Source organism: Paraburkholderia youngii (assembly GCF_013366925.1).
Taxonomy (GTDB): Bacteria; Pseudomonadota; Gammaproteobacteria; order Burkholderiales; family Burkholderiaceae; genus Paraburkholderia; species Paraburkholderia youngii.
Genome location: NZ_JAALDK010000001.1, coordinates 6,473,561 through 6,530,394, shown reverse-complemented (window position 1 = coordinate 6,530,394; position 56,834 = coordinate 6,473,561). Strand labels below are relative to the sequence as shown.

General features: G+C 65.3%; 53 protein-coding genes, 1 tRNA gene and 2 pseudogenes (2 of these 56 running past the window's edge). 18 read left to right on the top strand and 38 right to left on the bottom strand.

The window, feature by feature from the left end:
* From G5S42_RS29740 to flgB, 8 genes are all read right to left on the bottom strand, one after another.
* Positions 1–663 carry the 5' portion of a flagellar basal body P-ring protein FlgI gene (locus tag G5S42_RS29740; protein ID WP_281375070.1) on the bottom strand. 507 nt of this gene lie to the left of the window's left edge, so only the first 663 of its 1,170 coding nucleotides appear in the window; the start codon lies at positions 661–663; the stop codon falls past the left edge of the window.
* A 2-nt stretch (positions 664–665) separates the two neighbouring features.
* Complete coding sequence (gene flgH / locus G5S42_RS29735; protein WP_176110672.1) at positions 666–1,364, bottom strand: flagellar basal body L-ring protein FlgH; 699 nt, start codon at positions 1,362–1,364, stop codon at positions 666–668.
* 29 nt (positions 1,365–1,393) lie between these two features.
* A complete protein-coding gene (gene flgG, locus G5S42_RS29730; RefSeq protein WP_176109990.1) occupies positions 1,394–2,182 on the bottom strand; it encodes a flagellar basal-body rod protein FlgG in 789 nt (262 codons plus the stop codon).
* Between the two features lie 54 nt (positions 2,183–2,236).
* On the bottom strand, positions 2,237–2,995 hold the full coding sequence (flgF, locus tag G5S42_RS29725) for a flagellar basal-body rod protein FlgF (RefSeq protein WP_176109989.1): 759 nt from the start codon (positions 2,993–2,995) through the stop codon (positions 2,237–2,239).
* Between the two features lie 17 nt (positions 2,996–3,012).
* A complete protein-coding gene (locus G5S42_RS29720) occupies positions 3,013–4,527 on the bottom strand; it encodes a flagellar hook protein FlgE (protein ID WP_176109988.1) in 1,515 nt (504 codons plus the stop codon).
* A 43-nt stretch (positions 4,528–4,570) separates the two neighbouring features.
* Positions 4,571–5,281: a flagellar hook assembly protein FlgD gene (locus tag G5S42_RS29715; protein ID WP_176109987.1), complete on the bottom strand. Its 711-nt coding sequence runs from the start codon at positions 5,279–5,281 to the stop codon at positions 4,571–4,573.
* A 10-nt stretch (positions 5,282–5,291) separates the two neighbouring features.
* A complete protein-coding gene (gene flgC, locus G5S42_RS29710) occupies positions 5,292–5,717 on the bottom strand; it encodes a flagellar basal body rod protein FlgC (protein ID WP_013090881.1) in 426 nt (141 codons plus the stop codon).
* 128 nt (positions 5,718–5,845) lie between these two features.
* Positions 5,846–6,346: a flagellar basal body rod protein FlgB gene (flgB, locus tag G5S42_RS29705; protein ID WP_176109986.1), complete on the bottom strand. Its 501-nt coding sequence runs from the start codon at positions 6,344–6,346 to the stop codon at positions 5,846–5,848.
* Positions 6,347–6,566: 220 nt separating this feature from the next.
* Between flgB and flgA the strand changes: the two genes are divergently transcribed.
* The 5 genes from flgA (at position 6,567) to G5S42_RS29680 (ending at position 9,962) form a co-directional block, all read left to right on the top strand.
* Positions 6,567–8,054 carry a flagellar basal body P-ring formation chaperone FlgA gene (gene flgA / locus G5S42_RS29700; RefSeq protein WP_176109985.1) on the top strand — a complete coding sequence of 496 codons (1,488 nt, stop codon included), beginning with the start codon at positions 6,567–6,569 and terminating at the stop codon, positions 8,052–8,054.
* A 127-nt stretch (positions 8,055–8,181) separates the two neighbouring features.
* Positions 8,182–8,541, top strand: a complete 360-nt coding sequence (gene flgM / locus G5S42_RS29695; protein WP_176109984.1) for a flagellar biosynthesis anti-sigma factor FlgM — start codon at positions 8,182–8,184, stop codon at positions 8,539–8,541.
* 94 nt (positions 8,542–8,635) lie between these two features.
* Positions 8,636–9,082: a flagellar protein FlgN gene (locus tag G5S42_RS29690; RefSeq protein ID WP_176109983.1), complete on the top strand. Its 447-nt coding sequence runs from the start codon at positions 8,636–8,638 to the stop codon at positions 9,080–9,082.
* Positions 9,083–9,372: 290 nt separating this feature from the next.
* Entirely contained in the window at positions 9,373–9,555 is a 183-nt protein-coding gene (locus G5S42_RS29685; RefSeq protein WP_176109982.1) for a type II toxin-antitoxin system HicA family toxin, read from the top strand.
* Complete coding sequence (locus tag G5S42_RS29680) at positions 9,552–9,962, top strand: type II toxin-antitoxin system HicB family antitoxin (protein WP_176109981.1); 411 nt, start codon at positions 9,552–9,554, stop codon at positions 9,960–9,962. The genes G5S42_RS29685 and G5S42_RS29680 overlap by 4 nt, the downstream gene beginning before the upstream one ends.
* Before the next feature lie 94 nt (positions 9,963–10,056).
* Here the strand turns inward: G5S42_RS29680 and G5S42_RS29675 are convergent, their stop codons facing one another.
* The 20 genes from G5S42_RS29675 to flhD all read right to left on the bottom strand — a co-directional run bounded on the left by G5S42_RS29675 (position 10,057) and on the right by flhD (position 32,143).
* A complete protein-coding gene (locus G5S42_RS29675; RefSeq protein ID WP_013090888.1) occupies positions 10,057–10,791 on the bottom strand; it encodes an RNA polymerase sigma factor FliA in 735 nt (244 codons plus the stop codon).
* Between the two features lie 30 nt (positions 10,792–10,821).
* Positions 10,822–11,691 carry a MinD/ParA family ATP-binding protein gene (locus tag G5S42_RS29670; RefSeq protein ID WP_176109980.1) on the bottom strand — a complete coding sequence of 290 codons (870 nt, stop codon included), beginning with the start codon at positions 11,689–11,691 and terminating at the stop codon, positions 10,822–10,824.
* A complete protein-coding gene (flhF, locus tag G5S42_RS29665; RefSeq protein WP_176109979.1) occupies positions 11,684–13,621 on the bottom strand; it encodes a flagellar biosynthesis GTPase FlhF in 1,938 nt (645 codons plus the stop codon). Before flhF ends, G5S42_RS29670 begins: the two co-directional genes overlap by 8 nt.
* Positions 13,622–13,870: 249 nt before the next feature.
* Complete coding sequence (flhA, locus tag G5S42_RS29660; protein WP_176109978.1) at positions 13,871–15,973, bottom strand: flagellar biosynthesis protein FlhA; 2,103 nt, start codon at positions 15,971–15,973, stop codon at positions 13,871–13,873.
* Entirely contained in the window at positions 15,970–17,205 is a 1,236-nt protein-coding gene (flhB, locus tag G5S42_RS29655; RefSeq protein ID WP_176109977.1) for a flagellar biosynthesis protein FlhB, read from the bottom strand. Before flhB ends, flhA begins: the two co-directional genes overlap by 4 nt.
* Positions 17,206–17,380: 175 nt before the next feature.
* Positions 17,381–18,697: a DUF3443 domain-containing protein gene (locus tag G5S42_RS29650; RefSeq protein WP_176109976.1), complete on the bottom strand. Its 1,317-nt coding sequence runs from the start codon at positions 18,695–18,697 to the stop codon at positions 17,381–17,383.
* Between the two features lie 14 nt (positions 18,698–18,711).
* The gene (locus G5S42_RS29645) at positions 18,712–19,257 is read right to left on the bottom strand and encodes a DUF2844 domain-containing protein (RefSeq protein WP_176109975.1); all 546 of its coding nucleotides are present in this window, start codon (positions 19,255–19,257) and stop codon (positions 18,712–18,714) included.
* Between the two features lie 337 nt (positions 19,258–19,594).
* On the bottom strand, positions 19,595–20,305 hold the full coding sequence (gene cheZ / locus G5S42_RS29640; protein WP_176109974.1) for a protein phosphatase CheZ: 711 nt from the start codon (positions 20,303–20,305) through the stop codon (positions 19,595–19,597).
* 1 nt (position 20,306) lies between these two features.
* Positions 20,307–20,702 (bottom strand): chemotaxis response regulator CheY, encoded by a 396-nt coding sequence (cheY, locus tag G5S42_RS29635; RefSeq protein WP_008923965.1) that lies wholly within the window; start codon positions 20,700–20,702, stop codon positions 20,307–20,309.
* 61 nt (positions 20,703–20,763) lie between these two features.
* Positions 20,764–21,852: a protein-glutamate methylesterase/protein-glutamine glutaminase gene (locus G5S42_RS29630; RefSeq protein ID WP_176110671.1), complete on the bottom strand. Its 1,089-nt coding sequence runs from the start codon at positions 21,850–21,852 to the stop codon at positions 20,764–20,766.
* Positions 21,853–21,857: 5 nt separating this feature from the next.
* Positions 21,858–22,571: a chemoreceptor glutamine deamidase CheD gene (cheD, locus tag G5S42_RS29625; protein ID WP_176109973.1), complete on the bottom strand. Its 714-nt coding sequence runs from the start codon at positions 22,569–22,571 to the stop codon at positions 21,858–21,860.
* The gene (locus G5S42_RS29620; protein WP_176109972.1) at positions 22,568–23,530 is read right to left on the bottom strand and encodes a CheR family methyltransferase; all 963 of its coding nucleotides are present in this window, start codon (positions 23,528–23,530) and stop codon (positions 22,568–22,570) included. The genes cheD and G5S42_RS29620 overlap by 4 nt, the downstream gene beginning before the upstream one ends.
* A 204-nt stretch (positions 23,531–23,734) precedes the next feature.
* Positions 23,735–25,597 carry a methyl-accepting chemotaxis protein gene (locus G5S42_RS29615; RefSeq protein ID WP_176109971.1) on the bottom strand — a complete coding sequence of 621 codons (1,863 nt, stop codon included), beginning with the start codon at positions 25,595–25,597 and terminating at the stop codon, positions 23,735–23,737.
* A gap of 39 nt (positions 25,598–25,636) precedes the next feature.
* The gene (locus tag G5S42_RS29610) at positions 25,637–26,170 is read right to left on the bottom strand and encodes a chemotaxis protein CheW (protein ID WP_176109970.1); all 534 of its coding nucleotides are present in this window, start codon (positions 26,168–26,170) and stop codon (positions 25,637–25,639) included.
* 78 nt (positions 26,171–26,248) lie between these two features.
* On the bottom strand, positions 26,249–28,585 hold the full coding sequence (gene cheA, locus G5S42_RS29605) for a chemotaxis protein CheA (protein WP_176109969.1): 2,337 nt from the start codon (positions 28,583–28,585) through the stop codon (positions 26,249–26,251).
* A 96-nt stretch (positions 28,586–28,681) separates the two neighbouring features.
* The gene (locus G5S42_RS29600) at positions 28,682–29,059 is read right to left on the bottom strand and encodes a response regulator (RefSeq protein WP_176109968.1); all 378 of its coding nucleotides are present in this window, start codon (positions 29,057–29,059) and stop codon (positions 28,682–28,684) included.
* Between the two features lie 83 nt (positions 29,060–29,142).
* A complete protein-coding gene (gene motB, locus G5S42_RS29595; RefSeq protein ID WP_176109967.1) occupies positions 29,143–30,153 on the bottom strand; it encodes a flagellar motor protein MotB in 1,011 nt (336 codons plus the stop codon).
* 22 nt (positions 30,154–30,175) lie between these two features.
* Positions 30,176–31,036, bottom strand: coding sequence for a flagellar motor stator protein MotA (gene motA, locus G5S42_RS29590; protein ID WP_176109966.1), 861 nt, complete (start codon positions 31,034–31,036; stop codon positions 30,176–30,178).
* 136 nt (positions 31,037–31,172) lie between these two features.
* On the bottom strand, positions 31,173–31,823 hold the full coding sequence (gene flhC / locus G5S42_RS29585) for a flagellar transcriptional regulator FlhC (RefSeq protein WP_176109965.1): 651 nt from the start codon (positions 31,821–31,823) through the stop codon (positions 31,173–31,175).
* Entirely contained in the window at positions 31,823–32,143 is a 321-nt protein-coding gene (gene flhD, locus G5S42_RS29580) for a flagellar transcriptional regulator FlhD (protein ID WP_176109964.1), read from the bottom strand. Before flhD ends, flhC begins: the two co-directional genes overlap by 1 nt.
* Before the next feature lie 805 nt (positions 32,144–32,948).
* Between flhD and G5S42_RS29575 the strand changes: the two genes are divergently transcribed.
* Positions 32,949–34,013 carry a glycosyltransferase family 4 protein gene (locus G5S42_RS29575; RefSeq protein WP_152852578.1) on the top strand — a complete coding sequence of 355 codons (1,065 nt, stop codon included), beginning with the start codon at positions 32,949–32,951 and terminating at the stop codon, positions 34,011–34,013.
* A 295-nt stretch (positions 34,014–34,308) separates the two neighbouring features.
* On the opposite strand, the gene G5S42_RS29570 is transcribed toward G5S42_RS29575, so the two are convergent.
* On the bottom strand, positions 34,309–34,611 hold the full coding sequence (locus G5S42_RS29570; protein ID WP_013090908.1) for an H-NS histone family protein: 303 nt from the start codon (positions 34,609–34,611) through the stop codon (positions 34,309–34,311).
* A gap of 285 nt (positions 34,612–34,896) precedes the next feature.
* On the opposite strand from G5S42_RS29570, the gene aqpZ reads away from it, so the two are divergent.
* The 3 genes from aqpZ to G5S42_RS29555 all read left to right on the top strand — a co-directional run bounded on the left by aqpZ (position 34,897) and on the right by G5S42_RS29555 (position 37,159).
* Positions 34,897–35,637, top strand: coding sequence for an aquaporin Z (aqpZ, locus tag G5S42_RS29565; protein ID WP_176109963.1), 741 nt, complete (start codon positions 34,897–34,899; stop codon positions 35,635–35,637).
* Positions 35,638–35,810: 173 nt separating this feature from the next.
* Positions 35,811–36,578, top strand: a complete 768-nt coding sequence (locus G5S42_RS29560; protein WP_176109962.1) for a histidine phosphatase family protein — start codon at positions 35,811–35,813, stop codon at positions 36,576–36,578.
* 287 nt (positions 36,579–36,865) lie between these two features.
* Positions 36,866–37,159: a PXPV repeat protein gene (locus G5S42_RS29555; protein WP_176109961.1), complete on the top strand. Its 294-nt coding sequence runs from the start codon at positions 36,866–36,868 to the stop codon at positions 37,157–37,159.
* 113 nt (positions 37,160–37,272) lie between these two features.
* On the opposite strand, the gene G5S42_RS29550 is transcribed toward G5S42_RS29555, so the two are convergent.
* Positions 37,273–38,094, bottom strand: a complete 822-nt coding sequence (locus G5S42_RS29550; protein ID WP_176109960.1) for a Cof-type HAD-IIB family hydrolase — start codon at positions 38,092–38,094, stop codon at positions 37,273–37,275.
* Positions 38,095–38,141: 47 nt separating this feature from the next.
* Positions 38,142–39,032, bottom strand: a complete 891-nt coding sequence (locus tag G5S42_RS29545) for a glucosamine kinase nucleotide-binding domain-containing protein (RefSeq protein WP_176109959.1) — start codon at positions 39,030–39,032, stop codon at positions 38,142–38,144.
* Between the two features lie 140 nt (positions 39,033–39,172).
* Here G5S42_RS29545 and G5S42_RS29540 point away from each other — a divergent pair, with 140 nt between their 5' ends.
* Both G5S42_RS29540 and G5S42_RS29535 read left to right on the top strand, forming a co-directional pair.
* Complete coding sequence (locus tag G5S42_RS29540; RefSeq protein ID WP_176109958.1) at positions 39,173–39,769, top strand: DNA-3-methyladenine glycosylase I; 597 nt, start codon at positions 39,173–39,175, stop codon at positions 39,767–39,769.
* Positions 39,770–39,930: 161 nt separating this feature from the next.
* Complete coding sequence (locus G5S42_RS29535) at positions 39,931–40,356, top strand: hypothetical protein (protein WP_176109957.1); 426 nt, start codon at positions 39,931–39,933, stop codon at positions 40,354–40,356.
* A 101-nt stretch (positions 40,357–40,457) separates the two neighbouring features.
* Here G5S42_RS29535 and rpsU read toward each other — a convergent pair whose 3' ends face one another.
* Together rpsU and G5S42_RS29525 are read right to left on the bottom strand one after the other, a co-directional pair.
* Positions 40,458–40,670, bottom strand: coding sequence for a 30S ribosomal protein S21 (rpsU, locus tag G5S42_RS29530; protein WP_006050883.1), 213 nt, complete (start codon positions 40,668–40,670; stop codon positions 40,458–40,460).
* A 344-nt stretch (positions 40,671–41,014) separates the two neighbouring features.
* Entirely contained in the window at positions 41,015–41,197 is a 183-nt protein-coding gene (locus tag G5S42_RS29525; protein WP_176109956.1) for a hypothetical protein, read from the bottom strand.
* On the opposite strand from G5S42_RS29525, the gene G5S42_RS29520 reads away from it, so the two are divergent.
* The 5 genes from G5S42_RS29520 to vioA all read left to right on the top strand — a co-directional run bounded on the left by G5S42_RS29520 (position 41,196) and on the right by vioA (position 48,085).
* On the top strand, positions 41,196–42,353 hold the full coding sequence (locus tag G5S42_RS29520) for a flagellin (protein WP_176109955.1): 1,158 nt from the start codon (positions 41,196–41,198) through the stop codon (positions 42,351–42,353). The two genes, G5S42_RS29525 and G5S42_RS29520, sit on opposite strands and share 2 nt — an antisense overlap.
* 132 nt (positions 42,354–42,485) lie before the next feature.
* A complete protein-coding gene (gene fliD, locus G5S42_RS29515; RefSeq protein WP_176109954.1) occupies positions 42,486–43,994 on the top strand; it encodes a flagellar filament capping protein FliD in 1,509 nt (502 codons plus the stop codon).
* Positions 43,995–44,019: 25 nt separating this feature from the next.
* Positions 44,020–44,319 carry a flagellar protein FliT gene (gene fliT / locus G5S42_RS29510; protein WP_176109953.1) on the top strand — a complete coding sequence of 100 codons (300 nt, stop codon included), beginning with the start codon at positions 44,020–44,022 and terminating at the stop codon, positions 44,317–44,319.
* Between the two features lie 241 nt (positions 44,320–44,560).
* On the top strand, positions 44,561–46,912 hold the full coding sequence (locus G5S42_RS29505; RefSeq protein WP_176109952.1) for a tetratricopeptide repeat protein: 2,352 nt from the start codon (positions 44,561–44,563) through the stop codon (positions 46,910–46,912).
* A 30-nt stretch (positions 46,913–46,942) separates the two neighbouring features.
* Positions 46,943–48,085, top strand: coding sequence for a dTDP-4-amino-4,6-dideoxy-D-glucose aminotransferase VioA (gene vioA / locus G5S42_RS29500; RefSeq protein WP_176109951.1), 1,143 nt, complete (start codon positions 46,943–46,945; stop codon positions 48,083–48,085).
* Between the two features lie 10 nt (positions 48,086–48,095).
* On the opposite strand, the gene G5S42_RS29495 is transcribed toward vioA, so the two are convergent.
* The 3 genes and pseudogenes from G5S42_RS29495 to G5S42_RS45825 all read right to left on the bottom strand — a co-directional run bounded on the left by G5S42_RS29495 (position 48,096) and on the right by G5S42_RS45825 (position 52,280).
* A complete protein-coding gene (locus G5S42_RS29495) occupies positions 48,096–48,758 on the bottom strand; it encodes an acetyltransferase (RefSeq protein WP_176109950.1) in 663 nt (220 codons plus the stop codon).
* A 91-nt stretch (positions 48,759–48,849) separates the two neighbouring features.
* The gene (locus G5S42_RS29490) at positions 48,850–50,793 is read right to left on the bottom strand and encodes a tetratricopeptide repeat-containing glycosyltransferase family protein (protein WP_176110670.1); all 1,944 of its coding nucleotides are present in this window, start codon (positions 50,791–50,793) and stop codon (positions 48,850–48,852) included.
* 239 nt (positions 50,794–51,032) lie between these two features.
* Positions 51,033–52,280, bottom strand: a pseudogene (locus G5S42_RS45825) (TIGR04222 domain-containing membrane protein).
* A gap of 968 nt (positions 52,281–53,248) precedes the next feature.
* Here G5S42_RS45825 and G5S42_RS29480 point away from each other — a divergent pair.
* Positions 53,249–53,426 (top strand): annotated as a pseudogene (locus tag G5S42_RS29480) (tyrosine-type recombinase/integrase); the annotation flags it as partial.
* A gap of 62 nt (positions 53,427–53,488) precedes the next feature.
* On the opposite strand, the gene G5S42_RS29475 reads toward G5S42_RS29480, so the two are convergent.
* A tRNA-Arg gene (locus tag G5S42_RS29475) sits at positions 53,489–53,564 on the bottom strand.
* 307 nt (positions 53,565–53,871) lie between these two features.
* Between G5S42_RS29475 and G5S42_RS29470 the strand changes: the two genes are divergently transcribed.
* A complete protein-coding gene (locus G5S42_RS29470) occupies positions 53,872–54,771 on the top strand; it encodes a c-type cytochrome (RefSeq protein WP_176109949.1) in 900 nt (299 codons plus the stop codon).
* Positions 54,772–54,887: 116 nt separating this feature from the next.
* Here the strand turns inward: G5S42_RS29470 and G5S42_RS29465 are convergent, their stop codons facing one another.
* Positions 54,888–56,834, bottom strand: the 3' portion of a protein-coding gene (locus G5S42_RS29465; protein WP_176109948.1) for a UvrD-helicase domain-containing protein. 138 nt of this gene lie beyond the right edge of the window; the window shows 1,947 of its 2,085 coding nt (coding positions 139–2,085); its start codon lies off the right edge, out of view — the gene reads right to left on this strand; the stop codon is at positions 54,888–54,890.

The window sequence follows — 56,834 nt, the reverse complement described above, 5'->3', positions numbered from 1 at the left end:
GGTGTCGTAGTCCATGTCGTTCAGGTCGAGCTGCATCATGCCAGCCTGCGACACCGCGGTCGGCACCGCGCGCTCGACGATCGCGCCGCCGGTGACGCGCCCCGCGGCCAGCTGATTGACCTGCACCTTGCTGCCGTTCGCGCTCGCGCCCGCGCCGCCCACGGCGACGTTGCCCTGGCCGAGCGCATACACCTGGCCGTCGGCGCCCTTGAGCGGGGTGAGCAGCAGCGTGCCGCCGCGCAGGCTCTTCGCATTGCCGAGCGACGACACGGTGATGTCGATCGCTTCGCCCGGCCGCGCGAACGGCGGCAGCACCGCGGTCACCATCACGGCGGCGACGTTCTTCAGCTGGATGTTCGACAGCGACGATTGCGAGTTGCTCGAGCCCGCCGCCTGGTTGTTGATCGAGATGCCGAGGTTCGCGAGCATGTTCGCGAGCGTCTGGGTCGTGAACGGCGTCTGCGTGGTCTGGTCGCCGGTGCCGTCGAGGCCGACCACGAGGCCGTAGCCGATCAGCGGGTTGTCGCGCACGCCCTGGATCTGCGCGAGGTCCTTCAGGCGCTCGGCATGCGCGGGCGTCGCGGCCGGCAGCGCCGCGCAGGCGAGCGCGACGAACATCAGTGCGCGGCCCGCGCGCGACAGCGTGTTGAAAACAGTACCCATGATCACCACGGCGCCACGTTGAGGAAGAACCGCTGCAGCCAGCCCATGGTCTCCGCTTCGTTGATGTAGCCCTTCGCGGAGTATTCGATTTTCGCGTCGGCGACCTGGGTCGAGTACACGGCATTCAGGCTGGAAATCGTGTTGGGATTGACGACACCCGAGAAGCGCACGAACTCGTTGCCCTGATTGATCAGCATCTGCTTCTCACCGCTCACGATCAGGTTGCCGTTCGCCTGCACGCCGGTCACGGTCACGGTGATCGTGCCGTTGAAGGTATTCGACGCATTCGCGCCGCCGGTGCCGGCAAAGCCGTTGGTGCCGGTCGCGCTCAGGTTGGCCTTGGCGAACAGTCCGCCGAGGAAGCCCGCGGTCGGCACGTTGAAGTTCGTGCTGCCATTGCGACTCGCATTCGCGCCCGAGTTCTTGGTCGCGTTGATGTTCTCGGCGATCACGATCGTGATGATGTCGCCCACGTTGCGCGGCCGCTGATCTTCGAATAGCGGACGGCCCGCGAAGCCCGGGTTGTAGATCGAGCCCGGCGCCTGCGCCTGCGGCGGCACCGGGGGCAGTGCGGTCATCGGCTGCTGGATGATCGGTTGCTTCGGCACGAGCGCGCAGCCGCCGAGCGCGGCGAGCAGCGTGAGCTGCACGAGCGCCACGGCCGTGCGCGAATGAACCGGAGTGCGAGTGGAATGCGACATCATCGTTTACCGCCTTAAATTTCCAGTCCTCAAACCGGCATCTGGCTCAAGGTCTGCAGCATCTGGTCGGAGGTCGTCACGGCCTTGCTGTTGATTTCGTACGCGCGCTGCGTCTGGATCATGTTCACCAGCTCCTGCACGACGTTCACGTTCGACGCTTCCACGTAACCCTGGTTGAGCGTGCCCGCGCCGTTCAGACCCGGTTGCGCCACGTTCGGCGCGCCCGACGAAGCCGTCTCCGCGAACAGGTTCTCGCCCTTCGAGTCGAGGCCGGCCGGGTTGATGAAGGTCGCGAGCTGCATCGTGCCGAGCTGCTGCGTATTGCTCGAGCCGGCCACGGTGATCGACACCGCGCCGTCGCTGCCGATCGTCAGCGAGGTCGCATTGCTCGGGATCGTGATCGCCGGTATCACCTGGTAGCCGCTCGACGTGACGAGCTGACCCTGCGCATTGGTCTGGAACGAGCCGTCGCGCGTGTAGGCAGTCTGGCCGTCGGGCATCTGCACCTGGAAGAAGCCCGCGCCGTTGATCGCGACGTCCTTCGAGTTGCCGGTCTGCTGCAGGTTGCCCTGCGTGTACAGACGCTCGGTCGCGACCTGTTGCACGCCGGTGCCGAGCTGAATGCCGGACGGCAGCTCGGTTTGCTGCGTCGAGTTCGCGCCCGGCTGGCGGATGGTCTGGTACAGCAGATCCTCGAACACCGCGCGCGAGCCCTTGAAGCCGTTGGTGCTGACGTTCGCGAGGTTGTTCGAAATCACGTCCATCTGCGCCTGTTGCGCATTCATGCCGGTGGCGGCGATATAGAGTGAGCGGTTCACTTATGGTTCTCCTGGTCTCGGGGCGAGCCTCGTAGGGCGCCCCGTGGCAATCCGTTAACTGAAGCTGAGAATCTGATTGGCGGACTGATCGTTCTTGTCGGCGTTTTGCAGCAACTGCGTCTGCATCTGGAACTGGCGCGCGTTGGTGATCATCGAGACCATCGCGCTGACCGGATTCACGTTGCTGCCTTCGAGCGACGCCGGCGCGAGCATCACGGTCGGATCGGCGTCGGCGGGGTTGCCGTCGGCGGTGCGGAACAGTCCGTCATCGCCGCGCGTGATCGACTGCGGATCGGGATTGACGAGCTTCAGCTGATCGATGGTGACGACCGCGGTGGGCGGATCGCCGGGCGTCAATGCCGACACCGTGCCGTCCTTGCCGATCGTGATCTGCGCGCCCGGCGGCACCGATACCGGCCCGCCGTTGCCGAGCACGACCTGATTGGTCGCGTTCACGAGCTGGCCGTTTTCGTCGATGTGCAGATTGCCCGCACGCGTGTAGGCCTCGTTGCCGTCGGCGGTCTGCACCGACAGCCAGCCGGACCCTTGAATCGCGACGTCGAGCGGATTGCCGGTCTGCTGGATCGGCCCCGGCGTGAAGTCGGCGCCCGGTGTCGACGACAGCACGAAGGTGCGGGTCGTGTTGTCGTCGATCGTGCTGCCGTCGCCGAACGACATCGGCACGGCGCGGTAGGTTTCGAGCTGCGCGCGAAAGCCCGTGGTCGACGCGTTCGCGAGGTTGTTCGCGACGATCGCCTGCTGTTCGAGCGCTTGCGCGCTGCCCGACATCGCGGTGTAGATCAGCCGATCCATGAAGAGGTCCCGTTGGCTTACAGGTTGATCAGGGTCTGGTCGACGGCCTGCTGGGTCTTGATCGTCTGCGCGTTCGCCTGATAGTTGCGCTGCGCGGTGATCAGGTTGACCAGCTCGCTCGTCAGATCGACGTTCGAGTTCTCGACCGCGCCGCCTTGCAGCACACCGTGATTGGTCGAGCCCGGCGTCGAGATCTGCGCGACGCCGGAGGCCGACGTCTGGCCGTACTCGTTGTTGCCGAGGTTGACGAGGCCATTCTGATTCGCGAAGTTCGCGAGCACGATCTGGCCGAGCGCCGCGGTCTGGCCGTTCGAGTAGTTGCCGGTCAGCGTGCCGTCAGAGCCAACCGTGAAGCTGGTCAGCTGGCCCGCCGCGTAGCCGTTGGTGGACAGGCTGTTCACGCCGTTCTTGCCGCCGTACTGCGTGGTGGCGGCCATGTTCAGCGTGACGCTCTGCGGCGTACTCGAACCGTCGGTGTTCGGCAGCGACATGGTGAACGCGCCGAGCGTCGCGGTGGCGAGGCCGGTCGTCGCGTCGGTCGTGCTGACCAGCGTGCCCGACGAATTGAAGTTCGCCGTGCCGATCAGCGTCGCGGTGCCGTTCGACGGGCCCGCGTACACGTTCCACGTGCCCGAGCCCGTCTTCGCGAAATACATGTTGACGGTCTGCGAGCCGCCGAGCGTGTCGTAGACCGTCGTGCTCGTCGAGTAGTTGTAGGTCGACGAGCTGGCCTGGTTGAACGCGGTTGGATTCGGTGCAACCGTATAGCTGTCACCCGCAGTCGGCGTGCCGCTGAAAGTGATGCTCTCGCCGTTGCCGAGCGTGATCGCGGTGCCCGCAGTGAAGGTCTGCGGGGCGCCGGCCGTGCCGGCCCCGACCGTGACCGTGTAGTGGGTCGCGTCGGTGAAGTTAATCGTGTACGTGTCCGTGTTGGTGCCCGCGCTCGCGTTAGTAATCGTCGCGCCGGTCGTGCTCACCCCTGGTTTAGAGTTCGTGGCGCCGGGCGTCACGATCGGCGCGCCGAGCATGATGTCGTCCTGCGCGTTCAGGTTCAGGCCCGCGGTGATCGAGGTGGTCGCCTGCGGCGCGATGTTCGCGGTCGGCACGGTCAGCGGCACGGTCTGCGCGGTGTTGATGATGCCCGAGCTACTGGCCGCATAACCCATCAGCTGCAAGCCCTGCGCGTTCGTGATGAAGCCGTTCTTGTCGAGCTGGAACACGCCGTTGCGCGAATAGACCAGCGTGCCGTTGTCCGACAGCTGGTAGAAGCCGTTGCCGTTGATCGCGACGTTCAGCGCCTGGTTGGTCGTCGTGATCGTGCCTTGCGAGAACTGCTGCTGCACTTCGGAGAGTTTGGTACCGATGCCGATCTGCTGGCTCGTCGCGGTCGCGACCGAATTGGCGTACATGTCGGCGAATTCCGCGGTGCCGCTCTTGAAGCCGACGGTGTTGGCGTTGGCGATGTTGTTGCCGATCACGTCGAGATCGCTCGACGACGCCGACAGCCCGCTCAAACCTGTTTGATAACTCATGACGTACTCCGTATCTGGAAAGTCGTAACTGGATGGATCCGGACTACAGGATCGCGGCGACGCTGGTCAGGCCGACCGTCGTGCCGTTCGACAGCACGAGGCCCGGCGTGCCGCTGCTCTGCTGGACGATGCTTTGGACCGTCGCGCTGGTGAGCGTGGTGGCCGTCGCCTGCTGGCCGTTGATCGTGCCGGTCGCGCTAATCGTGTAGGTGCCGTCGGGCAGCGTGTTGCCTGCCGAGTCGGTCGGCGTCCAGCCAACCGGAATCGTGCCGGCCGACTGCTTGCCGAGATCCAGCGTGTTGACGATCGTGCCGGCCGAGTTCTTCACGACGATCTGCAGGTCGCTCACGGCATTCGCGAGCGTGACGCCGAACTCGTTCGCCTTGCCGCTCGACACCGTGACCGAGTTGCCCGGTGCGAGCACGGTCGAGCCGATCAGCAGCGCGGACTGCGCCTGCTGGCTGGCCGACAGCTGCGTCGACAGCGAGGTCAGCGAGGTATTGAGGTTGCTGATGCCCTGCACCGTGCTGATCTGGGCAAGCTGCGAGGTCATCTGCGAGCTGTCCATCGGATTGGTCGGGTCCTGGTTCTTCAGCTGCGCGACGAGCAGTTGCAGGAAGGTGTTCTGCAGGTCCGACGCCGAAGTGCCCGAGGTGCCGCTCGTCGAGCTCGTGCTGCTCGTGCCGTTCATGGTGTCGAGCAGCGTCTGCGAAACGGTCGTGCCGTTGCTGCCGATCGTGGTGTTGGTGGTCAAGACTCTCTCCTCAGGTTCCGATCGTGAGCGTTTTCAGCATCAGGGTTTTGGCAGTGTTCAGCGTTTCGACGTTGGCCTGGTACGAGCGCGAGGCCGAGATCATGTTGACCATCTCCTGCACCGGGTCGACGTTGGGCAGCGTCACGTAGCCGTTCGCGTCGGCGGCCGGATTGCCGGGGTCGTACGCGGTCTTCATCGGCGACGGATCGTCGACCACGCCGGTCACCCGCACGCCGCCGACCTGCTGGCCGGAGCGCGTGCGCGCGCCGCCGATCGGGTTCACCGCGAATATGACCTGCTTGGCCTTGTACGGCTGGCCGTCGGGGCCCGTCGTACTGTCCGCGTTGGCGAGGTTCGACGCCGTCACGTTGAGCCGCTCCGACTGCGCCGACATCGCGGAACCCGCGACACCAAAAATATTCATCAGGGATGGCATGTTTCCTGACCTCTCCTGCCGGTTCGCACCGGCTTCACGTTAAGTCCCGTAGCGTTTCTGTTCGTGCGTGCATGCTGCCTGTGTTCAGCTGCTATGCGCCCTGCTCGCGCGGCGTACTCGTGCCCGGCTTACGACGAGCCCGACGTGATCGCCGACAGCATCGTCTTGATCTGGCTCGACACGACCGTCATACCCGACTGGAAGTGCACCGTGTTGTCGGCGAACTGCACACGCTCGACGTCTACGTCGACCGTGTTGCCGTCGAGCGCCGGTTGCAGCGGCATGCGGTATTGCAGGTTGCCGTAGTCGTCCGGGCTGCCGCCCGTCGCGCTCAGCCTGGTCTTGCCGCTCATGTGGCCGGTCTCGGTCGTGTTCATCGACATGCCGCTCGTCACGCCGGCGGGCTGCGCCATCGCGAGCGTCGAGTTGTTCGATGCGCCCTGCCCGGCGGTGCTGCCGCCCGTCTTCTTCAGCGCGCCGGCGAGCGACGACGCGAAGTCGATATCGCGCGCCTTATAGCCGGGCGTGTCGGCGTTCGCGATATTCGACGACAACAGTTCCTGCCGGTATGCGCGCACATCCATCGCCTGCCGGCCGAACGCGAATTCGGCATCGAGTTTGTCCAGCATCGGAATCTCCCGAGAACGTTTCGAAGGCCGTCCCGTGTGCGCATCGTGAAAGACACGCGGCGGGGGGGCAAAGGCCTTTTTGCATGTGATGCATCTTATGGGTCGGGCGCAAGCGGCAATCGGACGAATAACCGGGAAAGGGGGCTTCTATTCAACGTTTGCGCGAGAGGGGTGCTCACTAGAATGCAAGGCGTACCGATGCATTCGATGGAGACCCGCGATGGACCAGCCCACCAACCCCTTGCCGCAGCGTGCGGGCGGCACGACGAGGCGTCGCGTGGGTGGCGGCGGGGCCGATGAGCGTGTCGAGGGTTCGGAGGGCGTGCTCGCGCAACCGCTGCCGCGCTCTATCTCGCGTTGCGTGGCGCGTTGCCTGACGCGGGTGGTGATCAACGTCGCCGTATGGGTTGCGGGCGGCATCGTGTTGCTGCCGGCTACGACCAAGGCGCAGGATGCGAGCGGCCCGATCGTGATTCCAGGGCCCGCCGAGAACAACCCCGCCGCGCTGAACGATCTTGCCCAGCGGATTCAGACGCCGGCGCAGCGCAGCGCGTCGGCGGCGTCGCTCGCAGCGGCGACCGCGCAGTCGCTCGGCCGCGCATCCGCGTCGCGCGACACCGATACCTTCGGGCGTGCGGCGAGCGCAAGCGGCGCGATCGTCATTCCGGGCGCGGGCGAGCCCGCAGCCGCCGCGCCGGCCATCATCCGCACCAACTTCAAACCGGACGCCAACGGCGTCGTCACGATTCCGCCGGCGGCCAGCACGGGAGCATCGGGCGTCGCGCGCGTCAACGTCGAAGCGGGCGCGGCCGCCGGCGCCGCGAATTCGCCCGCGGTCGCCGCCAATGCACGGCAAGGCGATGGCTTCGACACTCTCGCGGCTCGTGGCGAGCCGCCCGAGTTCGGCGCGAATGGCAAGCCGCTCGCGGCGGCTGCCGCGCAGCCGCCGCGTCTGCCCAGTGTGAAAGTGCCCGCGACGTCGCCCGGCGCGCGCCAACCAGTTGCCAACACCGCCACCGCCATCGCACAGAGAACGCCGCAGACCGCTGCCGCCGCGACGCCCGCCCAACCCGCGCCGCTGCCAGGCCAGCAGGACCCGGAAGCGATTCACGCAGCCGCGCTCGCGTTCCTGAAACAGCAGGCCGTCGGCCTGCCCGGCAAGGTGGACATCACGGTCGCGTCCGCGTTTCCGCGCGGCCTCGCCGCGTGCACGTCGCTCGAACCGTTCATGCCGAGCGGCGCGCGCTTGTGGGGGCGGCTCACCGTCGGCGTGCGCTGCGCGGGCGAACGCCCGTGGACCATTTATCTGCAGGCGCGCATCTCGCTGCATGCAACCTACTACCTCGCCGCCCGCGCGATGGCGCCGGGCGAAGTGCTCACGGCCGCCGACCTCGTGGCGCGTGAAGGCGACCTGACCGGCCTGCCGCAGGCGATCGTCACCGACCCGTCGCAGGCGGTCGGTTCGGTCTCGCTGGTGCGGATCTCGGGCGGCATGCCGCTGCGCCGCGACATGCTGAAGAGCGCGTCGGCGGTAGTGTTCGGCCAGACCGTGCGGGTCGTCGCGGCCGGCGACGGGTTCTCGATTTCGTCCGAGGGCAGCGCGATGAACAGCGCGTCGCCGGGCCAGCAAGTGCGTGTGAAGACCGCAAACGGCCAGATCATCTCCGGCATCGTCAAGGACGGCGGCACGGTCGAGATCCAGATGTGAGCGGAATGACAAACGGATATTGAAAGGGGCAGATGGCCGCCTGCTGGCGGGCCGGGGTCGAGCGATTGCGCTAAAGTTTTGATCAGCAGTTGCCGTTATCAGGATCAAATCGTAAGGGAAGCCAATCGTGAAAGTTGATCCCACCACCTCTTCGAATCTGCCGTCGCTGAAAGACGCTTTGTCCCGTTCGCAGCAGAGCGGCGAAGCCACGCCGGCAACCAGCGCCACGCCGAGCGCGACGGGCACGGCCGCGCCGGCCGCGAACAGCTCGCCGGGCGACACGAGCGTCAGCCTGTCGGGTCTGTCGCAACATCTGCGCAGCCTCGCGGCCTCCGGCTCGGCCGACATCGACACCGCGCAGGTCGAGTCGATCAAGCAGGCGATCAAGGACGGCACGCTGCAGATCGACTCCGGCAAGATCGCCGACGGCGTACTACAGACGGCGCGCGATCTGTTGCGGAACAAAACCTCGTCGACCGGCCACTGATCCGCATTGCGCCGCGCGGTGACCTGCCGGGCGGCGTTCGACCAACGCGGTTCGCGCGTCGTTCGCGAGCCGGTGTGCGTAGCGAGTTGTTGACATGAAAGACGCCCTGGTTGCTACCCTGATCGAAGAATATTCGACCGTCGAGGCATTCGCCTCGATCCTCACTCTCGAAACCAAAGCACTGACGGCGGTCTCGCCAATGGAGCAGTTGCCAGCGATCGTCGAGAAGAAAACCGAACTCATCGGCGTGCTCGCGAGGCTCGAAGCCGCGCGTGACGCACATCTGACCGAACTCGGCTTCCCGACCGGCTGGTCCGGCATGGAACTCGCGGCGAGCACCGACGCGCGCGTCGCGACGCAATGGAAGCTGCTGCAGAAAGCCGCGGATCGCGCTCGGCGCGTCAACACCAACAACGGCGAGCTGATCCGCGTGCGGATGGACTACAACCAGCGCGCGCTAAAAGCGCTGCAAGTCAACGTGCCGCGCAAGACGAATCTGTATGGGCCGGACGGACGAATTCCGGCTTATTCGGGACTTTGATCGGCCCGCCTGTCCGGGCCGCAATCGAGCAATATCCGAAATGAATGAAGGGGCCCGTCGACGACGGGCCTTTTCATTTTTCGCCACCGCTTGTTAATCCACCTTCCTCCGCATTCCACGCCGTGTTAGCCGTTCGGCTAGCTGGCGCTAGTCCACCTCATCACGTTGAAATGATGACTTCGTTCAAGGTTTCACTGGCGCCGCGACTTCGAGGGGGCCGCGCATCGACAGGCGAAATCTTGTTTGCCGGTGGATTTGTGTAGGTGTGTGTATGGTGGAGGGTATGATGTATGAACAGTGCCGAGGTCGTCAAATTGTTTCAAGCAAATGGCTGGCAGCTCGTCCGCATGGCGGGCAGTCACCATCATTTCAGGCACGCGGGAAAACGGTGGCTCGTCACTGTCCCCCATCCGAAAAAAGATTTGCCGGCCGGCACCCTGAACAGCATTCTGAAACAGGCGGGGCTCAAATGAAGCATCTGATCTTTCCGATCGCCATCGAACCCGGAGACAACGCGCACGCGTTCGGCGTCGTGGTGCCCGATATCCCGGGCTGCTACTCCGCGGGCGACACGCTCGAAGAAGCGTATGCGAACGCGAAGGAAGCAATCGAATCGCATCTCGAAACCTTGCTCGACGAAGGGTTGCCGCTGCCCGAGCCGCTCACGCTCGGCGAGCATCGGCGCAATCCCGAGTTCGAGGGGTTCACATGGGGTTTCGTGACAACGCGCAATATTCCGGCGTTGAAGAAGGCGGTTCGCATCAATATCTCGCTGCCTGAGGTGCTGGTGCAGGAGATCGACGCGTATGCACAGGCGCGCGGCATGTCGCGCTCGGCGTTTCTCGCGCTCGCCGCCGAGCATGAGATGGCGGACGCTTGAGCAACGGCGGGCGGCACCGGCGTGCATCGGCATCGCCGCACCGCCGCATGTGAACGGCAGCGCTTGAAGATCGGCGGCCTGCCCCGCGTTGGCGTCAGTTCGTTTCGGCGTTCGCCCAGGCCATTTCGCGCAGCCGGGCGCGCAGGCGTGCCACCGCCTGGCTGTGCAACTGGCATACGCGCGATTCGCTGACTTCCATCACCGCGCCGATCTCGCGCAGATTCATGCCGCGCTCGTAGTAGAGCGACATCAGCAGCTTCTCACGCTCCGGCAAGCGGTCGATCGCTTCGATGAGCGCCGAGCGCAAGCTGTCGTCGAGCAGCGCCGACAGCGGATCGGAATGATCGACGCAGTAGCGGTCCAGAAAAGGTTCGTCGTCGGCGGAGCGGTCGAAGTCTTCGTAGTAGATCAGTTGGCTGCCGTGCAGGTCCTGCAGCATCGACTGATATTCGTCGAGCGGCATCTGCAGGTGCTCGGCGACCTCCGCCTCGCTCGCCGAGCGGCCGAGGTTCTGCTCCACCTTGTGCACCGCGGTTTCCACTTCGCGCGAGGTGCGGCGCAGGCTGCGCGGCAACCAGTCGTTGCTGCGCAGCTCGTCGAGCATCGCGCCGCGAATCCGCTGGCTGGCATAGGTCTCGAACTGCGCGCCCTGGTCTTCCTTGTAGCGGCCGGCGGCGTCCAGCAAGCCGATCATGCCGGCCTGGATCAGGTCGTCGAGATCGACGCTCGCCGGCATTTTTGCGACAAGCTGCAAGCCGAGTCGACGCACGAGCGGTGCGTACTTCGTCAGAACGTCGGCCTGAGAAATCTTTCCCTGAGCGTTGTACATCGTGCTCCCCTTATCCTTCGTGCACGCCTTTTAAGCGTGATGCGCGGACGGTTGGTCGGCGTGGTGCGCCGCTGTAACTGTCGCAGGCGCCCGCCAGGGCGTTTGCGACGACATCGCTGGCCGCATCGGCCAGTACTGCAATTCGGCGGCGAGATGGCGGAAGTCGCGCGCGGCCGGTGTCGACGGAAACGCGTCGACCACACAGCGCGACAGCTCCAGCGCCCGCGCCATGCGCACGTCGGCCGCGATGCAGCCGGCGCATTCCAACGCGACGGTCAGGTAACGGCCGGCCACGCCGGCGAGCTTCGCGAACGCGGCTTGCGCGTCGTTGGCGCTTTGCACGTGATTGGCGAGCACGCGCAACTGCCCGATCGCGTGCGCGTAGTGCAACCGCTTGACGCACGCATATGCGTCGGTGATCGCCTCGCCCGACATGCGCGCGACGATCATCACGTCGTGCGCCTGCTTCGCGAGCGGTGACAAATGCCCTTCGACGTCGAGCTGCGCGTCGATTAGCACGATGTCGGCCGAGCCGCCGAGCAGCACGCTGAGTTCGGCTTCCGTGTGCCCCTCGCGGTTGTTGCGCGACGCGGCCAGCACCGAAAATCCGAGCGCGTGACGCGCGGCGGCGAAGTCGACCGGGGTGTCGCCGCGCATCACCGCCGCGAAGTTGCCGGCGCCGCGCAAGCCGCCAAGCATCGCGCTCACCGAGTTCTCACCGACGCATTCGTCGATCACCAGCACGTCCTTGCCCTGCTGCGCGAGCGCCGCGGCGAGGTTGACCGCCGCGGTCGTATTGCCGACGCCCGACGACGCACCCGCCAACGCGATCACGCGCGCACCGCCGCGCGCGAGCAGCCGCCGTAACCCTTCGGCTTGATCTGAACCGAACTTATCCAAAGCGAACCTCGTGCAGCTCGGCCGTCGAACGTGCGGAAAGCGAGGACAGCAAAGCGGGGATGTCGTCGTCGTGCGGCACGAACGGCGAGTTGTCGCGCGGAATGCAGAAGGTGCTCTTGATCAGGAATTTCTTCGTCGCGACGTACAGGTTCTCCGGCACCTTCTGTCCGGTCGATACGTAATGCACCGGCAGCTTGTAGCGGATCACCGTATCCAGCACGCCGCCGAGGTTGGTCGCTTCGTCGAGCTTGGTCAGGATGCAGCCGGCGAGCGGCTGCTGGTCCGGCGCGCGCTGATAGGCCTGCACGACTTCGTTCAACGTGTCGCCGTGGCTCGTCGCGTTGAGCAGCAACAGACGCTGCACCGGCTGGCCGGCGCGACTCAGCATCGCGATCTGCTCGGACACGAGGCGGTCGCGCTGACTCATGCCGATCGTGTCGATCAGCACGATGTGCTTGTTGCGCAATTCCGAGAGCGCGAGTTGCAGATCGGCGCTGTCCTTCACCGCGTGCACCGAAACACCGAGAATCTTGCCGAAGATGCGCAGCTGTTCGTGACCGCCGATGCGGTAGCTGTCGGTCGTCAGCAGCGCCACCTTGCTCGCGCCGAAGCGCATCACGCAGCGCGCGGCGAGCTTCGCGGTGGTCGTCGTCTTGCCGACGCCGGTCGGCCCCATCAGCGCGAACACGCCGCCGCGCTCCATCAGCGCGTCTTCGTTCTCCATCACCGGGAGGTTCGATTCGAGCACCGAGCGCACCCAGTCCATGCCGCCGTCCATCGTGTCGACGGCTTCGGGCATGTTGTCGACCAGCATCTGCACGAGCTGCGCGGAAAAGCCCGCGGCGAACAGATGCTTGGTGAGCGCGGCGCGTGCCGGACTGCGGCGCTGTCGATCACCCCACAGCAGACCCGCGAATTGCTCTTCCATCATGTCGCGGATCGACGACAGCTCGTTCATCACGGTGTCCTTGACGACCTGCTCCATACGCCCCTTGATCGCTTCGGCGACGGCGGCCGGCGTGCGGCCCTCGTCGCTGGAGGACGCCGGCGCGATCTTCTGCGCGGTGCGGCGCGCGGCGACTTCGGCGGCTTCGCGCGCCCAGTCGGGCGTGTCGATCACCGGCCGCGCGTCGACCGCGTTGCCGAGGCCTTTGGCGGTCGCGACGGCGGGCGTCATTGCGGCGGGACGCGCGCTGTATTGGCCGTCTTGTTGTTGCTGCTGCTCGGCCGCGATGCGGCGCGCGTGATCGATGAGCCACGGATTCGATTCGGCCATCGTGCGCGGCGCGGCGGCCTCGCTCGATGCGACGGCCGGCGGTAGCGGCACGCCGGCGGCTTTCAGCAGATCCGCGCGGATGTCTTTCGACAGGCGCGTGGATGCGGCGCGGGCGCTCGCGCCGGAAGGCGCGGCGGAAGCGGGCTGGCTTGCGACGGGCGCGGACGCGCCGCTCGTTGCCAGCATCGCCGGGCCAACTGGCGAGCTGCCGGGCAACGAGGCCGGCGCTGCTTCAGTCGCGGACAGCATGTCGGCCGCCTGGCCGACCGCAGAATTGAGCGCCGAATTGAGCGCCGTCTTGTTCGCCGAGCCGCCCATCGAATCCGCGGCCGCATTCGCCGGCTCGCTCGCCGGCATCGCTTCGGCACCCGCTTCCGGGCTCGCGCCGAACACCGACGAAAACACGTCCGGCATGGCGCTTGCATACGGATTCATCGGCGTCGCGGACAAGCCGCGCGGGGCCGCCGTCGATGCCGCGCCTTCTCGCGCTTTCGGCGCGATCGCGGCAAGATCGCTATCGGCGAGCGCGACGATTTCGACGCTGCCGTCGTCCATCGTCCGATTCGACAGCACGACCGCATCGGCGCCAAGTGCTTCGCGAACGAGACGCAATGCATCGCGACTGGTAGCACCGACAAATTTACGAATGTTCAAGCTGGACCCCCGATGAGGTATACGGACTGAAGGACCGGCAATACACCGCCTCCCATTGCGATCAATTATTGCGAAACGCGTCGGGCCACGATCGATGGATAAAGACCGTTAAAGGCGGGCAATTCGCGCGATGGACACACGGCAGACACACCGTTCGACGAGCGCTGAAAGGCGCGTGCAAACGAAAACCGGCGCCCCACTGGAGCGCCGGTTTTCGTCGTATGGACAGTCACGAGCGAGCGGCCTGCGTCAGCCCTGTGCGCCGATCAGGTTCACCACCTTGACGTTGCGCGTATCGGGCACTTCCGCATACGACAGCACCTTCAGCTGCGGCAGGCTGCGGCGCAGGAAGCGCGCGAGCATCGGCCGCAACGCGTGCTGCACGAGCAGCACCGGTGCGAGGCCGAGATTCTGCTGACGCATCATCGCCTTCTGCGTTTCGGTGAGCAGCGTGTTCGCGAGACCCGGTTCGAGACCCGGGTTCGGTCCGGTCGAGAGCGCCTGCGACAGCACCCGTTCGAGGTTCGCGTCGAGGCCCATCACCTGCATGTCGGCGGTGCCGGGGAACCACTGCTGCGTGATCGCGCGACCCAGCGCGAGGCGCACCGCGGCGGTCAGGTCGTGCGGGTCGGTGATCTTGGTCGCGTGCTCGGCGAGCGCTTCGAGGATCGTGCGCATGTCGCGGATCGGCACGCCTTCTTCGAGCAGGTTCTGCAACACCTTTTGCAGCGTGGTGAGCGGCAGCATCTTCGGCACCAGATCGTCGACCAGCGACGCCGTGTCCTTCTGCATCCGCTCGACCAGCGACTGCACCTCGCGGCGGCCCAGCAGCTCCGACGCGTGCGTGACGACGAGGTGATTCAGGTGCGTCGCGACCACCGTGCTCGAATCGACGACCGTGTAGCCGTATACCTGCGCCTGCTCGCGCAGGTTCGTATCGATCCAGATCGCGGGAAGGCCGAACGCCGGGTCCTGGGTCGGCGTGCCCGGCAGCGCGGCCGATACCTGGCCCGGGTTGATCGCGAGCCACTGGCCCGGGTACGCCTCGCCCGAACCGACCTCGACGCCCTTCAACGCGATCCGATAACCGTTTGGCCGCAATTCGAGGTTGTCGCGGATATGAATGACCGGCGGCAAGAAGCCGATTTCCTGCGCGAACTTCTTGCGGATGCTCTTGATCCGCTTGAGCAGCTCGCCGTCCGAGTTCTTGTCGACGAGCGGAATCAGCCGGTAGCCGACTTCGAGGCCGAGCGTGTCGATCATCGTCACGTCGTCCCAGCTCGCCTCGGCGTTTTCGACCGGCGCGAGCGCGGCCGGCGCGACGTCGACGAGCGCCGGCGCGTTCTTGCGCTCCTCGTTGCGCTTCTTCATCGTGCGGCCGAGCTGGATCAGGCCGCCGCCCAGAATCAGGAAAGCGAAGTGCGGCATGCCCGGGATCAGGCCCATCAGCACGAGAATGCAGCCCGTGATCATCAGCACGCGCGGGTTGGTGAAGAGCTGCCCGGTCAGCTGCGTGCCGATGTCCTCGTTGGTCGCGACGCGCGACACGATCACGCCAGCCGCCGTCGAAATCACCAGCGACGGAATCTGCGCGACGAGGCCGTCGCCGATCGTCAGCAGGGTGTAGTTCTTGCCCGCCGCGGCAAAGCTCATGTCGTGCTGGACCATCCCGACGATCAGCCCGCCGATGATGTTGATCACCATGATCAGCAGACCGGCGATCGCATCGCCGCGCACGAACTTGCTCGCACCGTCCATCGAGCCGTAGAACTCGGCTTCCTGCGAGATTTCCGTGCGGCGCTTGCGCGCCTGCTCTTCGTTGATGAGGCCGGCGTTCAGATCGGCGTCGATCGCCATCTGCTTGCCGGGCATCGCGTCGAGCGTGAAGCGTGCGGACACTTCGGCGATCCGCCCCGCGCCCTTCGTGATCACCATGAAGTTGATCACCATCAGGATCACGAACACGACGATACCGACCGCGAAGTTGCCGCCCACGAGGAAGTGGCCGAACGACTCGATCACCTGGCCGGCCGCATCGGGACCGGTATGGCCTTCGAGCAGCACGATCCGCGTCGAGGCGACGTTCAGCGACAGCCGCAGCAGCGTCGAGAACAGCAGCACGCTCGGGAACGCCGCGAAGTCGAGCGGCTTCATCGTGTACATGCTGACGAGCAGCACCATCACCGACAGCGCGATGTTGAACGTGAACAGCAGATCAAGCAGGAACGGCGGCAACGGCAGAATCATCATGCCGAGGATCATGCAGATCAGCACCGGCCCGGCGAGGGCGCGCAGGTTGGTGCTGCTCAGCGCATCCGGCCGTCGGGCGAGGAAACCGGCGCGAGCGTTCATGCGGAGGCTCCGTTGTTGTCGCCGCTAGTAGCGTCGTTGGCGTTGTCGGCGGTCGGGTTCAGCGTGTCGGCGGCTTCTTCGGCGGCGTCCTGGTCCGACACGGCGCCCTTGTCGAGTTCCGGCGGCACGTCGAGTTCGGTCGGCGCGAGCGGCACGTCGCCGCCTTCGGCCTTGAAGCGGCGCAGCTGATAGACCCACGCGAGCACTTCGGCGACCGCGCCATAGAGCGGCCCCGGAATCTCGCGATTCAGATCGACGTTGTGATACAGCGCCCTTGCGAGCGGCGGCGCTTCGAGCAGCGGCACGTTGTTTTCGGTGGCGATCTCGCGAATCCGTGCGGCCACGAGGTTCACGCCCTTGGCGACCACCTTCGGCGCGCGCATCTCGCCGTCCGTGTATTGCAGCGCGACCGCGAAGTGCGTCGGGTTCGTCACGACCACGTCGGCCTTCGGCACTTGCGCCATCATGCGGCGCCGCGCGATCGCGCGCTGCTGCTGGCGAATCTTGCCCTTGATGTGCGGATCGCCTTCGCTCTCGCGATGCTCACGCTTCACTTCTTCCTTCGTCATGCGCAGCTTCTTGTGGAACGACCACAGCTGATACGGCACGTCGAGCGCGGCCACCGCGAACATGCCGGCCACCGTCATGCCGCAGCACACCGCGATCAGATGCATGGAGTTGGCGAGCGCGACTTCGAGCGGCTGTGTCGCGAGCGCGAGGAATTCCTCGTGGCGATTCCAGATCGCCGTGCCGCCGATCAGGCCCACCACCAGCGTCTTCGCGAGCGACATGCCGAGCTGGATCGGTCCGTTGATCGAAAACATGCGGCCGAAGCCCTCGATCGGGTTCAGCCGGTTGAACTTGGGTTCGAGCCCCTTCGCCGACAGCTGCCAGCCGCCCAGCGCCATCGGTGCGAGCAGCGCGGCCAGTCCGGTGACGCCGAGTACCGGCACGAGCGCGTACAGCCCTTCGCGACTCGCAGTGCCCGCGCCGATCAGCATGCGGTTGGTGTCGAACACGCTCGCGTGGTTGAACATCAGCGACGCCCGCACCATGTTCTGCAAATGCTCGCCGATGTTGCCCGACATGCCCCATACACCGTAGAACCCGGCCGCGAGCAGCGCGAAGGTCGACAGCTCCCGAGAACGCACGATCTGCCCCTCCTCGCGCGCCTTCTGCAGGCGCCGAGGGGTGGCTGATTCGGTTTTTTCGAGGTCGCTGTCCTCTGCCACAAAGCTCTCCAGTCGGCCGAGGCACGGCGCCTCTTTCCAGTGAGAGCGATTATTCCTGCTCGACGCAAGCGCTGATCGGCGGATAAAGGAGGAGAAACGGGGGTATTTCGACAGATGACCGGACGGCTCGCGCGTGTCTCACGCGCGCCGTCCGGTATCGGATAGACGTGCGGCCTCAGTAGCCGACGAACGGGGAGGGACCGCCGCTCGCGGTCTGATCGAGGTGGTAGTACACGTGGCGGCCGTAGAAGAACGGCAGACCGAGGTCGAAGCTGGCGTTGCCGCTGATCTGACCGGCGAGGTTGTTGAACGCGAAGTTGCTGCCGTTCGCGAACAGCGTCTGCGCACTCAGAATGCCCACGCTCGCGACCGCCGACACCTTGTTCAATCCTACCAGCGTGACCGTGCGGGTTTGCGCCGACGACGGGCAATAGAAGCCCGGGAACTGGCTGCCGCACAGCGTGATCGAGCCATCGGTGAAGAAATAGCCGTTCGAGCCGGAATCGAGGAACGCCTGGACCGTCGCGCCGTTGAAGCTGCTGTTGTCGAGATCGCCGAATGGGCCGGTCGTGAAGACCTGCGCGGCCGCAAGCGGGTTGTTCCCCTGTGTGCCGATGCCGAACACCAGCGTGCCGGTCGCCGACGCCTGCCCGAAGTTCGACACGGGCGCCATCTGTACGATCACGCCGTTGTTGTCGAGCGGGAAGTTCGCGACCGGGTTGGCCACCTGTTGGTTGATCGGCACCGCGGTGCGCGTGCACGACGTGCCGTTCGGGCAGGCGAAGTAGTTGCTGTAGGTCGCCGCGGTCGCCGGGTTCGCACAGGTCGCGCCGCAATCGGTCAGCGCGGTGCCGACGCCGAGAATGCCGTTGGCGCCCAGATCGCTGACCGTGTTTTGGGGCGAACCGCTGCCGCAGCCGCTCGTGGGTACCGTGCTCGTGGGCTTGTCGCCGATGATCTGCAGCGGGATGGCGCCGGTCGTCGTTTCACCGCCGATCGTCACGAGCGCGGTGCGCACCGAGCCCCACGTGAAGCCGTCCGCGAACGTCGCGCACTCGGCGAGTTGCGGGCCGCCGCTGCCGAGTGTGCTGTTTGGCAGCGCGCCCAGCAGCGTCGAATTGAGCACCGAGCTGACCACGCGCAAGCCGAACGAGCCGGTGTCGAGCTGGATGTTGTTGATGGTCTGGCAGTTGGTGGTCGAGCCCGGCGCGCAGATCGTCACGCTGACGGTCGGGATGTTGATGACACCGGCCGCGCCGCGGCCAACCGTGATCGGCACCGTGTTCGACGCGTTCGCGGAAATCGGCTGCTGGGTCGGGCTGGGCGGCAGCGAACCGCCGTTCAGTCCGTTCGACGTGCCGCCGCCATTGTTGGAGCCGGAGTTGTCATCGCTGCCGCCACCTCCGCAGGCAACGAGCGTCGCCGTCAGCAGCACGGCAACCATGGCCTGCATCCAGCCTTTCAGATTCGCGGTCGTGAGCATGATTCGCATCGTCGTCCTCGCCGTTACTGGATGTCGGAACCGCTGACGCCGGCGGGCAGCGCTGATGGCAGCCACGCGACGCCGCTGAACGCGCCCATGTGGCCGCCCGAATGCACCACGATGTTGCCGTCGTTCACGGCGACCGGCCCCCGCGCGTTGCCGCGCGCGGCGCGAGCGGCCTTCACGCCGGCCACGTACTGCGGGAAATAACTGCCGAGCAGATCATTGAGATCGGGCATTTGCGGACCACGCCACGCAATGCCGAATACCGCGCCGCTCGTGCTCAGATATTCGCGCACGACGGTGCCGTTGCCGAACGTGGTCTCGCGTACCGTGTAGGAAGCGGGTGTGGAAGAGGTGGAAGATGCCCCGCTCGCTTGAGAACGCATCACACTTTGCGATGATCCGCTGGCGGGCTGCACCACGCGGGACGACACCGACGCGTCGGACGGGGGGGTAAGCGGCGCGCTGCCCAGCGCCGCATGGGCTGATTGCGCGGCCGTCAGGGCCAGTAACGAACATGGCAACACGAGCGCCGTGACTCCGGCGCGACCAATACGACTCCACATGAGAAGCTCCTCCCGGGCCGCGGCACGCTTCGCCGGTTACACGAAGCGGCCGCTTATAGGCAGATGATACGGCGCCACCGCGGCCGCAATGCCGAGGGATCTCCTCGCCACGCGACTGCCCGGCGTTGCGCGGGCCGGGTGCCGTACCGCTTTGACCTCGTAGTATGCCTGCGGATTCTTTCAGCCGGCGCAAGGTACGCCGGCACGTGCGACTTACCGACTATTACTAGCAGGAAATCGTAAGGAAGATGGGGAGTCGGTGCCGATTGACCGCGTGTTTGGCGTAAATCGCGGAGAAAGCACCAGCCCGGCGCGCTTGCCGGGCCGTATCGTTTGCTCAGAAACCCAGGCTCGCGAGCAGATCGTCGACCTGCGATTGATCCTGGACCACATCCGTCTTGCCTTCCGGATTGATCTGCGGACCGTTGAGCAGATGCTCGGGGCTGCCCGTCGACGACACCTCGGCCTTCAGAGCCGCCGCATGCGCCGCGAACTGCTCGCGCCTCTCGAGCGCGATGTTCTCGACCAGCACGCCGAGCAGCTGCTGCTCGATCAGATAGACGACCTCGGTGATCTTCTTGATCACCTGGCCGGTCAGATCCTGGAAGTCCTGCGCGAGCATGATCTCCATCAGCTGCGAGTTGGTCGCGCTGGTCGAGTCGGGCACGCCGCGCAGGAAGGTGCGCGTGTCGTTCATCAGCGCGCGCACTTCCTCGCGTTCGATCGGCGCCGCGTACCACTGCTCCCAGCGCGCGTCGAGCGTGCACGCGTCTTTCTGCAACTGCTCCTGGATCGGCTTCGCGATGTCGATCGCCGACAGCACGCGCTCGGCGGCCTGCTCGGTCATGTTGGCGATGTACTTCAGCCGGTCGCGCGCGTCGGGCACGGCTTCGGCCGCGCGCTCGACGTGCTTGTCGAGCCCGAGTTCGCGCATCGAATCGCGCAACGTGCGCGTCAGTTGACCGATGCGCGCAAGGATGCGGTCCGACGCGAAGTCGCCGCTATCGCTGCCCGCTTCGGCGCCAGGCGTTTGGGTCGGCGGCGTCACGTCAGCTCCCGGCTTTCGCCATCTTCTCGAGAATCTTGTTGAGCTTCTCGTCGAGCGTCGCGGCCGTGAACGGCTTGACGACGTAACCGCTCGCGCCGGCCTGCGCCGCCGCGATGATGTTTTCCTTCTTCGACTCGGCCGTCACCATCAGCACCGGCAGATGCGCGAGGCTCGCGTCGGCGCGAATTTCCTTCAGCATCGCGAGGCCGTCGAGGTTCGGCATATTCCAGTCCGAGATCACGAACTCGTAGCTGCCGCTGCGCAGACGCGCGAGACCGGCCTGGCCGTCTTCCGCCTCGTCGACGTTCGAGTAGCCCAGTTCCTTCAGCAGGTTGCGGACGATCCGGCGCATCGTCGGAAAATCGTCAACCACCAGAATCTTCATTCCCTTGTCCATTTCTTTCCCTTTGCTTGATCCATGTTGCGGCGTTGAACCGCGTCATTCCATCCGGCACGCATCATACCCGCTGAACGCGGTCACCCATCGACGACAAACGCGCCATCACGCGCCGGCTCATGTCCGGCAGCGAGGCGATTTCGTCGGCCGCACCGAGAGCGATCGCCTCGCGCGGCATGCCGAACACGATGCAGCTCGCCTCGTCCTGCGCCAGCGTGTAGGCACCGGCTTTTCTCATCTCCAGCAGACCGGCCGCGCCGTCGCGCCCCATGCCGGTCAGAATCACGCCGACCGCGTTCTTGCCCGCATGCTGCGCGGCCGAGCGGAACAGCACATCGACCGACGGACGATGCCGGTTCACCGGCGGGTCGTCGGACAGATGCGCAATATAGTTCGCACCGCTCCTCGCGAGCAACAGATGCGCGTGGCCCGGCGCGATGTACGCGTGCCCCGGCAGCACCCGCTCGCCGTGCTCTGCTTCTTTAACGGTAATCCGGCACAAACCATTGAGGCGTTGCGCAAAAGATTTCGTGAAGCCCGGCGGCATGTGCTGCGCGATCAGCACCGCGGGCGCATCGGGCGGCAGCGGCACCAGCACTTCGCGAATCGCCTCGGTGCCACCCGTCGACGCACCGACGATGACCAGCTTCTCGGTACTGAGCAGCGGGTTGTTGAAGAGCGGCGCCGAGCCGACCGGCGCATGCGCCGCCTGGGTGGCCGCATGCTGCGCGGGCGCGGCCTGGCGCACGCGCGCGCGGGCCGCCGCGCGAACCTTGTCGGCGAGCTTTTCCGCATAGTCGAGCATGCCGTCGCGAATACCGACCTTCGGCTTGGTCACGAAATCGACCGCGCCGAGTTCGAGCGCGCGCAGCGTGATTTCGTTGCCGCGCTCGGTCAGCGACGACACCATCACGACCGGCATCGGCCTCAGACGCATCAGCTTCTCGAGAAAATCGAGGCCGTCCATGCGCGGCATTTCGACGTCGAGCGTCAACACGTCCGGGTTGTGCTGCTTGATCAGCTCGCGCGCGACGAGCGGATCGGGCGCCGTCGCCACCACCGTCATGTCCGGCTGGCCATTGATGATCTCGGTCATCAGGCTGCGGATCAGCGCCGAATCGTCGACGCACAATACCTTGATCTTTTGCACAGCGCTCACGCCTCCTCTGTGGTTCTGGCGTTGTTGGAATAAGTCGGGCGCGGGCTCGCGCCGAACAGTTCGATTTTCGGCCGCGCGGCGGCCGGCTTCGCGAACAGCTCGACCCGGCTGCGCGCCGCGGCGAGCCGCTCGGCGCGCGCTTCGGCGCTCTGCCGCACGAGCGCCTGTTCGCGCTCGGCGACGCCCGCTTCCTGTTGCAAGCGCAATTTCTTCACCATCACCTGGCCGGTGCGCGGCATGAACGCGACCTTGCGCGGATGCGAGCCCTGCAGGTCCTCGGCGACGATGCGGATCTTTTCGGTGGCCAGATAGCGGCGCACGAACTCCGAGTTGCGATCGCCGATGTTCATCGTCGTCATGCCCGCGAGCACCGCGCCGCCGCCGAACACCTTGGCCTCGAAGCGCTCGCGCCGGCCGCCCGCCTTGATCAGTTCGTTGATCAGCACTTCCATCGCGTAGGCGCCGTAGCGCATCGAGTCCGACGCGGCCTGCGCGAGGTCGGCGCCGTCGTCGGGCAGCATGAAGTGATTCATGCCGCCGATGCCCGCGGTGCGGTCCTGGATGCAGGCCGCGACGCACGAGCCGAGCACGGTCACGAGCACCATGTCTTCGCTCGTCGTGTAGAACTCGTTGGGCAACAGCTTCACGCCGGGGCGCTGGAAGTGGTTGTCGTAGTACAGGTTGGCAGCGATCGGCAGCGTGCTGCTCATGCGGCCACCCCGCTCGATTGAAGCGCGTCATGCGCCTGGGCGCGCGACGGCGCGCGCGCGCCGCTGGCGTCCCGCGTCAGTTCATAGACGGTCTGGCCGCGCAGCCGGAACGCCTGCGTCACGTACGTGAAGTTTTCCGAATGGCCGGCGAACAGCAGGCCGCCCGGCTTCACCAGCGGCTCGAAGCGCGCCAGCACCTGCGCCTGCGTCGGCTTGTCGAAATAGATCATCACGTTGCGGCAGAAGATCGCGTCGAACTGCGTGCGCAACTGGTAATCGCGATCGGTCAGATTGAGTTGCTCGAAGCGCACGAGCGCGCGCACCTCGGGACGCACCTTGACCATCCCCGCGTGCGCGCCCGTGCCCTTCAGGAAGAAGCGCTTCAGGCGCTCGGGCGACAGGTGCTTGACCTGATCGAACTGGTAGACGCCGGCCTCGGCCTTCGCGAGCACCTGGGTGTCGATGTCGGTCGCGAGCACCGATGCCTGGCGCGCGCCGCTGTCACCGAGCGCTTCGATCAGCGTCATCGCGATCGAGTACGGCTCCTCGCCGGTCGATGCCGCCGAGCACCACACGGACACCGGTTGCGAACGGCGCGGCACGAACTCGCCGAGGATCGGAAAGTGATGAGCTTCGCGGAAGAACGCGGTCAGGTTGGTGGTCAGCGCATTGGTGAACGCTTCCCACTCGGCCGGATCGTTTTCCGCTTCGAGCAGATCGAGATACTGGCGGAACGTATCGATGCCGCGCGCCCGCAAGCGTCGCGCGAGGCGGCTATACGCCATGTCGCGCTTGTGGTCCGACAGCGAGATGCCCGCCACGCGATGAATCAGATCGCGGATGCGGGCGAAATCCGCCGCCGTGAATTCGAAATCGCGTCCCGTCTCGACGGACCTGGCCGGCTCCATGCCGTCAGGTGCCGCCCGCACGGGGCGTTGTGTTGCGCGCGTTGCCATCATCAAAATTCCTGTCTGCGATATGAGCCATCACGCTCGCCGCCCAGCCGCACTGGCTGGGGGATAGGAATTGTTTTCGCGGGGTCGCGCCCTCCCGCGAGTACCGTCGACATACGGCCGGCTCGCGACACGCGTGCTGCGCGTGCTTCGATGCTTCGCCCATCCGCGGGCGCGATGCCGGTTGACCACATATCACTCTGCCGTTGCCTAAAACGTTTCCCAGTCCGCGTCCGAGCTTGCCTTCGCCGTGCTCGCCGGAGCGGCGCGCGCGGGCATGTCGGTCGTCGCGCGAGCCGCTGCTGCGGCCGGCCTGGACTTCAAGGCCGGTTCGACGCGTGCGGCTGCATCGTGCTGGCTCGGGGCCGCCGGGGCCGCAGCAGTTGCCTTCGCTTCGCTGCTCGCGCCGGCCGGGTGCACCGGAGTCGCCGCGTTCGCTGCTTGCGGTGCCGCCTTGGCGAACTGCGCGGAGGCTTGCGAACGCGGCGTCGCCGGTGCGCTCTGACGCGCCGGAGTGCCGCCGGCCACCTTCCAGCCACTCAGCACCGCTTGCAACTGCCGCGTCTGATCTTCGAGCGACGCCGCTGCGGCGGCCGCCTGTTCGACCAGCGCCGCGTTCTGCTGCGTGACCGAATCCATTTGCACGACCGCGCGATTGACCTGCTCGATGCCGCTCGACTGCTCTTCCGACGCCGCGCTGATCTCGCCCATGATGTCGGTCACGCGACGCACCGCCTGGACGATTTCGTCCATCGTCGTGCCGGCGCGGCCGACCAGTTCGGAGCCGCTCTTCACCTTGTCGGCCGAATCGCCGATCAGTTCCTTGATCTCCTTCGCGGCGCTCGCGCTGCGCTGCGCGAGGCTGCGCACTTCGCCCGCGACCACCGCGAAGCCGCGGCCCTGTTCGCCGGCCCGCGCGGCTTCGACCGCCGCGTTCAGCGCGAGGATGTTGGTCTGGAACGCGATGCCCTCGATTACGCCGATGATGTCGACGACCTTGTTCGAACTGGTCGCGATCTCCTGCATCGTCGTGACGACCTGGCTCACCACCTCGCCGCCGCGGGTCGCGATGTCCGACGCGTTGACGGCGAGCTGGCTCGCCTGGCGCGCGTTCTCGGTGTTCTGCCGCACGGTGCCGGTCAGCTGATCCATGCTCGACGCGGTTTCCTGCAGCGACGCCGCTTGCTGCTCGGTGCGCTGCGACAGATCGGTGTTGCCCATCGCGATTTCGCGCGCGCCGGTGTCGATCGATTCGGTGCCGCTGCGCACCGCGCGCAGCATCGTCGCGAGGCTTTCCTGCATCCGCTTGATGCCCGCGAACAGGCGGCCGATTTCGTTGTTGCTGAATGCCACGACCGGGGTGGACAGGTCGCCCGCGGCGATGCGCTCGAAGCACGCGGTCGCGTCTTTCAGCGGCTGCACGATGAGCCCACGCAGCGCGAAGCTGATGCCGACCACCACCAGCAGCGCGAATGCCGTGACCACGCTGATCAGCGTGATCATCAGCGATGTGTTCGACTGCGCGCTCGCCTCCTGATCGGCCACGCTTTGCTGCAGCGCCTGGATCACCGCGGCCGCCGCCGCGTCGTAGGCAATGAACATCGGGCTGATCCTGGTGTCCGCGACCGCGTGATACGCGTCGAGATTGTTCGCGTTCAGCGCGGCGAATTCGACGTCGACGCCGTCGTGCATCACCGTCGTATGTTTGGCGAGCACATCGTCGAGCAAGGGTTGCTCGACGCCGTGCTTCGGCGCGTCGAGATACGCTTGCCAGCTCTGATTGCCCTTGCCGAGCAGCTCCTGCGCGCGATCGAGTGCTTTCTTCGCCTCGTCCGCCTTGCCGGCGGCCGTCAGCGTGTTGAAACGTTCGATCGCGATGCGCGAGCGCAGTAGATACGCTGACGCGTCGTCGAGCGCATGAATCGCGACCAGTTCGCCGCCCGCGATGCGTTCGAGCGAGCCGCTCGCGCGATTCAGCGCGGTCAGCCCGAGCGCGCCGACCGCCACGGTCAGCGTCACCAGAAGAATCCCCACCATCGTCAGCGATGTGCGGATCGACCACCTGCTCAGCATGTTGATGCTCCTTGTGCCGGGTTCCGTTACTGCCTGCCGTCAGATGCCGAGCGTCTCGGTCAGCGCCATCTCGGAGCTGGTCATCAGCTTCTCGATGTCCATCAGGATCAGCATGCGGCCGTCGACCGTGCCGAGGCCGGTCAGGTATTCGGTCGTCAGCGTCGCGCCGAATTCCGGCGCCGGCATGATCTGGTCGGCCGCCAGCGTCAGCACGTCCGAGACGCCGTCCACGACCATCCCGACCACGCGATGCGCGACGTTCAGGATGATCACGACGGTCTGATGGTCGTACTCGACGCGGCCCAGATGGAATTTGATCCGCATGTCGACGATCGGCACGATGATGCCGCGCAGGTTGATCACGCCCTTGATGAACTCGGGCGCATTGGCGATGCGCGTCACGTTGTCGTAGCCGCGGATTTCCTGCACCTTCAGGATGTCGATGCCGTACTCTTCCGCGCCGAGCGTGAAGACGAGGAATTCCTGACCGCCGGCGTCCGCCTGCGCGTCGCGGCGGCCATTCGTACCGCTCGCATTTGCGACGCTCGAATTGATGGATTGGACTTCTGCCACGTTAGCCCCCAAACGGTTGGGATAAATTGAGTTGAAGTTGTGTTGCGATGTCTGTCATTGAGGCGTTTGCTGCATGCGTCACGCGAGGCTCATCGCCTGCGCATGCCCATGCGCATGACGCGTTTCGCGGTTCAGCGCCGCGACGTCCACGATCAGCGCGACGCTGCCGTCGCCCAGAATGGTCGCCGCGGAAATGCCGTGCACCTTGCGGTAATTCGTTTCCAGATTCTTCACGACCACCTGCTGCTGGCCGACGAGTTCGTCGATCAGCATCGCGAAGCGCCGTCCCTCGGTCTGCATGATCGTGACGATGCCCTGGGTCGGCTCCTGCTTCGCCTCCGACACGTTGAACACTTCATGCAACGCGACGAGCGGCAGGTATTCGCCGCGCACGCGCACCACGCGCTCGCCGTTGGCCACCGTGTAGATGTCTTCGGCTTGCGGCTGCAGCGACTCCATCACGAAGTTCAGCGGCAGGATGAAGATCTCGTTGCCGACCTTCACCGACATGCCGTCGAGAATCGCCAGCGTGAGCGGCAACACGATCCGCGTGGTGCTGCCCTTGCCCGCGTGCGACGTGATCTCGACGTGACCGCCCATCGACTGGATGTTGCGCTTCACCACGTCCATGCCGACGCCGCGGCCGGACACGTCGGTGACCTGCTCGGCGGTCGAGAAGCCCGGCAGGAAGATCAGGTTCCAGACTTCCTCGTCGGTCATCGTTTCGCTGACCTGCATGCCCTGCTTGACCGCCTTCGCGAGAATCTTGTCGCGGCGCAGGCCCGCGCCGTCGTCGCTGACCTCGATGACGATGTTGCCGCCGTGGTGCGCCGCCGACAGCACCAGCTGACCGGTCGAATCCTTGCCCGCCGCGCGCCGTGCCTCGACGGTTTCGATGCCGTGGTCGAGACTGTTGCGCACGAGGTGCGTCAACGGATCGATGATCCGTTCGATGAGGCTCTTGTCGAGTTCGGTCGCTTGACCGAAGGTGACGAGTTCGACCTCCTTGCCGAGTTTTGCCGCGAGATCGCGCACCAGACGCGGGAAGCGGCTGAATACGTAATCCATCGGCATCATGCGGATCGACATCACCGCTTCCTGCAGATCGCGCGCGTTGCGCTCGAGCTGCGCCATGCCGTTGAAGAGCCGGTCGTGCAGCGCCGGATCGAACGTGCTGGTGGTCTCCGCGAGCATCGCCTGCGTGATCACCAGCTCGCCGACCAGGTTGATCAGCTGATCGACCTTCTCGACGCCGACGCGAATCGAGCTGCCTTCGCCGGCCGCCGCCGCGGCGGCCGGGCGGGTCGCCTTGCGGTCGTGTTCGGCGGACCCGGCCGACGCCGGTTTGGCTGCCGCCGGAGCCGCCGCGGGTGGTGCTGGCGGCGGCTCGATGCTGTCGGCGTGACTGGCCGCGCTTGCGGGCGCAGCGGCGGGAGCCGCCGGAGCCGAAGATGCCGCCTGCTCCGCATGAACCACCGGCTGCGCCTGCGCTTGCGCCGCGGGAGCGGCGGGGGCGACAGGCGCGCTTTGCGCCGGTGTCGGAACGGCGGCAGCGGCGGGCGTTCCAGGTTCGCCCTGCTGCGCGTCGTCCGCCGGCGCGGTGCCACGGCCGATCGTGATCTGACTTTCGTCGATCACGAAGCAGCACACGGCGATGATGTCGTCGGAGGGTACGTCGCTCGAGAGCCACAGCATCAGATCGCCGCCGCTCTTGACCTGCCCGACGATATTGCCCAGGTTGCCCAGCTCTTCAGCGAGCAGTTCCTGGTCTTTCTCTCCCACGCCCCGTAGCGTAATTTTCAGATGTGGGCCGGCGCTGTCGTCCGTGCCCGCGGCCTGCCCGGTCTGTGCCGGTTCGCCGTCCATCCATTCGCCCGCCATTTGCACCGCCTGTTCGACGACGTGCTCGGGCGGGGTGCCGCCTTGCTGCTGTACCGCGGTTGTTGCTGTTGTTGTTTGGGTTGCCGCCTGCGCTGCGGCCGGCGCGGTCTGCACGGCTGCCGCTGCCGGCGCTCCGCCCATGCGGCTTTCCGCGTGCAGCTGCTCGAGCTTCGCGCAGATCGCGCGCGCCACCTCGGCGTCGGGCTCGGCGCTCGCGCGGTAGTCGGCGAGCTGGCCGGACAGTACGTCCTTGGTCTCGAGGAACGTGTCGATCATGTCCTTGCGCAGCACCAGCTCGTTGTTGCGCGCGCGATCGAGCAGCGACTCGAGAATGTGCGTGGTCTCGGTGAGCGCGGTGAAGCCGAACGTCGCCGCGCCGCCCTTGATCGAATGCGCGGCGCGAAAGATCGCCGCGAGGTCTTCGGGGTCCGGGCGGGCCACGTCGAGATTGAGCAGCAATTGCTCCATCTGCGCGAGCAGTTCGTCCGCTTCGTCGAAGAACGTCTGATAGAACTGTGTGATGTCGAGTGTCATGCCTGGTTCACCGCGAGAGTGCCTGTCTGGCGCGAGTTGCCGGAGAGGCGCGTCGAGAGCTATCTGTACTGTGTCTAAAGGTATTGATTGCGCGGATCAATCCGGGTCCGGTTCGGCCAGCGCCGCCACCAGCTCGGTCAGCATGTCCGGGTCGAGCGGCTTTTCGATCCAGCCGGTCGCGCCCGCTGCGCGCGCCGCCTCTTTGAAGGGTTCGCCCGATTCCGTCGTGAGGACGAGGATGGGCGTCGCCTGATAGGCCGGATTTCCGCGCAGCGCGGTGATCAGATCGAGACCGGTCTTGCCGGGCATGTGCTGGTCGGTCAACACGAGATCGAACGCCATCGCGAGCGCGTTTTCGAGCCCTTCGTTGCCGTCCGCCGCGAGCGTGACCTCATAGCCGGCGCCCGTCAGCGTCGCGGCGAGGATCTGCCGCATCGATGCCGAATCGTCGACTGCCAGGATGTGCCTGATCATGAAAACCTCGCTGCGCTAAACACTGTGCCGCCTGCCGGGGTGCGCCGCTCGGGCGCGGGCCCCGGCCCGGCGGCCGCGGTCTGTTACTTTGCCGGCGGCGCCGCCGCCGGCAACTTCGGTGCAACCGTCACCGGCTGCGCAAGTTTTTGCAGCAGCGGCTTCGAGCCGGCTGCGTCGTCCGACAGCGTGGTCGTCGTCGAATCGTCGTGATCGAGCGCCGCCTCGGACTTCTTGTTCAACACGATGATGCTGATGCGACGGTTCTCCGGATCGAGCGGGTCCGCCTTGTTCAGGTTCTGCGTCGACGCGAGACCGAGCACGCGCATCACCTTCGCTTCGTCCATGCCACCCGCGACCAGCTCGCGCCGCGACGCGTTCGCGCGGTCGGCCGACAGCTCCCAGTTGCTATAGCCCTTCTCGCCGCCCGCGTACGGCACCGCGTCGGTGTGGCCCTGGACGATGATGCGGTTCGGCACGTCGTTCAGCGTGTGGCCGATCTCGCGCAGGATGTCGCGCATGTACGGTTCGACGACGTCGCGCGCGGTCGCGAACATCGGCCGCTTCTGCGAATCGACGATCTCGATGCGCAGGCCGGTCAGGGTCGAGTCGATACGGATCTGCTGCTTGAACTGGCGCAGCACCGGGTTCGCCTCGATCGCGGCCATCAGCTTGACCTGCAGATCGTGCAGGCGCACCTGCTCGCGGCGTTCGAGCTCGCCCTGCAACTGCTTCACCGCTTCCTCGTTGTTGCGCGACGCGGTGCGCTCGGCCCGGTTGCTGCTGCCGTCGGTCGAGCGGGTCACGCCCTGCGCGTCGGTCGAGATGTCGCGCCCGCCGCCCTTCAGGATGCTCGAGTCTTCGGCGCTGCGGTCGCCGCCCCACAGCGTGATCTTCAGCGGCTGGTTGAAGTACTCGGCGATGCCCTTCAGCTGCACGGTGGAGGCCGAACTCAGCAGCCACATCAGCAGGAAGAACGCCATCATGGCGGTCATGAAGTCCGCGTAGGCGAGCTTCCATGCGCCACCGTGATGACCATGCTTCTTCGGCGCCGAGCGCTTGACAACGATTGCGCGGTCTTTGTCCTTGCTGCTCATCGATTCGGTTCCCGTCGCCGCCTTATTTCGCCTTGACGCGGCGCACGTGCTCTTCGAGCTCGGCAAACGACGGGCGCTCGGTCGAGAACAGCACCTTGCGGCCGAACTCGACCGCGATCGCCGGCGCATAGCCGTTCAGGCTCGCCAGGATCGTCACCTTGATGCACTGGAACATCTTGGTGGACTCGGTCACGCGCTGTTCGGCGACGCTCGCGAGCGGTCCGATCAGCCCGTACGAAAGCAGAATGCCGAGGAAGGTGCCGACCAGCGCCTGCGCGATCATCTCGCCGAGCACCGCGGGCGGCCTGTCGGCCGAGGCCATCGTGTGCACGACGCCCATCACCGCGGCGACGATACCGAACGCCGGCATCGCGTCGCCAACCTTGCTCAGCGCCTGGGCGGGCGCCTCGCCTTCCTGATGGTGCGTCTCGATCTCCTCGTCCATCAGGCTTTCGATCTCGAACGCATTCATGTTGCCGCCGACCATCAGCCGCAGGTAGTCGGTCAGGAACTCGATGATGTGCTTGTCGGCGAGGATCTTCGGGTACTGCGTGAAGATCGGGCTCTTCGACGGATCGTCGATGTCGGCCTCGAGCGTCAGCGTGCCTTCCTTGCGCGCTTTCGCGAGCAGCACGTACAGGAGCCCCATCAGCTCCATGTAGACGTCCTTGTTGTACTTCGCGCCCTTGAACAGGGTCGGAATGACGCGCAGTGTCGCCCGGATCGTCTTCATTCCGTTACCGAGAATGAACGCGCCAAGTCCGGCGCCGGCGATCATCAGCACCTCAACGGGTTGCAGCAGCGCGCCGAGATGGCCCCCTTCCAGCGCGTAACCGCCGAAGACGGACAACAGCGTCACGAGTGTTCCCACGAATATCAGCACTGCCGAGCCCTCACAAAAATGCGACGGTCACCGTCGTTAGTCAGGTTTACGGCACCGAGGCGGAAAACTTTGGGGAAAAAGACGGCGCTCGCGTCCGGTGTAAACCAGAGGCTTGCGCTGCCTCAACGTGTGCCGCTCAAACTTCGGCGGTGACGAGGATGTCGAGCGTGGGAGCGGTGCAGCGGACCTCGTGAGCCCGCGTGTCGGCCACTTGCGGCACCTCGGCCGGGATTCCGGCGACGGCGGTTTGCCGCTCGGCCCGCGTTTGTGCTGCCTTTTTCGTCTTGCCCGCGCGCGACGGCGGCTGGCACAGCCCGCAAACGAACGCGTGCTGCGGATCGTGCGCGTGCGCGACGAAGTGGCCGCCGCAGCGGCGACAGGCGCTCAGCTGCAGCATGCCCGAGTCGAAGAAGCGCACCAGCGTCCACGCGCGCGTGAGACTGAGCACCGGCTCGTCGTCGTGCAACTGCACGTGTTCCAGATATAGCCGGTAGCTCTTCACGATCGATTCGATCGCGCGGCAGCCGCCGTAGCCGGCCATGAAACGGTAGATGTTGTAGAACAGCGATGAATGAAAGTTCGGCTGCCAGGTCATGAACCAGTCGGTCGAAAACGGCAGCATGCCCTTGGGCGGCGACACCCCTTTCAGTTCCTTGTACAGCTTGATGAGCCGGTCGCGCGACAGGCTGGTTTCCGCCTCCAGCAATTGCAGACGCGCGCCCAGTTCGATCAGCTCGATCGCGAGGGTGATTTCCCGGGCTTCGAGTACGACGCTCTTGCTGGCCATCAGCCGAGCTGCTCGACCGGCTGGCTCGCCATCAGGATCGCCGAATGAGCCTGCGCGATCGCACTCGACTTGTCCTTGTCCGCGAGGGCGGACAGCACCGCGTGATCGTCGAAGCGGAAGCGGCATAGCATCTGGTTGGACGCCGCGAGCTTGACGGTCTGCGCCAACGACAGATTGGCGAGCACGTCGGCCAGCTGGTCCGAAATACCCATGCGGAACATGCCCATCGGCTTGTCTTCGCGCAGCAGACGCTGGGCGAGCAGCAGATAGGACAGATTGACTTCCCTGATCTCACTGAGCATGTGGCTAGTCGTGCTCATGATTCCCCCGTTCGTATGTCCGGCTGGTCAGGCCGATTTTTTTTTGCGGAAACGTTTGCTCGAACGCGCGCGCTGAACCCGCGCGATTCGACTCGTCTCTGGTCTTGCAAGCATTGTCTCGAAAGGGGACACACCCGAAAATCGGAGAGACACCCCACTTGGATGACGGATTAATCCGTCATTTGTGTAGGAATTATTCCTACAACGCAGGGTGCGTCGAAGCTCAGATTGGCACGAATTGAGGCGCTGGGCGGGGCTGATGATGCGCGCTGGGAATTTCTACGGTTGCGGCGTGTACAGGTTGGTGAGTTTTCAGAACTTCATCGCCGCACCGTAAAACGGTGGGAAAGAATTATAAGACGTTTTCACCCGCCTGCCATCAGGCTCGGTTAGCCGCTTTTCCCCTTCATCCGACCCCCGGGTCCGCCGCTTGCTACGGTCCATTTCGCCTGTTTGCCCCGTTCGATTGAGCCGGCGCAATTGCGTTTGCCGATTATGGGGAGCGGTTGCGATTAGACCGTGGGCCTAAGCTGTAACGGTCCATGTTTCGCGCTGTAACAACATTAAGCGTTTGAAAAATAACTCGAATTACCGCGGTCGATCCCGATAATGGAGGCTAAGGGATTACCCGATACCTATTTCGGACCACCCTTCGGGCGGGGAGAAACCGCGCTCAACCGCCCGTTAGGCCTACGTACCTCGAGCGATCCCGCCGTCGTGCGAAGCCCCGGTGAGTGTCAAAAATCTGCATGGGATTCGGGTCAGCGCCCCTCGCGCTAACTCCGATCGATACAGGAGAAAACGCATGCGAATCGCACAAATCGCGCCGCTCTACGAAGCTGTCCCACCGAAACTCTATGGCGGCACCGAACGTGTCGTGTCGTATCTGACCGAGGCGCTCGTCGACCTCGGCCATGACGTCACGCTGTTCGCGAGCGGCGACTCGGTCACGTCCGCCAATCTCGAGGCGTGCTGGCCGCGCGCGCTGCGCCTCGATCCGACGATTCGCGATGCATTGGCGCCGCACGTGCTGATGATGGAAAAGGTCCGCAAGGTCGCGCACGAGTTCGACGTGCTCCACTTCCATCTCGACTACATGCCGTTCCCGCTCTTCACGACGATGGACACGCCGTTCGTGACCACGCTGCACGGGCGCCTGGACCTGCCGGAATTGCAGCCGGTGTTCGACGCGTTCTCGCATGTGCCGGTCGTGTCGATTTCGGATTCGCAGCGTCTGCCGCTGCAGCAGGCCAACTGGCTCAGCACGATCTATCACGGTCTGCCGGACCAGCTGCTGACGCCGCAGCCGCACAAGAAGCCCGAATACCTCGCGTTCCTCGGCCGCATCTGCCCGGAAAAACGCGTCGATACAGCCATCAAGATCGCCGCGCAAAGCGGTCTGCCGCTGAAGATCGCCGCCAAGGTGGACAAGGTCGACATGGAGTACTTCAAGCGCGAGATCGAGCCGCTGCTGTCGATGGCGCATGTCGAGTTCGTCGGCGAAATCAACGAGGCGCAGAAACCCGAGTTTCTGTCGGGCGCGAAGGCGCTGCTGTTCCCGATCGACTGGTCCGAGCCGTTCGGCCTCGTGATGATCGAGTCGATGGCCTGTGGCACGCCGGTTATCGCATTCAACCGCGGGTCGGTGCCCGAAGTGATCGACCACGGCGTGACCGGCTATATCGTCGAGGACGTGCAAGGCGCGGTAGCGGCTCTGCAGCGTCTGGACGAGCTGTCGCGCACCGAAATCCGCGCCCAGTTCGAACGCCGCTTCAGTTCGAAGACGATGGCGCAGAACTATGTCGACGGCTATTCGGCCTTGATTGAAACGTCGCGGCGCCCGGTATTGCGCCAGGTCGCGGTCGGCTAAGCGCGCTTGAAAACGGCCGGCGCTTTTACGGCCGGCCGTTTTCGGTCCGCTTTGAAGCGGAGCTGTGAACCTTCGCTGATAACGCCCAATAGCGGACGAATCCGGCCTCGGTATCGTTTGCGGGACCGGAAAACGAAGTCATTCTCGCCGCCAGACGCGAAAAATGCCGCCCTGTATGGGCGGCTTTTTTAATACTGCGATGGTGGCGCTTCCACTGCGGATTAGCGCGCAGCGATTAAGCCGAAACGGCAAAAAACCCTTCAGACCGCTTGCACCGCGTCACCTCGGGCGGACATCAGGCCGAGCCAATCAGAAAGCGCTCGCGATTCTTGCCGACGATCCATTTGGGCGGCTTGCCGCGCCCGCTCCACGTATTGCCCGACTTCGGGTCCTGGTATTTCGCCGGCAGCGGCGTCTTCTTGGGCGGGCGGCCGCGCTTGGCGGCGACCGCGAAACCGAGATCCTGCGCGGTCAGACCGTATTCGGCGATCTTTTGGCGGATGTCGGCAACGACATTGTCGATTTCCGTGCGTCGCGCTTCTTCTGCCTGTGCCTGCAATTTGGCTATCTGCGCCTTGAGGTCTGCGTATTGAGACATTCGGTTCTCCCTTTCTAGAACTCATTCGACCGCAGACTAGCTGCAATTATAGAAATTCGCAATGGCCACTAATACCGGTTTAGCGAATTTTCCTCTGATAATTATTAAAGCGTGTGAATTGTAAAACACGCGCTTTATCTCGTAATAGTTTATAAATTCTGTCCAGATTGACAATCCTTGACACCTGATTTGGCGCTGCCTACCTAGAATTGCGCGCTCAACGTACGTACTCGCCGTTTTCGATGCGTGCTTCTGAAGTGCCAATTCTTTTTAGGATCACCAAACATGCAGTTGTCAAAGCGCCTCGTTGCCGAACTGTTCGGCACCTTCTGGCTCGTGCTCGGAGGCTGCGGCAGCGCGGTCCTCGCCGCTAACTTCGCCGGGCCGGTTCATGGTCTGGGCATCGGCTTCGTCGGCGTGTCGCTGGCCTTCGGCCTGACCGTGCTGACGATGGCTTTTGCGATCGGCCACATTTCGGGCTGTCACTTGAATCCGGCGGTGAGCGTCGGCCTGACCGTCGCCGGCCGGTTTCCGGTGCGCGATCTGCTGCCCTATATCGCCGCGCAGGTAGTCGGCGCGGTGTTGGGTGCATTCGTGCTGTCGCTGATCGCGTCGGGCAAGCCGGGCTTCGACCTGGTCGCGAGCGGCTTCGCGACGAACGGTTACGGCGAGCAATCGCCGGGGCACTACGCGCTCGCCGCCGCCTTCGTTTGCGAAGTGGTGATGACGGGCTTCTTCCTGTTCGTGATCCTCGGCGCGACCGATCGCCGCGCGCCGGCCGGCTTCGCGCCCATCGCGATCGGCCTGTGCCTGACGCTGATCCACCTGATCTCGATTCCGGTCACCAACACGTCGGTCAATCCGGCGCGCTCGACGGGCCCGGCGCTATTCGTCGGCGGCGCGGCGATCGATCAGCTGTGGCTGTTCTGGGCTGCGCCGATCATCGGTGCGGTGATCGCGGGAGTCGTCTATCCGCTGATCGCCGAGGATCGCTGCAACGATGCGAGCAAGCTGGCGCTCGACTGACGGCCGGTTCGACGTGTCGGTCGCGTGATCGTCGCGTAGTCCGCATGAATGGGCGCCCCAGCGCCCGTTATTCATTGCGAGCGCCAATGCGATATGAATTCCGCGGCGGCCGCGTGCCGGAGAGCACCGCTGCTAGAATCGGGCGACTTCCCAGCCTCGCACAGGTGCTTTCGATGAACCGTTTCCGCGGATTCCTGCAAGGCGTCGCCCTGTCGTTCGGCGGCTTGTGCGCGAGCACGCTGACGTCGCCGGCCGCGTACGCGGCGACGAACACGGCGACTGTCGTCGCAACCGCAGCCCCCGCCACGGCTGCGGCAGGCGGCAATATTGAAACCCTCGTATTCGTTCGCCATGGCGAGAAACCCGCGCAAGGCTACGGCCAGCTAGACTGCCAGGGGCTCAACCGTGCGCTCGCGTTGCCGGCCGTCATCGCCGCCAAATTCGGCAAACCCGATGCGATCTATGCGCCCGACCCCGGCCAGCAAAAAGACGACGGCGGTCATCCGTACTATTACGTGCGCCCGCTCGCGACGATCGAGCCGACCGCGATTCAATTCCAGATGCCGGTGCAAACGCCGTACGGCTTTGCGCAGATCGCCCAGCTCGGCAACGCGCTCGTCGACCCGGCCAATCGCGGCAAGCTGATCGTGATTGCGTGGGAGCACAAGCTGATCGAGAAGCTGTTGCGGCAGATGTTGAACGCGCATGGCGGTCGCGCGGCCGACGTGCCGAAATGGCAAAGCGACGACTTCGACAGCATTTACATCGTCCGACTCGACTGGCAGAACGGCACGCCGCGCGCGAGCTTCAAGCACGATCGCGAAGGGCTCGATGGACGGGCGACCGATTGCCCTTGTGCGGCGTTGCCCGCAGAGCCGGCGTCTTCGGCAGGGACGGCCTCTTCCGCCAGTTCGAACGCTTCGGCGCCTGCGGCGGATTAATAGGGTAGTACAGATGTAAGCCGCGATTACGTGTGCTGGTGCATCAAGCGGCAAGCGTGGGCGACGAGCCGCCTGCTTGCTTGAATTGGCCGGCCGCAAAGCCCCGTGGGGCGCGGCCGCCAACGAAGTGAGGTGTCTGCGCGCAACGTCCGCGCGATCTTTATGCCTGCCTTCGCTGACTTCGACGATGCTTGCAGTCCGTAACATCTGGTCGCAGTCCGCCCCGGCTCGAGTGCGTACATTGGTCCTGTGCGACAAACCTACGTCGCCTCACAGGAGAGACCAACATGAAACGCATCGTCACTCACTTGCTGGTTGCTGCCGGACTCGCGGCGGGCGCATGCGGTGTCGCGCAGGCGCATACGGATCTGAGCGTCGGCCTATCGCTCGGCGCTCCGGTTTATGCCGCGCCCGCGCGCGTCTACGCCGCGCCGGAGCCGGTGTATTACGGCGGCTGGGATCATCGCTATCCGCGCGGCGACTACTACCGCGACTATCACCGCGATGACCGCGGCTGGGGTCACGACGATCGTCGCTGGGGCCATGACTATCGCGGTGAGCACCGCGGCTGGCGGGATTGACGGGCGTAAGCGGAGTGCAGCACGCTCCGCGCTTCTCGCTCCGCGAGCAACTTCTGCGGCCCGCATCCACGCGAGTGTGGATGCGGGCCGCCTTCAGTTTGAGTAATTGCGGTTCAGGACGCCAGTTCGTCGTTGAGAGCAAACAGTTTGCGCAGATGATGCGCAACGCCGGCCTCGAAATTGTTGCCAATGCGCGGCACATGCGGCAGACGCGTGATCAGATCGGGATTGGCGTTGTTCATCATGAATGGATGGCCGGCCGTCTCGAGCAGATCGATATCGTTCATGTTGTCGCCGAACGCGACGCACTGCGACGCGTCGATAGCGAGTCGCTCGAGCACGATCTGCAACGCGCGTCCCTTCGACACATTCGCGGTCATCACTTCGAGACAATCCGGCAACGAATAGGTCACGTATAGCCGCTCGCCGAATTCGCGTTCCAGATTGGCGGCCACCTGCGCGAGATCGGCGGGATCGCCGATATACAGCGCCTTGGCAATGTCGACGCCATTGTGCTTCGGCAGGTCGGTCACTTCGTACGTGAAGCCCGAGTCCTGGTGAAATTCCAGCAGATGGGGCGCGTCGCGATCGATCAGCCACGCCTCGTCTGCAAACAGACTGACGATCACGCGACCATGCGCGCCGACAATTTCTGGCTGCACGAGACGCTGGACGATCGCGGGCTGCAGATCGTCGGCGTGGATAACCGTGTTGTCAGGCGCGTGAACCCGCGCGCCGTTCGACGTGATCAGGTACGGATTGATGCCGAGCAGATCGCGGATGCCCGCGACGTCGCAGTAATGCCGCCCCGTGGCGATCACGAACTGCAGCCCGTCGCTTTCGAGCTTGCGCACCGTGGCGACCGTGAACGGGTCTACCTGGTGATCGGCGTTGAGCAGTGTGCCGTCGAGATCCGTGGCGATGACTTTATACATGGTGAGTCCGGCGGGCGAGCCGTCGAGGCAGCGTCGAAGCGGATATTTTACAGGTGTCGTCCGGCCAGCCGCTGCGCCTCGCGCCGCGCCAGCTGCAAGCCGCCATGCGCCGAATCCGCCCGCGGCTCGCGCAGGCGCGCCTGATACGCCTGGGGCACGTACTCGTGCAGCGGCGCGCCGAGGCCTCCGCATAGTGCGACCGGCAGCACGCCCGTCGCGTCCAGCGCGGCGATCATCTTGCCGACTTCGACACCGGCCTCGCCGAGCAGGCGTGCCGCGAACGGATGTGCGCGGTGCTCGATCGCGATCGGCGCGAGCCGCGCGTAGGCAGTCTGATTCGCCGCGCACAGCCACACGACCAGGCTGTCGCGATCCTGAGTGCCGGTATGCGCGAGCAACGCATGCGCGAGATCGTCGACGGGCGCACGGCCGTCTAGCGCCTGTTGCGCGTGCACGATCAGCCGGAGGCCGAGCCACGCGCCGCTCGCCTCGTCGCCTGACGGAAAGCCGTAGCCGCTGGCCATGCGGAACTCGCCGTCGCTCGCAAGCGAGGCCGCGACGCTGCCGGTGCCGAGTGCGACGATCACGCCGGGCGCGCCTTCGTGCGCGCCGAGCAAGGTCGTGTAGGCGTCGGATTCGACGGCCAGTCCGGCCAGTCGCGGCGCCTGCTCGTGAAACTCGGCGAGCCAGTCGCGATTGTTGACGCCCGCAAGTCCGCAACCGAGCACGCAGCGCGACCAGTCCAGCGCGACTCCGGCTCGCTCGAACGCTTCGCCGCAGGCGGCCTGAATGGACTGCCATGCGCGCGAAATGCCGAGCCCGAGGCCCGATGGGCCGCTTGCCGCCTGCGCCAGTTCGCGGCCCTGCGCGTCGCTGAGCACGACACGCGTGCCGGTGCCGCCGCCGTCGACGCCGATCAGAAAGAAGTCGTGGTTCATCGAATCGAATCAGTTCCGTGGGTGAATAACGCTTAGGGTGGCAGGTCAGTTTGAATCGCGCAATTAGCCGATTGGCCAGCTTGCGGCGTGCACCGCTTCCGCTATGCTGGCGATCGATACGACCACGCGGGAGCGCGACAGTGACACAACGATGCAACTGGGTATCGAGCGAAGCGCTCGCACAGTACCACGACACCGAGTGGGGTGTACCCTCGCGCGACGACCAGCACCTGTTCGAGATGCTAGTGCTCGAAGGCGCGCAGGCCGGTTTGTCATGGTCGACGATACTCAACAAGCGCGCCGGCTACCGTCGTGCTTTCGCCGACTTCGACATCGGCAAGGTCGCGGCCTTTACGCCGAAGCAGGTGGATGCGCTCGTCGCCGATGAGAGCATCGTGCGGCATCGCGGCAAAATCGAGGCGGCGATCCAGAACGCGCGCGCAGTCCAGCAGATTCAGGCCGAACACGGCTCGCTCGCGAACTTCGTGTGGTCATTCGTCGACGACACGCCGATTCAGAACGAATGGGCTTCGTATAAGCATGCGCCTGCGTCGACAGAAGTTTCGGACGCGCTAAGCAAGGCGCTCAAGCGCTACGGCTGCAAATTTGTCGGGTCGACGATCTGCTACGCATTCATGCAGGCGGTTGGCATGGTCAACGATCATGAGACGACCTGCATGTGCCGAGAGCGATGCGCGTCGCTGGGCAATAAGGGGCGTCGTCGTAAGGCGGGGTGAGGGCGGGGCGTCCGTCTGACGCGCAAACTCGCGAATTGGCGCCCTTTCATGCTCGTAGTCGGTCCTTCGCCGAACGGCGCACGGTGGATACTCGTCGCCATGCGCTCACCGATGCGCGTTCAACAACAAATAACTACCGCCTCGGACGCGGGAGACCAACCATGAAAACTCTTAGCTTCCTGACCCATCAGGATATTTACGATCAGTCTGTCACGCATCTGTTCGAACAGAAACGCGCTGCGTTGCTGCCGAGGGGCGGCGGCGCTTACCGCGGTTATTGTGGCGGCTGCCCGGTCGGTAACCTGATCAAACCGCGCGACTATGTGACCGCGATGGAAGGCGTGCCCGTGCGCTTCATCGGCAAACCACCGACGGAAGTGCCCGCTTACATGGACGTCGGTGTGGCCGCGTTGAAAAAAGCGCTGCTGCGTGCCCGCATCAACGTGTATGACCCGGTGACCATCGCTCTGCTTAGTTGCCTGCAAAACGTGCACGACGTGTTCGGCACATGGGAGTGGCACGACCGGCTGGGCTCGATCGCGCGCGAATTCGGACTGTCGGCCGAGCGGCTGAGGAACGCGGCGTAACGGCTGCTCGGTGGCGCACAAATCCGACGCCGCAAAAGCAAAACGGCGGTGTGGCTTCTTTCGAAGCTCACACCGCCGTTCGGCGTACGTAAAAAGCGTGCTTAGTGCAGCTTTTTCGGCAGCATCTGGCTGCGCAGACGCTTGTGCAGGCGCTTAACAGCCGCTGCCTTCTTGCGCTTGCGAGCCGTGGTCGGCTTTTCGTACGACTGGCGCTCACGCAGTTCAGCGATCAGGCCGTTCTTTTCGATTGCGCGACGAAAGCGGCGAATTGCCACTTCGAACGGCTCGTTTTCCTTCAGAAGTATCGTCGTCATGTCGTTCCTAAATTGCTTAAACGGTCAAAAACGTAGCGGCCAAGCGCCACGCACCGGCCATCCGAGCGTCCCCACAACAGGCGAAACGAGCGGAAATACGGCCTCGGAGGCCGGAAAAGAGAGGCAGAAAGCACCGCGAGTACGCTCCACAACCAACCGGGTGCAGCGCCGCGTTTTGACTGCCAGCAGACATGCCGAAACCGGCAAAGGCGTGACAGAAAATCTCAATTCAGCCGTTCATCATAGCAGGGAATTACAGATAAAACCACCCTTTTGTCGGTCGTATATGCGCAGCGTCGCGACTGCGTGTTGGGGGCTGGTTCCTGCCCCCGTTTAATCCGGCGTCACGCCGGGCCCGTCTGAAATGACAAAGAAGGATAAAAAATCGGGCCGAATCTCCACGTGCCCCTCAAGTTTTGTTTTGGTGCGCCGAAATCCTGCTCTGAGGCGGCCAGCAATGAACGAGTGCTTCCGCCGACGCCAAAACGGCTTTCCAGGGCTTTCGGCTCAAACAGGAGATTTTCCATGCTCGGAATTAACAGCAACATCAACTCGCTGGTTGCACAGCAGAACCTCAACGGCTCGCAAAACGCCCTGTCGCAGGCAATCACGCGCCTGTCGTCGGGCAAGCGCATCAACAGCGCAGCGGACGACGCAGCAGGCCTCGCGATCTCGACCCGGATGCAGACCCAGATCAACGGTCTGAATCAGGGCGTGTCGAACGCCAACGACGGCGTGTCGATGATCCAGACGGCTTCGAGCGCACTGTCGTCGCTGACGAACAGCCTGCAGCGTATCCGCCAACTGGCCGTCCAGGCGTCGACGGGCACGATGTCCACGACCGACCAGGCAGCACTGCAGCAGGAAGTCGCGCAGCAGGTCCAGGAAGTTAACCGTATCGCGTCTCAAACGACGTACAACGGCACGAACATCCTGAACGGCAACGCAGGCATCGTGTCGTTCCAGGTCGGCGCGAACGTCGGCCAGACGATCTCGCTGGACCTGAGCCAAAGCATGTCGGCGGCGCAGATCGGCGGCGGCGTCGTTCAGAACGGCCAGACGGTCGGCACGATCACGGGCCTGAGCCTCGATAGCACCGGCAAGTACACGTCGTCGGGCGCAGTGATCACGGCAGTCAACGTGACGTCGGACGGCAAGGGCGGTTTCACGTTCACCGACCAGAACGGCACGGCGATCACGGGCGTAACGGCATCGGCGATCTTCACGACGTCGACCGCTGCCGCATCTAACGGCGCGACCGTCACACAGATCGCGATCAGCGCGAGCGCAACCAGCAGCAGCATGTCGGCAGCGTCGCTCACCGCGATCGCGAACGCCGTTGCACAGATCAACGCCGTCAACAAGCCGGCAACGGTGTCGAGCCTCGACATCAGCACGGTCAGCGGTGCGAACGTCGCGATGGTCTCGATCGACAACGCGCTGCAGACGGTGAACAACTTGCAGGCGGCACTCGGCGCGGCACAAAACCGTTTCACGGCAATCGCCACGGCGCAGCAGGCAGAATCGACCGACCTGTCGTCGGCACAGTCGCAGATCACCGACGCGAACTTCGCGCAGGAAACCGCGAACATGTCGAAGAACCAGGTGCTGCAGCAAGCAGGCATCTCGGTTCTCGCACAGGCGAACTCGCTGCCGCAGCAGGTCCTGAAGCTCCTGCAGTAATCGCGTAGCAGCCCACGGCCGGGCCCCGCGTAATGCGCGGCCCGGCCGCAGGCACCTGGCGCGCGGGGCGTTGCCTCGCCGCCAGGTCCTCACCCAGAATTCCACGGATCATCCGCCGCACGGAGCACTACAATGTCGACGATCAATTCCGCCGTCACAGCCGCCAACAATTCGGCCAACAGCCAGCTGCAGCAGGCTGCCCAATCGATCATCAGCGGTTCGACCGGCAACTCGTCGATGGACGTCAACTCGCTCGTGACGGCACTCGTCAATGCGAAAACCGCCGGCCAGGCCGCCGCGCTTACCGCACAGCAAAGCAGCGACAACACCCAGATTTCCGCGTACGGCGCGCTGTCGGCGGCGCTGAGCGCACTGCAGGCCAGCCTCACGACGCTGTCGAACGGCTCGCTGCAGAACACCTTCAGCGCGACCGCGAGCGGCACCGGCCTTACCGCGACCGCGGGCGCGGGCGCAGTGGCCGGCAGTTATTCCGTCGGTGTCACGCAGATTGCGACGTCGCAGTCGCTGTCGTCGTCCGCGTTCGGTGCATCGACCGCGCTCGGCACCGGCACGATGACGCTGTCGCTCGGCAGCCAGTCGTTCACGGTCGACGTGAACAGCGCGAACAACACGCTCTCGGGCATCGCCGCCGCGATCAACAACACGACCGGCAACCCCGGCATCGTCGCCTCGGTCGTCAACGGCAGCGACGGCGCGCACCTCGTGCTCAGCTCGACGCCGACTGGCGCGGCGAACACGATCAGCGTTGCGCTCAGCAACGTCGCGGGCGACCAAGGCCTGTCGAGCCTCGGCGTCACGTCGACGGGCAGCACGACGGGTGGGCAGTCGACGTTCACGTCCGCGAACAGCGGCGCCGCCTGGAAACAGAGCACGGCCGCGCAGGACGCCGCGTTCACGATCAACGGGATCGCCGGCACGAGCGCGAGCAACACCGTGACGAGCGCGATCACCGGCGTCACGCTGTACCTGACCAGCGCCGCTGTCAGCGCAACGCAGCCGCAAACGTTGACGGTCGCCACCGACACGAAATCCCAGGCCGCCGCGATCAACAACTTCGCGACGCTCTACAACACGCTTGTCACGACGATGGGCTCGCTGTCGAGCTTCACGTCCGGCGCGTCGTCGCAAGGCCCGCTGCTCGGCGACTCGACGCTGAACACGATCAAGAACGCGCTCGCGTCGATCGTCGCGAGCGGCGTGAACGGCAACGGCTCGACGGTCAACCTCGCGTCGATCGGCGTCTCGCTGCAAGCCGACGGCACGCTGCAGGTGGACAACACGGCGCTCAACGGCGCGCTGCAGAACAATCCGACCGGTGTCGCGTCGCTGTTCAACTCGACGAACGGGATCGGCGAGCAGTTGACGACGAACATCACGAACTACACGCAGACGAACGGACTGATCGCCGCGCGCACGACCGCACTGAGCAACGATCTGAACAACGTCGCCCAGCAGCAGACGACCCTGTCGAACTACGCAGCACAGCTGACGAGCCAGTACCAGGCGCAGTTCACCGCGCTCAATACGCTGATGGCGACGATGAACAGCAACTCGCAATACCTGACCCAGCTGTTCGGCGGCGCGAACAGCGCCGGCGCGATGTCGACCAACAAGAGCTGACGGCTAGCCAGACAGGAGAGCCCAGATGGAACCGACCGAACTGATTGCGCAGATCGACGCGTTCACCGACGCGATCGAACATGCGGCCGCGATGGCCGACTGGGCCGAGGCGGTGCGCCTCGTCGATGCGCGCGGGTCGCTCGTCGCCCTGCTCTCGGCCGACCAGCCGCCCGTTGGCATCGCCGCGATCCGCCGCATACAGGCCAGCAACGGCCGCATCTTCGCCGACGCGCAACGCGCGCAGCAGGAGCTGACCGACGAGTATCAGGCGGCAATGAACCGCGTGCAGGCCGTCGGTCAGTACCAGAGCATCGCGACCCGCTAATCCGCATCCGGCCGCGCGCCAACACGACAACAAGAACTACGCGCTGATGTGAGGGCGTGCTCGTTCGCCTCCCCGCCCGCCTCGTGCGGGCGTTTTTTTTGGGCGCTGCCGGCCGCACCGCCCCGGCCTAGGCCAACCGGTCAATCGGCCAAACTGACCGGGCTTTTCCCGTCACCTCGCGGGATCGGCGCGACGGCACGCTAACGATAATGGTATCGACCGACTTTCCGCAGATCTCATCATGTTCTCGACCGAACTGCCCGCCTCCGCCGCGCTCACGCCTGAACAGCAGCTTGCGCAGGACATTGCGCTCGTCATGGACAATGCGCTCGAGCGCCAGCGCAGCGGCGCGTTCGACGACGCCCGGGCGCTGTACGAGGCCATCCTCGACGCGGTGCCCGCGCATGGCGATGCGCATTACAACCTCGCAGTGCTGATGGTCGATACGGGCCAACCGGCCGACGCGGTGCCGCATTTCGAAGCCGCCATCGGCGCGAGCCCGGACAACGGCTACTACTGGGTCAGCTACATTCATGCGCTGCATCGCAGCGGGCAAACGCCCGCGGCGTGGATCGCCGTCGAGCTCGCGCAGCAGCGCGGCGTGCGCGGCCCCGCACTCGACGGGCTGATCGCACAAATGGCGATGCCCGACTCGGTGCTCCCGACCGCAGCGGTTGCAACTGTAGTCCGCGGTGACGTCGAGGCGGCGATCATCAAGGGAACCGCCGCCACTGCGGTAGTGCGCGAGAACGCCGGCAAACCGGTGCACCGAGCCCACCAGAATCTGCTCCAGAAGCACGCGGCGCTTTTCGGCAAAGGCAAGTACGCGGAAGCCACTACGCTTGCGCAACGGCTTGCCGCCGATTATCCGGACGACGGCGCATGCTGGCGCGCGTTGTCCGCATCCTTGCACAAGGACGGTCGTTATGCGGAGATGATCGACGCCGGTCTGCGCACGGTCGAATTGTTGCCGGACGAAGTACTCACGCGCATCTTGCTTGCCGATACTCTGCGGGTGATGAGCCGTCTCGCGGAAGCCGACGAACAGTGCCGGCGCCTGCTCGAGCTCCGGCCCGACCATCCGGAGGGGTTACGGATCCACGGTCTCGTCCTTTTCGCGCTGCGTCGCCCGGACGAAGCGATCGCCGCCTGCCGGCGTGCGGTCGAACTCGCACCCGGCCTTGCCGCCCCGAACGGCACACTAGGATTCGTGCTACTCGAACAGGGTGCGACACAGGAGGCGCTCGGTTGGCTGCGGCGGGCGATCGAAATCGACCCGACCGACAGCGTGACCCACAGCAGCATGCTCTTCTGCATCGCGCACAGCAGCGACTTCGATCCGCAGACGCTCGTCGCGGAACACCGCAAGTTCGGCCAGCGTTACGACAACCACAAGCGCAAGCGCACGGCCGCGTTCTCGAATCCGCGCGACCCTGCGCGCCAGCTGCGTGTCGGTTTCGTGTCGGGCGACCTGTTCAACCACGCAGTCGCCTCCTACGCTGTGCCCGTGATCGAGCATCTCGCAGCAGACACCGGCATCGCAATGCACTTTTATCACAATCACGTCGAGGAAGATGCAACCTCCGATCGTTTCAAGGCCCACGCGACGTGCTGGCGCAACGTCGCCGGCATGAGCGACCAAGCCTTCCTGGAACGCCTGCGCAATGACCGGCTCGACATCGTGATCGACCTATCGGGCCATACCGGTCGCAACCGGCTCGTCGCGCTGGCGCAACGCGCGGCGCCGGTGCAGGCGTCATGGATCGGCTATCCTGCCACGACCGGTCTCGCCGAGATGGACTATTACCTGTCGGATCGCTTCGTCGCGCCGCACGGCGCATTCGACGACCAGTTCGTCGAACAGATCGTCCGGCTGCCGGCGATCGCGCCGTTCATGCCGCCGCCCAACTGCCCGCCGGTCAACCTGCTGCCGGCACTGCACAACGGCTATACGACTTACGGTAGCTTCAACCGCCTGAACAAGCTGAGCCCGCACGTAATCGAGGTCTGGGCGCGCGTACTGGACGCAGATCCGACCGCCCGCATGGCGCTCGGCGCAATCGGCAACGCCGGCGACCAGCGCACCCTGACCCAATGGTTCGCCGCGGCGGGCATCGATGTCGGCCGTCTGACATTCCACCGGCGCTCGAACATTCCGGTCTACATGCAACAGCATCACGGCGTCGATCTCTGTCTTGACACGTTCCCGTATACGGGTTCGACGACCACGCTGAACGGGCTATGGATGGGCGTACCGACCGTGACGATCCCCGGCGCGACGATGGCCGGGCGTGGCAGCGCGGGCTGGCTGCAGCACGTCGGACTCGACGCGTACATCGCGACGGACGAAGACGATTTCGTCGCAAAGGCGCTGGCGCTCGGCCGCGACACCGCCGCGTTGCAAACCCTGCGCATGGGCATGCGCGCACGTTGCGGGGAATCCGCCGCGTTCCGGCCGGCCGTCGTCGCGGCCGGGCTGTCGTCGGCGCTGCGCACGATGTGGACCCGCTGGTGTGCCGGAGAGCCCGTCACCGCATTCGACACGCCGCTGTTCGACGACGTGGCGACCGCACCGGCCGCGGCCGACGCCTGAACGCCGCGCGTTATCGAGAGAGAGACCATCATGACCGCCAGCCTGCCCGCGTCGTCCGTCGCGCAACTGCCACACGAACGCATCTACGTCACGCAACCGCACCTGCCGCCGCTCGAGGAGTTCCTCCCGTATCTCGAGAAGATCTGGGAGAGCCGCACGCTGACGAACGGCGGCCCGTTCCACCAGCAGTTCGAGCGTGCGCTGTGCGACTATCTCGGCGTGCCGTACCTGTCGCTGTTCGCGAACGGCACACTCGCGCTCGTCACCGCATTGCAGGCGCTGCGCATTACCGGCGAGGTGATCACGACGCCGTACTCGTTCGTCGCGACCGCCCATTCGCTGCTGTGGAACGGCATCAAACCGGTATTCGTCGACGTCGCGCCCGGCACGCTCAATCTCGACCCCGCACGCATCGAGGCGGCGATCACGCCGCAGACCACCGCGATCATGCCCGTGCATTGCTACGGCAATCCGTGCGACGTCGACGCAATCCAGAAGATCGCCGACAACTACAACCTGCGCGTGATCTACGACGCGGCGCACGCGTTCGGCGTGCAGAACGCCGACGGCAGCGTGCTTGCGCACGGCGACCTGTCGGTGCTGAGCTTCCACGCAACGAAGGTCTTCAACACGTTCGAAGGCGGCGCGATCATCTGCCCCGATGCGAAGACCAAGCAGCGGATCGACCATCTGAAGAACTTCGGTTTCGTCGATGAAGTCACGGTCGTCGCGCCCGGCATCAACGGCAAGATGAGCGAAATCAACGCCGCGTTCGGGATGTTGCAGTTGCAGCACATCGACGGCGCACTCGCCCGCCGCCGCAAGATCGACGCGCTGTACCGCACGCTGCTCGCTGACGTGCGCGGCATCCGCTGCGTGCCGCTCGGTGGCCAGACCGTCGCGAACCACGCGTATTTCGCGATCCTCGTCGACGAAGACTATCCGCTCGACCGCGATGCGCTGTACCAGAAGCTGCGCGCCTACGACGTGTACGCGCGCCGCTATTTCCATCCGCTGATTTCGGAATTCCCGATGTACCGCGGGCTGCCGTCCGCAAGCCGCGACAACCTGCCTGTCGCAACGGAGGCCGCGCGCAAGGTGCTGTGCCTGCCGATCTACCCGGCGCTCAGCGACGACATGGTCCGTCGCATCGTCGAGCTGATCGACTTCTGACTCACAGCGCTTAGAGGTAACGCTCGTCGGCCGCGCGCGCGCGGATCCGGCGCGCCGGGTTGCCGTACGCAACCGTGCACGGCTCGATGTCGTGCAGTACGACCGCACCCGCGCCGACGACGCTGTGCTCGCCGACCGCAATCCGGTGCCGCAGCATCGCGCCGAGGCCGATCGCCGCGCCGCGGCCGATCCGGCAGTTGCCGCCCGCGACAACGCCTGGTGCGAGGCTCGAGAAATCCTCCATCACGCCATCGTGGTCGAGCGACGCATTCGTGTTGACGATGCATCCTTCGCCGATCGAGCAGCTTGGGTTGATCACCGCGCCCGCCATCACGACTGTGCCCGCGCCAATAGTCGACGCCTTGCCGACGCGCGCGGCCGGATGCACCGCCGATACACGCGGCAAGCCCGGCACGAGCGCAGCGAGATCGGCCGTCACGTTCTCGCGTGCATGATTGTCGCCAATGGCGACCAACAGTCCGGCGATTCCGTGCTTGTCGATCAGCCGCGGCAAATCGCGCTCGGTGCCCAGCACCGCGTAGCCGAGCGTCTCCTCGCCGGCGGTGCGGAACGAATCGACCAGCCCGGCGATCCTGTACCGGCCGGCCTGTTCGACGATGTCGATCACGACCTTAGCGTGACCGGACGAGCCGACGATGACGATGTTTTCCACGAGGACCTCGATTGATCTAGTAGGCAGCGGCAACATGGTCGCGTTTCGCGCAGTGTGCCGTGTCGCCGCGTCCGTGCCGCGCGCCGTCACGTCAGACGCTATGCACCGTTTCGTCCGCCCTCACGCGTGCGGCTGCCAAATGCGCGGCAAACGCCATCCGCAGCCGCTCGGCCAACTGAATCCAGCTTTCGCCGCGCCCGCGCCGAAACAGTCGCATCGTGCCCGGATACCACGGCGAATCGTCGCGGCCGTGCATCCAGCGCCAGTCCACGTCCTGATGCGGCAGGAGCACCCAGCAAGGCTTGCCGAGCGACGCGGCCAGATGCGCGGTCGACGTGTCGACACACACCACGAGATCGAGTTGCGCGACGATCGCGGCCGTATCGGCGAAATCGTCGATCTCCGAGCCCAGGTGCAGCAACGGCAGGCCGCCCGGCGGCTGACGCGCCTCGTCCTCGCCCTGCCCCTTCTGCAGGCTCACGAAATTAACACCGGGCACGCTCCATAGCGGCGTCAGCAATGCCAGTGACGGCAGCGAACGATGCGCATCGTTGTGATGCTTCGGGTTGCCTTTCCACGCGAGCCCGACGCGCGGGCCGACCGGCAGCGCATCGAGGCGCGCGCTCCAGTGGGCGACGCGCGCTGGATCGGGCACGAACCGCACCGGCGGCGGGATCGTGTCGAGCGTCGTGCCAGCATGCATCGGCGCGCTCAACAGGCTCGTCCAGTAATCGAATTGCGCGGCCTGCGCGGTGGCCGTCTCGTGGTCGAGCACCGCGTCGATGCCGTCGACCGTCGCCATCAGCCGATGCAGCGCCGGCTGGCACGCAAAGACCACACGCGCCGCCCGTCGCGCGCGAAATTCAGCGAAATAGCGGCTGAACTGCAGCATGTCGCCGAGGCCGTCCTCCTGCCAGACGAGCAACGTCTTGCCGGCCAGCGGCTCGCCTTGCCACTGCGCGCACCGCAGCATCTCGCGGGTCCGGCGGTGCACGAAAGTTGGCTGCTCGTAGCGCGATTCGTAGCGGCGCCAGCCTTCCTCGAACCGGCCGGCGCGGAGCAGCAGCGTCGCCAAACCGAAGCGCGCGTCGTCGTAGTCGGCACGCAGGTCGAGCGCGCGGCGGTACGCACGTTCGGCGGCGTCGAGGCGACCCGCATGCGCGAACGTCGTGCCGAGGTTGTAGTGCACTTCTGCCATCTGCGGTGCGAGCGCCAGCGCGTCGGTGAACGCGATGGCCGCTTCGTCGTGGCGGCCCTGCGCACGCAGGACGCAGCCGAGATTGTTGTGTGCCTGCGGCAGGCCAGGCCGGCAGCGGATTGCATCGCGATAGGCCGCTTCCGCTTCGGGCAGGCGATCGAGGTTCTGCAGCGCGACGCCGAGGTTGTAATGCGCCTCCGGATGATCCGGACACAGTGCAATGGTCTGCCGGCTGGCCGCCTCCCCTTCCGGCAGCCGGTGCATGTCGACGAGGATCGCGCCGAGATTCGCGTGCGCGAGTACGTGGTCGTCGCGAACGGCGATCGCGAGCCGGTACGCGATCTCCGCCTCCGCCGGCCTGACGAGGGTGCGAAACAGGTTGCCGAGATCGGTCAGCACGTCGGGCGACTGCGGCTCGATCAGCAGCGCCTGTCCAAATGCCTGTTCGGCCTCGTCGAGCCGGCCGAGCGCTTCGAGCACCTTGCCGAACCGGTGATGGTGCGACGCGCGTAACGGCGTAACGGATGCGAGTTGCCGGCGCAGGAGCGCTTCGGCTTCGGGCAAGCGGCCCTGCGACGCCAGCAGCGCGCCGAGGCCGTCGTACGGTGGTTCGAACGCAGGCATCGCGTCGATCGCGCGCCGCCACCAAGCTTCCGCGTCGGCCAGGCGGTTCAGGCCGAGCGCGCAGACGGCCGCGATGTGCAGCGTCGCGACGTCCACCGCAGGCGCGTCGAGCAGCGGCGCGACGCGCGACAGCGCATCGGCAAACTGTCCGTTCTGGCACAAGGTCGCGGCGTGTTGAACGCACACGGAAACGTCGGAAGCAGGCGTCGTCATGGAGGGCAGGGCAAAGCGGCGGACAGTCATTGCATCGGGCCGGCGCGGCGGCGGCCCCGAATGCGCGATACGTACCGCGCCCGGGCGACCGTTCCCGCACGGATAGCGTCGATTGACAGGTTACCCAAGCGGGCCTGCACGCAATGCGGCGATCTGAGCCCATTCCGTGCGGCTGTTCGGACGATGGACCTGCCGATCGCCGCGTGGCGGGGCCTCGCTGCACGGCGCCGGCCGTCCGTTCAGCTGGACGAACACCCGCCGCAACTGCTCGAACTGCACGAGCTGGAACTGCACGAACTCGACGTACGGCAGCTCGACGACGTGCAATTGCTTCCGGACGCGTCGAACGAACTACCGCTGCCCGCTTTCGCCGCGGCGACCGACGACACCCTCGATGCGGCCAGCACCGTGCCCGAATACGCCGACCACGCGGTAGCGGCCAACGCGCCTGCGCCGAACAGCGCGGCGGTCCACAGCACCGGATCCGGATCGTCATGTCCGGCATCGCGTGTCTCGCGCGCGCGGATCGTGGGCGGTCCGGCGCGCGAGCAGCGCGGCGCGCCCGGCTACCGTTGCGCCGCCGCGCCCGAAGCCGGTCAGCCGCCGCGCGACGACCCCGTACGCAATCGCGAACACCGCCGTGCAGATGCCGGGCAGCAGCACGCGTCGCCCGCGGCTCAAACCGACCGCCAACTTCGCAGCGCCGGGGCCGAGCACGATCAGCACGATCGCGCGCGCGGCCGTCTGCGACGCGCGCAACTCGCCGGGCGCCCACAACCAGCCCTGCGCACGCATCCCGTCGCCGACCTCCTGCGCGTACCTCGCAAGCCCCTCGCGAAACAAGCCGTCGCGTACGGTGCCGGACGGTTGCTCGTTGAGTCACGCCCAGTGGTCGTCGTGCCGGCCCGCGCGTTCCGGATCGGCGATCTTCACGTAGCCGCCTCGCCGGGGAACGGTCCAAAGATCGACCGCGCCCGCATGCGCGAGCGACATTGTCACGATCTGCGCGACACGGGTCTTCGCCCCCAAGTGAGATAGGCGACTTCATCGGCGCTCAACCCGGACGAGGCCTTTGCGTGCGCCGGGCCCCAGCGTCGCGATAGCGCTGCGGGTACACGGCGGCCTCGTCCGGCGCACCCGTGCCAGGCATGTAGTGCAGTAGCGCGCGCAGCACGCGGCGCAGAAGACGTCCCGGTATTCGAGTGTGCATTGCAGATGGAAATGCCACGCGGCATCGACCGCGACCGACGGCGTGACCGGATGCCCGGCCGCCTGCGCGAGAAACGCGAAGAGCTTGTATTCGTCGAGCACGGCCAGCGAATGATCGTGCGACCGGCCTTCGGCTTCGGCGAGGCGCCGGCTGTACGGCAACGACGCGTGAGGATCGTGGGGGGCATACGCGTGCAGACGCGCGCGAGCAGAGCCTGCTGTGCATCGGTCAGCGCGCAGGCAGCGACTGCGATCGAGGCAGACGGGATGGCAGCCATCGGGAGTCGGCGCGATGCGCGGACGGCCGCCGCGATCGACGCTTGAATTGTCGTTGCGAGCGAGTCTCTTGCACAACGGAAAGGCGGCGGAATAGCGCGGGGAACGGTGCGGGAAATGACGACGCGATGCCGAGCCACCCGTGCAATGATGCTACGCCTGGACTACTCCAGGAAAGCGGATCGGGAAATTCGACGCCTAGAATCGGGCCATTTAGCGCACCCGGCTTGGATCGAACCAGCAACCGCTCCGGGAGCTTTTATCGGCGCGTCAAAACTCATTAATCAATAACTTGTACAACTCGCAAACTGCAAAACCAAGGCTAACCACGGCCAATCAAGGCAGTCCAAGTCCACCCAATCCGAAATTTCACTGTACCTACCTCGCAGAGTCTAACCTCGGTGGCTCTGTCACCTTGGGAGCCTGCGGGCGGGGGCCCGCCCAGCGGCCGTCCCCGTCACCCTAGCCAGCCCACCGCGTCGAACGCAGAAACATCTTCGTCGGGCCATGCTGACCCGGACAATCGAGACTGGTCACCGCCACTACTCGAAGTCCAGGGACTCCCCGAATCTGCGTCTTACGCCCTCCGAGGCCTTGCACAAAAACCGCTGCCGAAGCTCGTGGCGACGCTCGACATCCTCTGGACTCTCGGGCCGACCCTTCGCTCTAAGTCGAAACTCGATCGTCTCGAATTGCCTGCTTGCCGAATGATGAAGTTGGCGTAGGAGCCATCGACGCACCAAATAGGAACTCGAGCTCCGGGATCGCATCGATAAAGTCGACCCGCAACTGCGCCCTTCGTCGAGTGGGCTCCGCGTCACTTCGGTCAGACAGCTCCACGTCAGCGTAAACATCTCGTACCGCACCCGAGACAGGTGAGATTCAGTTTTCCCTTAGCAACACGAATCTGCTGGTGAGCGATAACCCACGATGCAATTGCGACCACGATCGCAACGAGCGCGGGCGGGACGACCTGCGTCACATCTGGGCGAGCTGGCACGTGCAACGCGGCACGCCGCTGCAGGTATTGAAGGAGCTGGGCGGATGGGAGACGATGGAAATGATGCAGCGGTACGCGCACCTTGTCAGCCGATCACCTGGCGCATTGGGTCACGCCGCTGACGGCCGAGCCGACGCCGGTGCTAGCTGCAACCAACTGCAACGGTACTGCACGACGAAGGGAGGAAACCGCTGACAGCCTGATCAGACTTGGCGCGCCCGGCTGGGATCGAACCAGCAACCCCTGCCTTCGGAGGGCAGTACTCTATCCATTGAGCTACGGGCGCTTCACCACAAAACTGCGGGGAATCTACGCGAAAGCACGGCAACCAGAACGGACGCGACGCCAACGCGAGAGACCGCAAGGATACCCGGTTTCGGCCGAACCGTCCACCGGACGGCCTCCGACGCCGCTCCAAGGTCTTCCCCGCGCCCCGCCGCCGTCCGCATCGATCCGGGTAAACGCCTGCTGAACACCATCCAGGCCCCCTCGCCGCCGCCGAAACCTTGCGTCTATAATCGTCCGTGGCTGACAAAGAACAAGAAGTTGCCGTCGCGCTGTACCGCTCACATACCCACGGAGACGAGACAAGCATGAGCGAAGCACCACACGGAGCCCCGATCAAAACCCCAGCACAGCTCATCGCCGCGGTCATCGCCGGGTTTGCTGTGCCAATCATCATCATCGTTCTGCTCGCCGTCTACGTCGATAATTCGACACGCACCGGCGCCGGCACCGACTCCCTCGCCGAAGCCGAAGTCACCTCCCGCATCCATCCGATCGCCCAGGTTGAAGTCCGCGACGCCAACGCACCGCGCGTCTACAAGAGCGGCGAGGAAGTCTACAAGGCGGTCTGCTCGGCGTGTCACGCGTCGGGTGCTGCAGGCGCGCCGAAATTCACCAACACCGCCGACTGGGCCCCGCGCATCGCGCAAGGCTTCGACACGCTGTGGCACACCGCCCTGTCCGGCAAGGGCGCAATGCCGCCGCGCGGCGGCACGAGCCCCGACGACTACAGCGACTTCGAGATCGCGCGCGCGGTCGTCTATATGGCGAACAATTCGGGCGCGAGCTTCCCCGAGCCGGCGCAGCCGGCGGCGGGCGCGGCTGCGGCATCGGGTGCCGCTGCGGCATCCGGTACGGCAGCCGCATCGGACGCGGGCGCGGCCCAGGCCGCCGCGGCGATGGCCGCCATGGCCAGCGTGCCGCAGACTCCCGCCCCGGCAGCAGGCGGCGCGCAAAGCGCGGATGCGTCGCAGGCCGGCAAGGCGCTGTATCAGTCGGTATGTCAGGCCTGTCACGCGGCCGGCGTGCTGAATGCGCCGAAGTTCGGCGACAAGGAAGCATGGGCGCCGCGCCTGAAGGACTCGATGGACACGGTCTACAACTTCGCGCTGCACGGCAAGGGCGCGATGCCGCCGAAGGGCGGCTCGAATGCTTCGGATGCGGACGTGAAGGCCGCGGTCGACTATATGGTCAGCGCGGTGAAGTAAAACGGGCGGGATCAGCCGCTAAACGAAAAATCCCTGCATGCGCTAACGCGATGCAGGGATTTTTTATGCGCAACGATAAGCAACCGCACCGGGCAGGCACTTGAAGCCTCACCCGCTCACGCCTTCTGCAACAGCGCCTTCAGACTCGCGAGCCGATCCTTCGGCGACATCGGCGCCTCTTCCGGCGTCGGCGGCGGCGCATCGTCGAGCAGCATCTCGTTGATAAAGCGCGACGGCTCGCAGACGATCGTCTCCCGCGCCCTCTTACGCTTCTTGCACCAGTTCAGATGCAGGCTGCGCTGCGCGCGCGTGATCGCGACGTACATCAGCCGGCGCTCCTCCTCGATGCGCGCGTCGTCGATCGGCTCGTCGTCCGCGCCGCCGCGATGCGGCATGATGCCTTCCTCGACGCCGACCAGAAACACGTGCGGATACTCGAGCCCCTTCGACGCATGCACGGTCGACAGCCGCACCGCATCCGGATCTTCCTCGCGACCTTCGAGCATCGACATCAGCGCGACCGTCTGGATCAGGCCGAGCAGGTTCTTGCCGGTGTCGCCGAGGCCGTCGGCGGTGTCGTAGCCGGTCGCCTCGCTGCCGGCCGCCGGCTCCTCCTTCGTGCCCTTGCGCTTCAGCCACTCGATGAACTCGAGCACGTTCTGCCACTTCGCCTGCGCCTGGCGTTCGTCGAACGCGTCGTACAGATACGCTTCGTAGTGGATCGCTTCCATCAGCTCGTCGAGCAGCGTGCCCGCCGCATCCTTCTCCGCACGGTCGGTCAGGCGCTGCATGAAGTCGCAGAACGCGCGCATCGGCTCGATCTGACGCGGCGACAGACGCGCCTCGATGCCGCCCATGTAGACCGCCTCGAACAGCGACACCTTTGCCTGGCCCGCGAACGCGCCGAGCGCCTCCAGCGTCGTATTGCCGACGCCACGGCGCGGTGTCGTGATCGCACGGATGAACGCGGGGTCGTCGTTCGCATTGGCGATCAGGCGCAGGTACGCGCAGATGTCCTTGATCTCGGCCTTGTCGAAGAACGACTGGCCGCCCGACAGCACGTACGGAATCCGTTCGCGGCGCAGCACCTGCTCGAAGATGCGCGCCTGGAAGTTGCCGCGATAGAGGATCGCGTAGTCGCGGAAATTCGCGCGCCGCTCGAACTTGTGCGCGGACAGCCGAAACACGACCGACTCCGCCTCGTGCTCCTCGTCGTTGCAGCCGGTCACCGTGATCGTGTCGCCCATGCCGTGCTCGGACCACAGCTTTTTCTCGAACAGCTTCGGGTTGTTCGCGATCACGTTGTTCGCGGCGGTCAGGATACGCACCGTCGAGCGGTAATTCTGTTCGAGCTTGATCAGGTGCAGATTCGGAAAATCTTTGCCGAGCTGGCCGAGGTTCTCGAGGGTCGCGCCGCGCCAGCCGTAGATCGCCTGGTCGTCGTCGCCGACCGCCGTGAATGCCGCGCGCTTGCCGGCCAGCAGCTTCACCAGTTCGTACTGGCACGCATTGGTGTCCTGATATTCGTCGATCAGCAGATAGCGCAGCTTGTTCTGCCAGCGATCGCGCACCTGCTCGTTGCTCGCGAACAGCTCGGCGGGCAGGCGGATCAGATCGTCGAAATCGACCGCCTGATATGCATGCAGCGTCGCCACGTAGTTGCGATAGACGATCGCCGCCTGATGCTCGTCCTCGGTCGATGCGGTCGCGATCGCCTGCTCGGGCATGATCAGGCCGTTCTTCCACAGCGAGATGATCGACTGGATTTTGCGGATGAAGCCCTTGTCCGTCGAGCCGACCTGTTCCTGGATCATGCCGAAGCAGTCGTCGGAATCCATGATCGAGAATTGCGGCTTCAGTCCGACGTGTTCCGCCTCCTGCCGCAGGATCTGCACGCCGAGCGAGTGGAAGGTACACACCGTCAGCTGGTTCACGGGCACCTTGCGGCCTTCCTTGCCCGGCGCGGTCAGCGTCTTGCCTTCGAGCAGCTTGCCGACGCGCTCGCGCATTTCCGCCGCGGCCTTGTTCGTGAACGTGACGGCGGCGATGTGGCGTGGCTCGAA

What these genes read in the sequence shown, in the direction of transcription:
- G5S42_RS29645 (WP_176109975.1), bottom strand. Translation starts at nt 19,257, where the DNA reads ATGTGGAGTCGTATTGGTCGCGCCGGAGTCACGGCGCTCGTGTTGCCA.
- flgB (WP_176109986.1), bottom strand. Translation starts at nt 6,346, where the DNA reads ATGCTGGACAAACTCGATGCCGAATTCGCGTTCGGCCGGCAGGCGATG.
- G5S42_RS29525 (WP_176109956.1), bottom strand. Translation starts at nt 41,197, where the DNA reads ATGGAAAATCTCCTGTTTGAGCCGAAAGCCCTGGAAAGCCGTTTTGGC.
- G5S42_RS29600 (WP_176109968.1), bottom strand. Translation starts at nt 29,059, where the DNA reads ATGATCAGGCACATCCTGGCAGTCGACGATTCGGCATCGATGCGGCAG.
- rpsU (WP_006050883.1), bottom strand. Translation starts at nt 40,670, where the DNA reads ATGACGACGATACTTCTGAAGGAAAACGAGCCGTTCGAAGTGGCAATT.
- G5S42_RS29560 (WP_176109962.1), top strand. Translation starts at nt 35,811, where the DNA reads ATGAACCGTTTCCGCGGATTCCTGCAAGGCGTCGCCCTGTCGTTCGGC.
- flhA (WP_176109978.1), bottom strand. Translation starts at nt 15,973, where the DNA reads ATGAACGCTCGCGCCGGTTTCCTCGCCCGACGGCCGGATGCGCTGAGC.
- flgC (WP_013090881.1), bottom strand. Translation starts at nt 5,717, where the DNA reads ATGCCATCCCTGATGAATATTTTTGGTGTCGCGGGTTCCGCGATGTCG.
- G5S42_RS29550 (WP_176109960.1), bottom strand. Translation starts at nt 38,094, where the DNA reads ATGTATAAAGTCATCGCCACGGATCTCGACGGCACACTGCTCAACGCC.
- G5S42_RS29555 (WP_176109961.1), top strand. Translation starts at nt 36,866, where the DNA reads ATGAAACGCATCGTCACTCACTTGCTGGTTGCTGCCGGACTCGCGGCG.
- cheY (WP_008923965.1), bottom strand. Translation starts at nt 20,702, where the DNA reads ATGGACAAGGGAATGAAGATTCTGGTGGTTGACGATTTTCCGACGATG.
- G5S42_RS29505 (WP_176109952.1), top strand. Translation starts at nt 44,561, where the DNA reads ATGTTCTCGACCGAACTGCCCGCCTCCGCCGCGCTCACGCCTGAACAG.
- G5S42_RS29690 (WP_176109983.1), top strand. Translation starts at nt 8,636, where the DNA reads ATGAAAGACGCCCTGGTTGCTACCCTGATCGAAGAATATTCGACCGTC.
- cheD (WP_176109973.1), bottom strand. Translation starts at nt 22,571, where the DNA reads ATGAGCAGCACGCTGCCGATCGCTGCCAACCTGTACTACGACAACCAC.
- vioA (WP_176109951.1), top strand. Translation starts at nt 46,943, where the DNA reads ATGACCGCCAGCCTGCCCGCGTCGTCCGTCGCGCAACTGCCACACGAA.
- G5S42_RS29685 (WP_176109982.1), top strand. Translation starts at nt 9,373, where the DNA reads ATGAACAGTGCCGAGGTCGTCAAATTGTTTCAAGCAAATGGCTGGCAG.
- flgA (WP_176109985.1), top strand. Translation starts at nt 6,567, where the DNA reads ATGGACCAGCCCACCAACCCCTTGCCGCAGCGTGCGGGCGGCACGACG.
- G5S42_RS29520 (WP_176109955.1), top strand. Translation starts at nt 41,196, where the DNA reads ATGCTCGGAATTAACAGCAACATCAACTCGCTGGTTGCACAGCAGAAC.
- G5S42_RS29575 (WP_152852578.1), top strand. Translation starts at nt 32,949, where the DNA reads ATGCGAATCGCACAAATCGCGCCGCTCTACGAAGCTGTCCCACCGAAA.
- aqpZ (WP_176109963.1), top strand. Translation starts at nt 34,897, where the DNA reads ATGCAGTTGTCAAAGCGCCTCGTTGCCGAACTGTTCGGCACCTTCTGG.
- fliT (WP_176109953.1), top strand. Translation starts at nt 44,020, where the DNA reads ATGGAACCGACCGAACTGATTGCGCAGATCGACGCGTTCACCGACGCG.
- flhD (WP_176109964.1), bottom strand. Translation starts at nt 32,143, where the DNA reads ATGAGCACGACTAGCCACATGCTCAGTGAGATCAGGGAAGTCAATCTG.
- G5S42_RS29615 (WP_176109971.1), bottom strand. Translation starts at nt 25,597, where the DNA reads ATGCTGAGCAGGTGGTCGATCCGCACATCGCTGACGATGGTGGGGATT.
- G5S42_RS29545 (WP_176109959.1), bottom strand. Translation starts at nt 39,032, where the DNA reads ATGAACCACGACTTCTTTCTGATCGGCGTCGACGGCGGCGGCACCGGC.
- motB (WP_176109967.1), bottom strand. Translation starts at nt 30,153, where the DNA reads ATGAGCAGCAAGGACAAAGACCGCGCAATCGTTGTCAAGCGCTCGGCG.
- flgF (WP_176109989.1), bottom strand. Translation starts at nt 2,995, where the DNA reads ATGGATCGGCTGATCTACACCGCGATGTCGGGCAGCGCGCAAGCGCTC.
- G5S42_RS29720 (WP_176109988.1), bottom strand. Translation starts at nt 4,527, where the DNA reads ATGAGTTATCAAACAGGTTTGAGCGGGCTGTCGGCGTCGTCGAGCGAT.
- G5S42_RS29470 (WP_176109949.1), top strand. Translation starts at nt 53,872, where the DNA reads ATGAGCGAAGCACCACACGGAGCCCCGATCAAAACCCCAGCACAGCTC.
- flgH (WP_176110672.1), bottom strand. Translation starts at nt 1,364, where the DNA reads ATGTCGCATTCCACTCGCACTCCGGTTCATTCGCGCACGGCCGTGGCG.
- G5S42_RS29535 (WP_176109957.1), top strand. Translation starts at nt 39,931, where the DNA reads ATGAAAACTCTTAGCTTCCTGACCCATCAGGATATTTACGATCAGTCT.
- flhC (WP_176109965.1), bottom strand. Translation starts at nt 31,823, where the DNA reads ATGGCCAGCAAGAGCGTCGTACTCGAAGCCCGGGAAATCACCCTCGCG.
- fliD (WP_176109954.1), top strand. Translation starts at nt 42,486, where the DNA reads ATGTCGACGATCAATTCCGCCGTCACAGCCGCCAACAATTCGGCCAAC.
- G5S42_RS29650 (WP_176109976.1), bottom strand. Translation starts at nt 18,697, where the DNA reads ATGCGAATCATGCTCACGACCGCGAATCTGAAAGGCTGGATGCAGGCC.
- G5S42_RS29620 (WP_176109972.1), bottom strand. Translation starts at nt 23,530, where the DNA reads ATGATGGCAACGCGCGCAACACAACGCCCCGTGCGGGCGGCACCTGAC.
- G5S42_RS29490 (WP_176110670.1), bottom strand. Translation starts at nt 50,793, where the DNA reads ATGACGACGCCTGCTTCCGACGTTTCCGTGTGCGTTCAACACGCCGCG.
- G5S42_RS29570 (WP_013090908.1), bottom strand. Translation starts at nt 34,611, where the DNA reads ATGTCTCAATACGCAGACCTCAAGGCGCAGATAGCCAAATTGCAGGCA.
- G5S42_RS29680 (WP_176109981.1), top strand. Translation starts at nt 9,552, where the DNA reads ATGAAGCATCTGATCTTTCCGATCGCCATCGAACCCGGAGACAACGCG.
- G5S42_RS29675 (WP_013090888.1), bottom strand. Translation starts at nt 10,791, where the DNA reads ATGTACAACGCTCAGGGAAAGATTTCTCAGGCCGACGTTCTGACGAAG.
- cheA (WP_176109969.1), bottom strand. Translation starts at nt 28,585, where the DNA reads ATGACACTCGACATCACACAGTTCTATCAGACGTTCTTCGACGAAGCG.